General features: G+C 44.8%; 58 protein-coding genes and 1 riboswitch (2 of these 59 cut by a window edge). Of the genes, 33 read left to right on the top strand and 25 right to left on the bottom strand.

Annotated elements, in window-relative coordinates; genetic code table 11:
- On the top strand, positions 1-1,521 hold the 3' portion of the coding sequence (gene typA, locus OCV36_RS15700) for a translational GTPase TypA (RefSeq protein WP_017075481.1). It extends 312 nt beyond the left edge of the window; 1,521 of the gene's 1,833 nt are visible here — the last part of the coding sequence; its start codon lies off the left edge, out of view; its stop codon occupies positions 1,519-1,521.
- Positions 1,522-1,929: 408 nt separating this feature from the next.
- Here typA and OCV36_RS15695 read toward each other — a convergent pair whose 3' ends face one another.
- Both OCV36_RS15695 and OCV36_RS15690 read right to left on the bottom strand, forming a co-directional pair.
- Positions 1,930-2,460: an AAA family ATPase gene (locus OCV36_RS15695; RefSeq protein ID WP_135455816.1), complete on the bottom strand. Its 531-nt coding sequence runs from the start codon at positions 2,458-2,460 to the stop codon at positions 1,930-1,932.
- 25 nt (positions 2,461-2,485) lie between these two features.
- On the bottom strand, positions 2,486-3,127 hold the full coding sequence (locus OCV36_RS15690; RefSeq protein ID WP_135455814.1) for a DUF2959 domain-containing protein: 642 nt from the start codon (positions 3,125-3,127) through the stop codon (positions 2,486-2,488).
- A gap of 205 nt (positions 3,128-3,332) precedes the next feature.
- On the opposite strand from OCV36_RS15690, the gene OCV36_RS15685 reads away from it, so the two are divergent.
- Genes OCV36_RS15685 through OCV36_RS15675 form a run of 3 tightly spaced genes read left to right on the top strand, consistent with a single transcriptional unit; the run spans position 3,333 to position 5,632 of the window.
- Positions 3,333-4,274 carry a virulence factor BrkB family protein gene (locus OCV36_RS15685; RefSeq protein ID WP_135455812.1) on the top strand — a complete coding sequence of 314 codons (942 nt, stop codon included), beginning with the start codon at positions 3,333-3,335 and terminating at the stop codon, positions 4,272-4,274.
- Entirely contained in the window at positions 4,246-4,680 is a 435-nt protein-coding gene (dtd, locus tag OCV36_RS15680; protein WP_135455810.1) for a D-aminoacyl-tRNA deacylase, read from the top strand. The genes OCV36_RS15685 and dtd overlap by 29 nt, the downstream gene beginning before the upstream one ends.
- Before the next feature lie 16 nt (positions 4,681-4,696).
- A complete protein-coding gene (locus OCV36_RS15675) occupies positions 4,697-5,632 on the top strand; it encodes a bifunctional GNAT family N-acetyltransferase/hotdog fold thioesterase (protein WP_135455808.1) in 936 nt (311 codons plus the stop codon).
- Positions 5,633-5,690: 58 nt separating this feature from the next.
- Here OCV36_RS15675 and OCV36_RS15670 read toward each other — a convergent pair whose 3' ends face one another.
- From OCV36_RS15670 to hslR, 4 genes are all read right to left on the bottom strand, one after another.
- On the bottom strand, positions 5,691-7,646 hold the full coding sequence (locus tag OCV36_RS15670) for an AsmA family protein (RefSeq protein WP_135455869.1): 1,956 nt from the start codon (positions 7,644-7,646) through the stop codon (positions 5,691-5,693).
- Between the two features lie 171 nt (positions 7,647-7,817).
- The gene (gene pckA, locus OCV36_RS15665) at positions 7,818-9,443 is read right to left on the bottom strand and encodes a phosphoenolpyruvate carboxykinase (ATP) (protein ID WP_135455806.1); all 1,626 of its coding nucleotides are present in this window, start codon (positions 9,441-9,443) and stop codon (positions 7,818-7,820) included.
- Between the two features lie 337 nt (positions 9,444-9,780).
- Positions 9,781-10,674 carry an Hsp33 family molecular chaperone HslO gene (hslO, locus tag OCV36_RS15660; RefSeq protein WP_017076165.1) on the bottom strand — a complete coding sequence of 298 codons (894 nt, stop codon included), beginning with the start codon at positions 10,672-10,674 and terminating at the stop codon, positions 9,781-9,783.
- 18 nt (positions 10,675-10,692) lie between these two features.
- Entirely contained in the window at positions 10,693-11,079 is a 387-nt protein-coding gene (gene hslR / locus OCV36_RS15655; RefSeq protein WP_017076164.1) for a ribosome-associated heat shock protein Hsp15, read from the bottom strand.
- A gap of 329 nt (positions 11,080-11,408) precedes the next feature.
- Between hslR and gspC the strand changes: the two genes are divergently transcribed.
- The 12 genes from gspC (at position 11,409) to OCV36_RS15595 (ending at position 23,029) form a co-directional block, all read left to right on the top strand.
- Positions 11,409-12,290, top strand: coding sequence for a type II secretion system protein GspC (gspC, locus tag OCV36_RS15650; RefSeq protein ID WP_135455805.1), 882 nt, complete (start codon positions 11,409-11,411; stop codon positions 12,288-12,290).
- Between the two features lie 41 nt (positions 12,291-12,331).
- The gene (gspD, locus tag OCV36_RS15645; protein ID WP_135455803.1) at positions 12,332-14,356 is read left to right on the top strand and encodes a type II secretion system secretin GspD; all 2,025 of its coding nucleotides are present in this window, start codon (positions 12,332-12,334) and stop codon (positions 14,354-14,356) included.
- The gene (gene gspE, locus OCV36_RS15640; RefSeq protein ID WP_135455801.1) at positions 14,356-15,858 is read left to right on the top strand and encodes a type II secretion system ATPase GspE; all 1,503 of its coding nucleotides are present in this window, start codon (positions 14,356-14,358) and stop codon (positions 15,856-15,858) included. Before gspD ends, gspE begins: the two co-directional genes overlap by 1 nt.
- A 1-nt stretch (position 15,859) precedes the next feature.
- Entirely contained in the window at positions 15,860-17,080 is a 1,221-nt protein-coding gene (gene gspF / locus OCV36_RS15635) for a type II secretion system inner membrane protein GspF (RefSeq protein ID WP_102553936.1), read from the top strand.
- Between the two features lie 88 nt (positions 17,081-17,168).
- Complete coding sequence (gspG, locus tag OCV36_RS15630) at positions 17,169-17,612, top strand: type II secretion system major pseudopilin GspG (protein WP_009848023.1); 444 nt, start codon at positions 17,169-17,171, stop codon at positions 17,610-17,612.
- Between the two features lie 112 nt (positions 17,613-17,724).
- Positions 17,725-18,318, top strand: coding sequence for a type II secretion system minor pseudopilin GspH (gene gspH / locus OCV36_RS15625; RefSeq protein WP_135455799.1), 594 nt, complete (start codon positions 17,725-17,727; stop codon positions 18,316-18,318).
- Positions 18,305-18,679: a type II secretion system minor pseudopilin GspI gene (gene gspI, locus OCV36_RS15620; RefSeq protein WP_135455797.1), complete on the top strand. Its 375-nt coding sequence runs from the start codon at positions 18,305-18,307 to the stop codon at positions 18,677-18,679. The genes gspH and gspI overlap by 14 nt, the downstream gene beginning before the upstream one ends.
- A gap of 22 nt (positions 18,680-18,701) precedes the next feature.
- Entirely contained in the window at positions 18,702-19,481 is a 780-nt protein-coding gene (gspJ, locus tag OCV36_RS15615; RefSeq protein ID WP_186437106.1) for a type II secretion system minor pseudopilin GspJ, read from the top strand.
- Entirely contained in the window at positions 19,474-20,523 is a 1,050-nt protein-coding gene (gene gspK, locus OCV36_RS15610; protein ID WP_017076157.1) for a type II secretion system minor pseudopilin GspK, read from the top strand. Before gspJ ends, gspK begins: the two co-directional genes overlap by 8 nt.
- The gene (gene gspL / locus OCV36_RS15605; RefSeq protein ID WP_135455793.1) at positions 20,492-21,739 is read left to right on the top strand and encodes a type II secretion system protein GspL; all 1,248 of its coding nucleotides are present in this window, start codon (positions 20,492-20,494) and stop codon (positions 21,737-21,739) included. Before gspK ends, gspL begins: the two co-directional genes overlap by 32 nt.
- 20 nt (positions 21,740-21,759) lie before the next feature.
- Positions 21,760-22,248 carry a type II secretion system protein M gene (locus tag OCV36_RS15600; protein ID WP_017076155.1) on the top strand — a complete coding sequence of 163 codons (489 nt, stop codon included), beginning with the start codon at positions 21,760-21,762 and terminating at the stop codon, positions 22,246-22,248.
- Between the two features lies 1 nt (position 22,249).
- The gene (locus tag OCV36_RS15595; protein ID WP_135455792.1) at positions 22,250-23,029 is read left to right on the top strand and encodes a type II secretion system protein N; all 780 of its coding nucleotides are present in this window, start codon (positions 22,250-22,252) and stop codon (positions 23,027-23,029) included.
- Positions 23,030-23,163: 134 nt separating this feature from the next.
- Here OCV36_RS15595 and cysQ read toward each other — a convergent pair whose 3' ends face one another.
- The 4 genes from cysQ to OCV36_RS15575 form a co-directional block, all read right to left on the bottom strand.
- Positions 23,164-23,991 carry a 3'(2'),5'-bisphosphate nucleotidase CysQ gene (gene cysQ / locus OCV36_RS15590; RefSeq protein ID WP_017076153.1) on the bottom strand — a complete coding sequence of 276 codons (828 nt, stop codon included), beginning with the start codon at positions 23,989-23,991 and terminating at the stop codon, positions 23,164-23,166.
- Between the two features lie 36 nt (positions 23,992-24,027).
- Positions 24,028-24,579 (bottom strand): ADP compounds hydrolase NudE, encoded by a 552-nt coding sequence (gene nudE / locus OCV36_RS15585; RefSeq protein ID WP_017079321.1) that lies wholly within the window; start codon positions 24,577-24,579, stop codon positions 24,028-24,030.
- A 373-nt stretch (positions 24,580-24,952) separates the two neighbouring features.
- Entirely contained in the window at positions 24,953-25,537 is a 585-nt protein-coding gene (nfuA, locus tag OCV36_RS15580; protein ID WP_004735612.1) for a Fe-S biogenesis protein NfuA, read from the bottom strand.
- 109 nt (positions 25,538-25,646) lie between these two features.
- Positions 25,647-26,360 (bottom strand): ComF family protein, encoded by a 714-nt coding sequence (locus tag OCV36_RS15575; protein ID WP_210114714.1) that lies wholly within the window; start codon positions 26,358-26,360, stop codon positions 25,647-25,649.
- A 93-nt stretch (positions 26,361-26,453) separates the two neighbouring features.
- On the opposite strand from OCV36_RS15575, the gene bioH reads away from it, so the two are divergent.
- Both bioH and OCV36_RS15565 read left to right on the top strand, forming a co-directional pair.
- Complete coding sequence (gene bioH / locus OCV36_RS15570; RefSeq protein ID WP_135455789.1) at positions 26,454-27,230, top strand: pimeloyl-ACP methyl ester esterase BioH; 777 nt, start codon at positions 26,454-26,456, stop codon at positions 27,228-27,230.
- A 173-nt stretch (positions 27,231-27,403) separates the two neighbouring features.
- Complete coding sequence (locus tag OCV36_RS15565) at positions 27,404-27,877, top strand: hypothetical protein (protein ID WP_004735616.1); 474 nt, start codon at positions 27,404-27,406, stop codon at positions 27,875-27,877.
- Between the two features lie 170 nt (positions 27,878-28,047).
- On the opposite strand, the gene OCV36_RS15560 is transcribed toward OCV36_RS15565, so the two are convergent.
- Together OCV36_RS15560 and greB are read right to left on the bottom strand one after the other, a co-directional pair.
- Complete coding sequence (locus tag OCV36_RS15560) at positions 28,048-30,378, bottom strand: Tex family protein (RefSeq protein WP_135455787.1); 2,331 nt, start codon at positions 30,376-30,378, stop codon at positions 28,048-28,050.
- A gap of 697 nt (positions 30,379-31,075) precedes the next feature.
- Complete coding sequence (gene greB, locus OCV36_RS15555) at positions 31,076-31,558, bottom strand: transcription elongation factor GreB (RefSeq protein ID WP_017075897.1); 483 nt, start codon at positions 31,556-31,558, stop codon at positions 31,076-31,078.
- Positions 31,559-31,736: 178 nt separating this feature from the next.
- Between greB and ompR the strand changes: the two genes are divergently transcribed.
- A complete protein-coding gene (ompR, locus tag OCV36_RS15550) occupies positions 31,737-32,456 on the top strand; it encodes an osmolarity response regulator transcription factor OmpR (protein WP_009848007.1) in 720 nt (239 codons plus the stop codon).
- 328 nt (positions 32,457-32,784) lie between these two features.
- Entirely contained in the window at positions 32,785-34,086 is a 1,302-nt protein-coding gene (envZ, locus tag OCV36_RS15545) for a two-component system sensor histidine kinase EnvZ (protein WP_135455785.1), read from the top strand.
- A 75-nt stretch (positions 34,087-34,161) separates the two neighbouring features.
- Here the strand turns inward: envZ and recG are convergent, their stop codons facing one another.
- The 4 genes from recG to gmk all read right to left on the bottom strand — a co-directional run bounded on the left by recG (position 34,162) and on the right by gmk (position 39,677).
- Positions 34,162-36,240 carry an ATP-dependent DNA helicase RecG gene (recG, locus tag OCV36_RS15540; protein ID WP_135455783.1) on the bottom strand — a complete coding sequence of 693 codons (2,079 nt, stop codon included), beginning with the start codon at positions 36,238-36,240 and terminating at the stop codon, positions 34,162-34,164.
- 252 nt (positions 36,241-36,492) lie between these two features.
- Positions 36,493-38,619 carry a bifunctional GTP diphosphokinase/guanosine-3',5'-bis pyrophosphate 3'-pyrophosphohydrolase gene (gene spoT / locus OCV36_RS15535; protein ID WP_135455781.1) on the bottom strand — a complete coding sequence of 709 codons (2,127 nt, stop codon included), beginning with the start codon at positions 38,617-38,619 and terminating at the stop codon, positions 36,493-36,495.
- Between the two features lie 45 nt (positions 38,620-38,664).
- The gene (gene rpoZ / locus OCV36_RS15530; protein ID WP_009848003.1) at positions 38,665-38,937 is read right to left on the bottom strand and encodes a DNA-directed RNA polymerase subunit omega; all 273 of its coding nucleotides are present in this window, start codon (positions 38,935-38,937) and stop codon (positions 38,665-38,667) included.
- Between the two features lie 116 nt (positions 38,938-39,053).
- Positions 39,054-39,677: a guanylate kinase gene (gene gmk, locus OCV36_RS15525; RefSeq protein WP_135455779.1), complete on the bottom strand. Its 624-nt coding sequence runs from the start codon at positions 39,675-39,677 to the stop codon at positions 39,054-39,056.
- Positions 39,678-40,025: 348 nt separating this feature from the next.
- Positions 40,026-40,125: riboswitch (purine riboswitch) on the top strand.
- Positions 40,126-40,183: 58 nt separating this feature from the next.
- Between gmk and OCV36_RS15520 the strand changes: the two genes are divergently transcribed.
- Together OCV36_RS15520 and OCV36_RS15515 are read left to right on the top strand one after the other, a co-directional pair.
- Complete coding sequence (locus OCV36_RS15520) at positions 40,184-41,554, top strand: NCS2 family permease (RefSeq protein ID WP_135455777.1); 1,371 nt, start codon at positions 40,184-40,186, stop codon at positions 41,552-41,554.
- Between the two features lie 228 nt (positions 41,555-41,782).
- Positions 41,783-42,208, top strand: a complete 426-nt coding sequence (locus tag OCV36_RS15515; RefSeq protein ID WP_017076524.1) for a phosphate-starvation-inducible protein PsiE — start codon at positions 41,783-41,785, stop codon at positions 42,206-42,208.
- Positions 42,209-42,286: 78 nt separating this feature from the next.
- Here the strand turns inward: OCV36_RS15515 and OCV36_RS15510 are convergent, their stop codons facing one another.
- Positions 42,287-42,853 carry a porin family protein gene (locus tag OCV36_RS15510; RefSeq protein ID WP_017076525.1) on the bottom strand — a complete coding sequence of 189 codons (567 nt, stop codon included), beginning with the start codon at positions 42,851-42,853 and terminating at the stop codon, positions 42,287-42,289.
- A gap of 418 nt (positions 42,854-43,271) precedes the next feature.
- On the opposite strand from OCV36_RS15510, the gene OCV36_RS15505 reads away from it, so the two are divergent.
- The 4 genes from OCV36_RS15505 (at position 43,272) to cspE (ending at position 45,234) form a co-directional block, all read left to right on the top strand.
- Positions 43,272-43,505: a winged helix-turn-helix domain-containing protein gene (locus OCV36_RS15505; protein WP_245300917.1), complete on the top strand. Its 234-nt coding sequence runs from the start codon at positions 43,272-43,274 to the stop codon at positions 43,503-43,505.
- A gap of 179 nt (positions 43,506-43,684) precedes the next feature.
- Positions 43,685-43,999, top strand: coding sequence for a hypothetical protein (locus OCV36_RS15500; RefSeq protein ID WP_245300916.1), 315 nt, complete (start codon positions 43,685-43,687; stop codon positions 43,997-43,999).
- Positions 43,990-44,487, top strand: coding sequence for a hypothetical protein (locus tag OCV36_RS15495; protein WP_017076527.1), 498 nt, complete (start codon positions 43,990-43,992; stop codon positions 44,485-44,487). The genes OCV36_RS15500 and OCV36_RS15495 overlap by 10 nt, the downstream gene beginning before the upstream one ends.
- A gap of 534 nt (positions 44,488-45,021) precedes the next feature.
- Positions 45,022-45,234 carry a transcription antiterminator/RNA stability regulator CspE gene (gene cspE, locus OCV36_RS15490; protein ID WP_017055634.1) on the top strand — a complete coding sequence of 71 codons (213 nt, stop codon included), beginning with the start codon at positions 45,022-45,024 and terminating at the stop codon, positions 45,232-45,234.
- A gap of 367 nt (positions 45,235-45,601) precedes the next feature.
- Here the strand turns inward: cspE and OCV36_RS15485 are convergent, their stop codons facing one another.
- The gene (locus tag OCV36_RS15485; protein ID WP_017075362.1) at positions 45,602-46,468 is read right to left on the bottom strand and encodes a YicC/YloC family endoribonuclease; all 867 of its coding nucleotides are present in this window, start codon (positions 46,466-46,468) and stop codon (positions 45,602-45,604) included.
- A gap of 247 nt (positions 46,469-46,715) precedes the next feature.
- Here OCV36_RS15485 and rph point away from each other — a divergent pair, with 247 nt between their 5' ends.
- Both rph and pyrE read left to right on the top strand, forming a co-directional pair.
- Complete coding sequence (gene rph, locus OCV36_RS15480; RefSeq protein ID WP_135455775.1) at positions 46,716-47,432, top strand: ribonuclease PH; 717 nt, start codon at positions 46,716-46,718, stop codon at positions 47,430-47,432.
- Between the two features lie 214 nt (positions 47,433-47,646).
- A complete protein-coding gene (pyrE, locus tag OCV36_RS15475) occupies positions 47,647-48,288 on the top strand; it encodes an orotate phosphoribosyltransferase (protein ID WP_135455773.1) in 642 nt (213 codons plus the stop codon).
- Between the two features lie 143 nt (positions 48,289-48,431).
- On the opposite strand, the gene lpxL is transcribed toward pyrE, so the two are convergent.
- The 3 genes from lpxL to coaBC all read right to left on the bottom strand — a co-directional run bounded on the left by lpxL (position 48,432) and on the right by coaBC (position 51,423).
- Positions 48,432-49,412 (bottom strand): LpxL/LpxP family Kdo(2)-lipid IV(A) lauroyl/palmitoleoyl acyltransferase, encoded by a 981-nt coding sequence (lpxL, locus tag OCV36_RS15470; RefSeq protein ID WP_135455771.1) that lies wholly within the window; start codon positions 49,410-49,412, stop codon positions 48,432-48,434.
- A gap of 39 nt (positions 49,413-49,451) precedes the next feature.
- On the bottom strand, positions 49,452-50,042 hold the full coding sequence (gene slmA, locus OCV36_RS15465) for a nucleoid occlusion factor SlmA (protein WP_102553954.1): 591 nt from the start codon (positions 50,040-50,042) through the stop codon (positions 49,452-49,454).
- 139 nt (positions 50,043-50,181) lie between these two features.
- Positions 50,182-51,423 carry a bifunctional phosphopantothenoylcysteine decarboxylase/phosphopantothenate--cysteine ligase CoaBC gene (gene coaBC, locus OCV36_RS15460; RefSeq protein WP_135455768.1) on the bottom strand — a complete coding sequence of 414 codons (1,242 nt, stop codon included), beginning with the start codon at positions 51,421-51,423 and terminating at the stop codon, positions 50,182-50,184.
- A 225-nt stretch (positions 51,424-51,648) separates the two neighbouring features.
- Here coaBC and radC point away from each other — a divergent pair, with 225 nt between their 5' ends.
- The 5 genes from radC to mutM all read left to right on the top strand — a co-directional run bounded on the left by radC (position 51,649) and on the right by mutM (position 54,756).
- Complete coding sequence (gene radC / locus OCV36_RS15455; RefSeq protein ID WP_029224970.1) at positions 51,649-52,323, top strand: RadC family protein; 675 nt, start codon at positions 51,649-51,651, stop codon at positions 52,321-52,323.
- Positions 52,324-52,615: 292 nt separating this feature from the next.
- Complete coding sequence (rpmB, locus tag OCV36_RS15450) at positions 52,616-52,852, top strand: 50S ribosomal protein L28 (RefSeq protein WP_004728407.1); 237 nt, start codon at positions 52,616-52,618, stop codon at positions 52,850-52,852.
- Between the two features lie 13 nt (positions 52,853-52,865).
- Positions 52,866-53,033 (top strand): 50S ribosomal protein L33, encoded by a 168-nt coding sequence (rpmG, locus tag OCV36_RS15445; protein ID WP_002535344.1) that lies wholly within the window; start codon positions 52,866-52,868, stop codon positions 53,031-53,033.
- Positions 53,034-53,353: 320 nt separating this feature from the next.
- Positions 53,354-53,944, top strand: coding sequence for a hypothetical protein (locus OCV36_RS15440; protein WP_135455766.1), 591 nt, complete (start codon positions 53,354-53,356; stop codon positions 53,942-53,944).
- 2 nt (positions 53,945-53,946) lie between these two features.
- Positions 53,947-54,756, top strand: coding sequence for a bifunctional DNA-formamidopyrimidine glycosylase/DNA-(apurinic or apyrimidinic site) lyase (gene mutM, locus OCV36_RS15435; protein WP_135455764.1), 810 nt, complete (start codon positions 53,947-53,949; stop codon positions 54,754-54,756).
- Positions 54,757-54,780: 24 nt separating this feature from the next.
- On the opposite strand, the gene OCV36_RS15430 is transcribed toward mutM, so the two are convergent.
- The 4 genes in view from OCV36_RS15430 to OCV36_RS15415 are tightly spaced (each overlapping or abutting the next) and all read right to left on the bottom strand, a layout consistent with a single transcriptional unit that may run on beyond the window.
- Positions 54,781-55,710, bottom strand: a complete 930-nt coding sequence (locus OCV36_RS15430; protein WP_135455763.1) for a glycosyl transferase family 90 — start codon at positions 55,708-55,710, stop codon at positions 54,781-54,783.
- Positions 55,707-56,189, bottom strand: coding sequence for a pantetheine-phosphate adenylyltransferase (gene coaD, locus OCV36_RS15425; protein WP_135455761.1), 483 nt, complete (start codon positions 56,187-56,189; stop codon positions 55,707-55,709). The genes OCV36_RS15430 and coaD overlap by 4 nt, the downstream gene beginning before the upstream one ends.
- Positions 56,182-56,982, bottom strand: coding sequence for a glycosyltransferase family 2 protein (locus tag OCV36_RS15420; RefSeq protein WP_135455759.1), 801 nt, complete (start codon positions 56,980-56,982; stop codon positions 56,182-56,184). Before OCV36_RS15420 ends, coaD begins: the two co-directional genes overlap by 8 nt.
- Positions 56,979-57,349 carry the end of a glycosyltransferase family 2 protein gene (locus tag OCV36_RS15415; RefSeq protein ID WP_135455757.1) on the bottom strand. The gene runs 397 nt beyond the window's last position, so only the last 371 of its 768 coding nucleotides appear in the window; the start codon falls outside the window, past its right edge; its stop codon occupies positions 56,979-56,981. The genes OCV36_RS15420 and OCV36_RS15415 overlap by 4 nt, the downstream gene beginning before the upstream one ends.

Raw genomic sequence — 57,349 nt, 5'->3', positions numbered from 1 at the left:
GCAGTTGATGGCCCAATGCCTCAAACTCGTTTCGTAACACAAAAAGCATTCGCACACGGCCTTAAGCCAATCGTTGTTATCAACAAGATTGACCGCCCTGGTGCTCGTCCTGATTGGGTTATGGACCAAGTATTTGACTTGTTCGACAACCTAGGCGCGACTGATGAGCAACTAGACTTTACTGTTGTTTACGCTTCAGCTCTAAACGGTTGGGCAACAATGGAAGAAGGCGAAGTTGGCACAGACATGGAACCATTGTTCCAAGCTGTTGTTGATACAGTAGAAGCACCTGCAGTTGACCTTGAAGGTCCACTACAAATGCAAGTTTCTCAACTTGATTACAGCTCTTACGTAGGTGTTATCGGTGTTGCTCGTGTTACTCGTGGTTCTGTTAAGCCAAACCAACAAGTAACTATCGTGAATGCTGAAGGCAAGAAACGTAACGGTAAAGTAGGTACTGTACTTGGTTACCTAGGTCTTGAGCGTCACGAAGTAGAACAAGCTAACGCTGGCGACATCATTGCAATCACGGGTCTTGGTGAGCTGAAAATTTCAGACACTATCTGTGACGTAAACAATGTTGAAGCAATGGAACCACTGTCTGTTGATGAACCAACAGTAACAATGACTTTCCAAGTAAACACTTCTCCGTTCGCGGGTAAAGAAGGCAAGTTCGTTACTTCACGTAACATCCTTGAGCGTCTAGAAAAAGAATTGGTTCATAACGTTGCACTACGTGTTGAAGAAACTGAAAGCCCAGACCGTTTCCGCGTATCAGGCCGTGGTGAGCTTCACCTTTCTATCCTGATCGAAAACATGCGTCGTGAAGGCTTTGAGCTTGCAGTATCTCGTCCAGAAGTAATCATTAAAGAAGAAAATGGTCAGAGAATGGAACCGTTTGAAACGGTTACTATCGATGTAGTTGAAGAGCACCAAGGTGCGATCATGGAAAGCATCGGTCTACGTAAGGGTGAGCTAACGGATATGGCACCAGATGGTAAAGGCCGTGTTCGCATGGACTTCATGATGCCTTCTCGTGGTCTTATCGGTTTCCAAACTGAATTCCTTACAATGACGTCTGGTTCTGGTCTTATTTACCACTCGTTCGATCATTACGGTCCTCACAAAGGCGGTATCATTGGTCAACGTAACAACGGTGTTCTAATCTCGAACGCAACAGGTAAAGCACTGACTTACGCACTGTTCTTCCTTCAAGCTCGTGGTCGTCTATTCACAGAGCACGCTGATGAAGTTTACGAAGGCCAAGTAATCGGTATTCACAACCGTTCAAACGACCTAACAGTAAACTGCCTGAAAGGTAAGCAACTAACGAACGTTCGTGCATCTGGTACTGATGAAGCACAAGTTCTTTCTCCACCGATCAAGCACACTCTAGAGCAAGCTCTTGAGTTTATCGATGAAGATGAACTAGTAGAAGTAACGCCACTAAACGTACGTATCCGTAAGAAACTTCTTACTGAAAACGAACGTAAGCGCGCTTCTCGCCCTGCTAAAGACTAATTGTCGGCAGGTTAGCTTCTAGCTAACGAGACGTTACAACGAATAAGAAAGCCCCGAGTAGCTCAGCTGCTCGGGGCTTTTTTTGTGCCGTTAGTCGTATATCGAAAACAAGTAATATATCGAAAATAGTAAGGCTGAGAGATTCCCTACCACGCTCATCTCTCGCGGTAGAGAATGACGGCGTATGTGTTTAATTTAAAGCACCTTAATTTAAAGTACCTTGTCGTCACCCTCAAGAGGAAGGGACGAAAGAGCTGTGGGTCTAATGGTTGATGCCTAAATGGCTTTTAGCGAAGGTGTTTTGCAAAAGGGTATGATGATTCGGTGTCTTAACGTTGTCTGTGTTAATGAGCCTTCCGTCATCTTCAAGAGGGATGAACGATTGAGTTGAGCTCTAGTTTTTGATATCTAGTTCTTTATCTTTAGGTGATGTATCACGAATTGAACTCGTTCTTCCACCGACATAAATGGCACCTCGACCACTTCATAACCTAGCTCTTGATAGATTCTGACTAACGCGTGGTGAATTTCTAGTGCCTCTTCAATCGGATAAGGCCTCACATCATCTTGTACGTAAATAAATGCCTCAGGGCGACAGAAGAAGGCTTGAGAGTGATAGCCTTGGCTTGCTTCTCGGTAGCTCTCATCAATCTCAAGGTTAGCTTGATTCAAGTAACCACAGATATCTGGAATAGCGCGATCGAGAAACGTAATCGAATGCTGTTTAGCTTGTTCTTTTTGCTCGATCATGACGGTTAAACACAAACGAGCAAACCCCGGCAGATCTAGCCAGGGTAAAATTCCATTTTTAAGCTGGCTTTGCTCTTCTATCAACTGGCGAGAGGATTCAGCGAAGATTGGGTAACCCGCGTTACCCAAGGCATGAATCAGTGTTGTCTTTCCGGCTCCTGGGCCGCCAGAGATGATGATAGGACTCATTGCGTGGTCATTTATCTTAGAGGGATTACTTCTGATTGAGCTGAGCGAGGAATTTATCCGACTCTGCTATCGCTGCATTCATCTGCTCTATTGCATAGGCAATGTCTTTTTCTAAGCTCATGAATTCTCCCTGCAATGAACCGACAGCACTCGCATTGAGGTTATGCTTTAGATAAAGCGTATTGTCGCGAAGGGTGTTGAGTACCGGGTCCATTTTTTTCTCGGCCCGTTTCATAGCTGAGAGCATCTTTTGGTAAGACGATTTAGTCTCACGAAGTTTTTGCTCACTTGAACGACGTAATGAGTCGCTAGTGTAGAGATCTAACTCACCCTGCCACTCTGCAAACAGCGCATCTGACACGTCTTCAATCGCAGCAATCCGATCACTGACATTTTGTGCGGCTTTCTCGCTGTCTTGGTATTTATCGTTGATTTGGTTGTACATGTCTTCAAGGTCGCCGCCACTGAAGTTCGTCAGGCTACTCAAGGCTTCAAGTGCGCTGGTAAACTCTTCCTGAGCATCCTGCTGCGACTCTTTCGCGTCTTCTACTCTGTCGACCATAATGTCGCGCTTGTGGTAACCCACTTGCTCCATGGCAGAGTAATAAGCGGACTGGCATCCAGTTAGAGAAAAAATAGAGAGGACTATAACTATTAAATAAGGCATCCTAGTTTCCTATAGTTAAATAATATCAATCGTAGTAAATAACTGCTCAACCTAGCTTGTTAAAATGCTTGATAACGGCGTTAGAATTTTTGATTGTAGAATAACTACTTATCAAAAAAGGCTGCCTTGTTCTCAAGCCTTTTTCCTACGCTATTTTTGAACATTTATTTACTGTGATTAATACAACGGAATATTAATTAGGACTATGAACGAGTTACAAGGGAGTTACAAGTTGAAGATAAAAAAGGCAGCCACAGGAAGCATCCAGTTTTCCCGCTATCTTCTTACGCGGATGACGCACGATAGAGTCAACGTGAACGCGGGCTATTTAGCGTACATTACTCTGCTTTCCATTGTGCCGATGCTGACGGTTCTGCTATCGATTTTATCGTCATTCTCAATCTTTGCTGATGTCGGTCTCGTGATTCAAAACTTTGTCATTACCAACTTTGTTCCTGCGTCAGGGGATGCAGTGCATGGTGCTTTGCTTGAGTTTGTCGCCAATACCGGGAAAATGACCGCTGTAGGCAGTGTGTTCTTATTCATTGCAGCTCTGATGCTGATCTCCAATATTGATAAGAACTTGAACTACATCTGGCGTGTAACGGAAAAGCGACGTGCGGTGTTGTCTTTCTCTATGTATTGGATGGTGCTAACGCTTGGGCCTATTTTAGTGGGCGCCAGTATTGCCGCGACCTCTTACGTGACGTCATTGAACTTGCTGCAAAACGAAGTCGTCTCGAGTGCCTTCAATACCGTGATCCGCAAGCTTCCTTTGATTCTCTCTTTCTTTGCGTTCTTCGGTTTATACCTTCTCGTTCCAAACAAAAAGATACACTTTTCTCATGCTGCTGCAGGCTCTTTGGTTGCGGCCATTCTGTTTGAATTAAGCAAGAAAGGTTTTGCGGCTTATATTACTCAGTTTCCGTCTTACCAGTTGATTTACGGTGCTTTAGCGGCGATTCCGATTCTTTTTGTTTGGGTTTATTTGTGCTGGTTAATCGTGTTAGTGGGTGCTGAAGTGACAGCCGCGCTTGGTGAGCAGGAACAGTGGAGTGACTCTCAAGAAATGGTACACTCGTCGGATAAAGACAAAATCACAGAGCAAGGAAACAACAGTGATAGCACTGATCCAGAGAGTAAGTGAAGCTGCCGTCTGTGTTGATGGCGAAGTAGTGGGTGAGATTGAGCAAGGCTTATTGGTTCTGTTAGGCGTAGAAAAAGGTGATGACGAAGCCAAAGCCAAACGCTTGATGGAACGAGTGACCACTTATCGTGTCTTTGGAGATGAAGACGATAAAATGAATCTCAATGTAAAGCAGGTAGAAGGTAAGGTATTAGTGGTTTCTCAATTCACTCTGCCAGCTGATACTAAGAAAGGCACACGAGCAGGATTTTCTCGTGGTGCTCACCCAGAAGATGCAGAGCGTCTTTACAACTATTTTTCTGACCAGTGTGAATCAGTCTTGCCAACGGAACGTGGCCGATTCGCAGCCGACATGAAAGTGTCTTTGGTTAATGATGGCCCAGTAACATTCTGGCTGCAGGTTTAGGCTTAAAGGAATAAGCATGTTTAAACTCATAACACCGACCACCGAAAATCAACTGAACAAGTATTACCATTTTCGCTGGCAGATGCTCCGTGAACCTTGGCGCATGCCGGTAGGTTCAGAGCGCGATGAATACGATGCCATGAGTCACCATCGCATGATTGTCGATGGTCGTGGTCGCCCGATGGCGATTGGTCGTCTCTATATCACCCCAGATCTAGAGGGGCAGATTCGCTATATGGCGGTGAAGAAATCTCGCCAAAGTAAAGGCATGGGCTCACTTATCTTGGTTGCGCTAGAGTCACTGGCACGTCAAGAAGGGGCGAAGCGTTTGGTGTGTAATGCACGTGAAGATGCGATCTCATTCTACGAAAAGAATCACTTTGAGCGTCGTGGTGAAATTAACGACCAACGTGGCCCTGTGCGTCACCAACAGATGGTGAAGCACCTTGATCCTATGGCTGATGTGCTGCGTAAGCCTGAATGGTGTAATGAGCTACAACAGCGCTGGGAAAATCAAATCCCGATCAGTGACAAGATGGGCATCAAGATTAACCAATACACGGGTTATCAGTTTGAGTGTAGTGCTCAGTTGAATCCCAACCTTAACCCTCATAACACCATGTTTGCTGGTTCAGCTTTCACCTTAGCGACCCTAACGGGTTGGGGAATGACTTGGCTGTTGATGAAAGAGCGTGGGCTTACTGGTGATATCGTATTGGCCGACAGTAATATTCGCTATCGTCATCCGGTTGAGCAAAACCCAGTGGCTGCGACTTCATTGGATGGAATCAGTGGTGATTTAGATCGTCTCGCGTCAGGTAGAAAGGCACGTATCATTATTCACGTGACCATTAACAGTGGTGATGTAGAAGCGGTTGAGTTTACGGGAACCTATATGCTGATCCCCGACTATAAAAAGAGATTATCAACCGAGTCAAACGTGAGTAAATAGCTTAACGCTCGTTGAACTGCGGATCAAAAACTGCAAATGAAACGGTTGATTGAAAGCGCTACTCCTGTGGAGTGGCGCTTTTTTGTTGGCAGTCATTAATCTCCGAATACTTCGCTTGGTTGAGCTTTCCTGAGATTTGATGGCATTGGTCAGTTAAGGTGATAGAAAGCGTGTGCTTGGTCGTTTCTAGCAAATCGAGTTCTCCTGAAACCTCGCCATTTAACGTTTGAACTCTTTGTGAACCTTGCTCTTCTGCAGATGCACCAATAATGTGCATTGGCTTAAGAGTGAAACGGCCACGGTCGAAATCTGCATTCAATTCCGGAACTTCAAATACGTTATTGCTTGATGTGTTGGAGAGCTTATCGTTAAAGGTCATTACGCCTTGACGAACGCTACCAGTGAGTTGCCCCGTGGTTGAGTAACCGAGCATCAGTGAATCGCCATATAAGCCAGCGGCTTGAAGCTCGAACTCTCCATAACCTGTTGCATCGAGTGGTAACTCTAATGGCTGCAATATTAGTGATATCGGCAACCCATCGGCAGAGATGTCTAAGCTCCATGGTTTGCTTATTTTGTTAAAATCGAGCGTTGCATTTGCTTCAATATAGCCATGCTTCAGTGGCGCAAACAGGCGTGTTAGTGTCCATTTCCCCTGATCGCTGTTCATTTCAATAACAGGTTGAGCGCTGAGGATGCTTTGATAGCTTGCATCGTTAGCACTGGCCATCAACTTACCTTGCCACAAACCTAGCTTTCTATCTTGAAGCAGATGAACTTGATGCCCCTCGACATGCAGTCCTGAGACCTGCCAGTAAGGCTTCTCTGCGAGTTGAATGAGTTGGCTGCGTTCTACGTTAAGTTGTTTGATAGAGACCTGTTGTAGCTGTTTAAGCCAAGGAGTGAGACGCATCGCGGGTAAATTATTATCTTGGTTCTCTGTTATCCATTTTATGCCGCGAACATCGAGTTGTGCTAATTCAATGGAGCTCGGGGTAATCTCTCCGTTCAGCTGAATACTGCCTTGCAGGAATTGAGTATAAAAATCTTCAATCAGAATCTGGTTTGGTTGGAGGCTTAACTTAACGCTTGGGTCGATGAAGCTATCATCGTCCAAAATGACGCCCTCAGCTTGTAGGGAGAGCGTCGCTTGTTGTTGCTCCCACCATCTAAAAGGCAGTTGGATATTTTCGAGTGACGCATCAAAAGCAGCTAAGTGGCCATCTTGCCATTGCACATCGCTGCGTAGAATGTCTAGGCTGTTGATGTGGTTGACCTGAATACCTGCGACATCCCATTCTTTGCTCAATAGGGTCTTGGTTTGTCTTTCGTTTAATCGTAAGCCATCGACCGTGACATTCACCAGCGACCAATCACTCTGGTATTGCTCTGCTTGCCCGGAAATTTTCGCTCCACGCCAGTCGAATGAAGCGCCATACAGAGTGCTATCACTGGGTTTTAGGTCTAGATCAATCAGAAGGTTATCGAATGCTTCACCTTGCCAGTAAAGTTGCGTGGCGGTGAGTTGAGTTTTTCCATAAGGCAGCAGTGAATTGCTGTCACCCCAAGTGGGTTCTGAAATCTGGAGATCGATACCACGCACATTAAAGTCCTGTGTCGAAAAATCTAGGTTATTAATGGCTAGCTGGTGGAGCTGAATGTTTGGTTGTATAAGTAGTGATGCGAGTGTGCCGAGATCATTCGTTTCCAATTGAAGGCCGCTGAGCAGCACAGAATCCAAAACGAGTTTGGCTTGAGTGACAGAGTGAGGGCTGAACCAAATATCGATCTTATCGATATAAAGAGGAGTTTGTTGTTCTGGCTGACTTTGGGTAACGCCCATTAAAGTGATGTGGTAAGGCACCTGATACTCAATATCTTCAATGAGCACAGGTTGTTCAATCGTATGCTTGATAAAGAAGTTAGCAACATCAGCTCGGTATTGAGTTTGTAAGCTTAATAGCAGCGTTGCGATAAGTGCAACGATGATGGAAAGCACAATGCCAAGCACCATGAGTACCTTTTTCATTCCTTGAAAGCCTTAAATTTCACTAGTGTTAAAACAGAGTGGAACAAAAATGGGTAAGCATCAACAAAAAAGCCCCTCAAAAGAGGGGCTTGCTACAAAAATATCATTTTGAAACAGGGTCTTCGCATTTCGCTCAACCCCGAGCAGATGGTGAAACTAGTCTAGTTGTGGGCCTGCAGCAACCAGTGACTTACCTTCAGCGTTATCTGTGTACTTATCAAAGTTGTTGATGAAGCGTTCTGCTAGATCTTTCGCTTTGCTTTCCCATTGTAGTGGGTCAGTGTACGTATCACGTGGGTCTAGAATCGCAGGATCTACATCGTGCAACGCTAGCGGTACTTCTAGGTTAAACATAGGAATAACCTTAGTCTCCGCTTGGTCGATTGAGCCATCTAGGATAGCGTCAATGATGCCGCGAGTATCTTGAATCGAGATACGTTTGCCTGTGCCATTCCAACCCGTGTTCACAAGGTAAGCTTCTGCACCAGCCGCTTCCATACGCTTCACAAGCACTTCAGCGTACTGAGTTGGGTGAAGGGTTAAGAATGCAGCACCGAACGCAGCAGAGAACGTTGGAGTTGGCTCAGTGATACCACGCTCTGTACCTGCTAACTTAGCGGTAAAGCCAGATAGGAAGTGGTACTTAGTTTGCTCTGGTGTCAGTTTAGATACTGGTGGTAGAACACCAAATGCATCTGCGGTCAGGAAGATAACTTTTTGAGCGTGACCGGCTTTTGAAACTGGCTTAACAATGTTGTCGATGTGGTGAATTGGGTAAGAAACACGAGTGTTTTCTGTTTTTGAACCGTCATCAAAATCGATAGAGCCATCACCACGAACCGTTACGTTTTCTAGCAGTGCATCGCGACGGATTGCATTGTGAATTTCTGGTTCTGCTTCTTTCGACAGGCGGATCGTTTTCGCGTAGCAACCACCTTCAAAGTTGAAGATACCATCGTCATCCCAGCCGTGCTCATCATCACCAATTAACTCACGTTTAGGATCGGTTGATAGCGTTGTTTTACCTGTGCCGGATAAGCCGAAGAAAATGGCTACATCGTCTTTCTCGCCCACGTTTGCACTGCAGTGCATTGAAGCGATACCTTGCAGAGGCAATAGGTAGTTCATCATTGCGAACATACCTTTTTTCATCTCACCGCCGTACCAAGTACCGCCAATGATTTGAACGCGTTCAGTTAGGTTGAAAGCAACGAAATTCTCAGAGTTTAGACCTTGTTTTTCCCAGTTAGGGTTGCTTGTTTTAGCACCGTTCATAACGACGAAGTCAGGTTCGAACGTTGCTAGCTCTTCGTCGGTTGGACGAATGAACATGTTCTTAACGAAGTGCGCTTGCCACGCTACTTCCGTGATAATACGTACACTTAAGCGCGTATCTGGGTTAGCACCACAGTAACCGTCAATGACAAACAGGCGCTTGCCAGATAGCTGAGTTGTTACAAGCTCTTTTAGCTCATTCCATACTTCAGTTGTAATCGGTTTGTTGTCATTTTTGCCTTGATCTGACCACCACATGGTATCGCGTGTTGTGTCATCTTTAACAATGTACTTATCTTTTGGTGAGCGGCCAGTAAAGATACCAGTGTCAACCGCAACAGCGCCTAGTTCCGTTACTACGCCTTTCTCGTAGCCTTCTAGACCTGGCAGTGTTTCTTCAACGAATAACTGTTCGTAGCTAGGATTACGAAGAACTTCGGTAACGCCAGTCAGTCCGTGCTTAGTTAGATCAATTTGTGCAGCCTTAGTATGTTCCATAACGGTCATAGGTGCTCCTTGTAGGATATTTTGTAGGGATTTTGTATTAATTTTTTATTGTTATCTGCTCACCATGCTAGCAACGAGACTCGGGGGAAACAGGGATATAGCTCAAAAAATATCCATATCAACCTTGGGGTTTTAAGCGTCTCGTCACATATTGGCCTAACTAGTCTATCCTGTACGCAAACCTTTGCGCTAGAGGCGAGAACATTATTAATTGATTAAAATTAAGCGGTGATTTTATTACGAGATGTTACGGAGTTTGCGCTGTTTTGATCACAAAAAAGGCCAGCTGAGTGCTGACCTTTTTGGGGTAAATTACGTGTTTTTGGTACGCTGTAAATTAATGAACCGTATTGTCGCCTTTATCTGCTGCTTCTGCGTACAGTGCATCCACATCGTTCTTGTCGAACGAGTAGTTTGTGCCACAGTAATCACAGTGTAGAGCAACGCTACCTTCGGTGCTGATGATGTCGTAAATCTCTTCTTGAGCAACCGTAATGATAGCGGCGCCACTGCGTTGACGAGAACAGCCACAGAAGAACTCAACAGGCTGTGGTGTAAACAGCTGCACTTTCTCTTGGTTGTACAAACGGTACAGCAACTCATTCGCTTCTAGAGAGAACAACTCTTCGTTCTTAACCGTATCGGTTAACTGTTCTAGATGTTCGAAGTCATCAGGTGTCCCGGTACCATCAGGCATAACCTGTAAAAGCATACCCGCTGCGTGAGCTTTACCTTCATGTTCACCCGTGCGCAGCCATAGACGAGTCTTAAGCTGTTCTGAGTTAGCAAAGTAACCTTCAAGAACGTCAGCGAGAGTTTCGCCCTCAAGACCAACGATACCTTGGTAACGCTCACCTTTCTTAGGATCAATGGTGATAACCAAGTGGCCTTTACCAACAAGATCGTGCAGGCCTGCGTCATCAGCGATATCACCTTCAAAGCGAGCAACGCCACGGATTTTTTGGTCGTGGTCGCCATTGATAACGGCTAGAGATACAGGGCCATCACCTTGCAGTTGCATGGTGATAGAGCCTTCAAATTTTAGGGTCGCCGTTAAAAGCGTCGTAGAAACCAATAGCTCACCCAGCAGTTTCTGTACTGGTGCTGGGTATTCCTTGCTAGAAATAATCTGTTGGTACGCTTCGTCCATTTGTACCAATTCACCACGTACTGATAGGTCTTCAAATAGGTAGCGATTTAAAACATTACTTGTAGACATTGGGTCTGCCATTTGGCTATTCCTTCTAGCTTATTGAGTCTTGAACTTGATGATGTCACGACGTTGCTTTTTATCTGGGCGACGTTCTGGTGCTGGGCTATGAGCATTAAGCTTGCGCTGTTGTGCAAACTCTTCTCTTTTTGCCAAGCTTTCAGTGGTTTCTTCATAGAGTGTTTGAGCGATCGGAGCTCCGCCACGATGGGCCGAGATTTTCTCGATAGTCACCGTTTTTTCTTCATTACCTTGGCGCAGCGTAATGACGGCTCCAAGTTCGACAACTTTACTTGGTTTGCTGCGCTGACCATTATAGTGGACTTTGCCACCATCGACCATGTTGCGAGCAATAGACCGAGTTTTGTAAAAACGAGCGGCCCACAACCATTTATCGAGTCTGACAGCTTCATTAGCATTTTTCATATAGGGCAGTGCCTTTTAAGTGAGAAATGAATGCGGTTTAACTGTAATGAACAGCGCGCAACATGTTTTTGATGATGCTTATCACATTAAGTAGAAGCTTAAAGTGGAGGCGGTTGGCATTTTTTTCAAGTCATATTACAAAATAGCCATGTAATGCCGATTTATAGATTTGCTATGATATAGTTCGGGATCTTATGCTTAAATAAGCTTGGTATCGCACGAATGAATAAAAAAGCTGAAAGTTTAATGATTTGCAGCGTTTGTCGTCATGAAAAGGGACAAGGGAAGTGAACTTTTTAGAGCTCAAAAGTCGCATAGGACATTATCCTATGTTGAGCCGCTTATTAGAGAATGGATTTGTACTTCAGCAAAAACTAAGCCTAGTTACTTGTTGCGTGTTGATTGCAGCTTCCGCATGGATTTTAGGACAGCTCGCATGGTTTGTTGAACCTGCCGAGCAAACCGTCGTGCCTTGGAAAGCAACAGCTTCATCGTCTTCCTCTCCTCAGTCTACCCTCGATACCTCTTCTTTGCAGCAGAGCAATATGTTTGGCGCCTATAACCCAACCACGGCTCCTGTTGTTGAACAACAAGTTATCCAAGATGCGCCTAAGACGCGATTGAATCTGGTTTTGGTGGGCGCGGTAGCGAGTTCTAACCCAAAACTGAGCTTGGCTGTGATTGCTAATCGCGGCACACAAGCGACTTACGGGATCAACGAAGAAATAGAAGGCACGCGTGCCAAGCTAAAAGCGGTGCTTGTGGATCGCGTGATCATTGATAACTCAGGGCGAGATGAAACACTGATGCTTGAGGGGATTGAGTACAAGCGTTTAGCTGTCTCAGCGCCTGCGCCTCCTCGCGCCTCCTCTTCGGTACGTGGCAACAACCCAGCTTCTGCAGAAGAGAAGCTTGATGAAATTAAAGCGAAGATAATGAAAGATCCGCAACAAATCTTCCAATATGTTCGACTGTCTCAGGTGAAGCGTGACGATAAAGTTATTGGTTATCGTGTGAGCCCTGGCAAAGATTCAGAACTTTTTAACTCTGTTGGGCTCCAAAACGGAGATATTGCTACTCAATTAAATGGGCAAGACCTGACAGACCCAGCCGCAATGGGCAACATATTCCGTTCCATTTCAGAGCTGACAGAGCTAAATCTCGTCGTCGAGAGAGATGGACAACAACATGAAGTGTTTATTGAATTTTAAAACTTTGCGTCCAACGAAGGACGAAAGTGTAGGAGAAATACGTGAAGCATTGGTTTAAGAAAAGTGCATGGTTACTGGCAGGAAGCTTAATCTGCACACCCGCAGCCATCGCGAGTGATTTTAGTGCCAGCTTTAAAGGCACTGATATTCAAGAGTTTATTAATATTGTTGGTCGTAACTTAGAGAAGACGATCATCGTTGACCCTTCGGTGCGCGGAAAAATCGATGTACGCAGCTACGATGTGCTCAATGAAGAGCAATATTACAGCTTCTTCCTAAATGTATTGGAAGTGTATGGCTACGCGGTTGTCGAAATGGACTCGGGTGTTCTTAAGATCATCAAGGCTAAAGATTCTAAAACATCGGCAATTCCAGTCGTTGGAGACAGTGACACGATCAAAGGCGACAATGTTGTCACACGTGTCGTGACGGTTCGCAATGTTTCAGTACGTGAACTTTCTCCTTTGCTTCGCCAACTGAATGACAATGCAGGCGCGGGTAATGTTGTGCATTACGATCCTGCGAATATCATTCTGATTACTGGCCGTGCTGCGGTAGTAAATCGCTTAGCGGAAATCATCAAGCGTGTTGACCAAGCGGGTGATAAAGAGATTGAAGTCGTTGAACTAAAGAATGCTTCTGCGGCAGAAATGGTGCGTATTGTCGATGCATTAAGTAAAACCACTGATGCTAAAAATACACCTGCCTTCCTACAACCTAAATTAGTTGCTGATGAGCGTACCAATGCGATTCTTATCTCAGGCGACCCTAAAGTACGTAGCCGTTTAAGAAGGCTGATTGAACAGCTTGATGTTGAAATGGCGACCAAAGGCAACAACCAAGTTATTTACCTTAAATACGCAAAAGCAGAAGACTTAGTCGATGTGCTGAAAGGCGTGTCGGACAACCTGCAATCAGAGAAGCAAACATCAACTAAAGGTAGCTCATCTCAACGCAACCAAGTGATGATCTCGGCTCACAGTGATACCAACTCGTTGGTGATTACCGCACAACCGGACATCATGAATGCGCTGCAAGACGTGATCGCACAGCTGGATATTCGTCGTGCTCAAGTCTTGATTGAAGCCCTGATTGTCGAGATGGCAGAAGGTGACGGCGTTAACCTTGGTGTGCAATGGGGTAACCTTGAAACGGGTGCAATGATTCAGTACAGCAATACTGGCGCTTCCATTGGTGGTGTGATGGTTGGCCTAGAAGAAGCCAAAGACAGTGAAACAACGACCGCCGTTTATGATTCAGACGGTAAATTCTTGCGTAATGAAACCACCACTGAAGAAGGTGATTATTCAACTTTAGCCTCTGCTCTTTCTGGCGTGAATGGCGCAGCCATGAGCGTGGTGATGGGTGATTGGACAGCGCTAATCAGTGCGGTAGCCACCGATTCAAACTCAAACATCTTATCTTCTCCAAGTATTACCGTGATGGATAACGGCGAAGCTTCATTCATTGTGGGTGAAGAAGTGCCAGTTCTAACCGGTTCTACTGCGGGTTCAAGCAACGACAATCCATTCCAAACTGTCGAACGTAAAGAAGTGGGTATCAAACTTAAGGTTGTGCCACAAATCAATGAAGGTGACTCGGTTCAACTACAAATAGAACAAGAAGTCTCTAACGTATTAGGTGCCAACGGTGCGGTGGATGTTCGCTTTGCTAAGCGTCAACTGAATACATCGGTGATTGTTCAAGACGGTCAAATGCTAGTGCTGGGTGGTTTGATTGATGAACGTGCACTGGAGAGTGAATCTAAGGTTCCATTCTTAGGTGATATTCCGGTTTTAGGGCACCTGTTTAAATCAACCAGTACTCAAGTTGAGAAAAAGAATCTAATGGTATTCATCAAGCCAACCATCATTCGTGATGGTATGACGGCGGATGGTATCACTCAGCGTAAATACAACTTCATCCGAGCTGAGCAATTGTACAAGGCTGAACAAGGCCTGAAACTGATGGCTGACGATAACATTCCTGTATTGCCTAAATTTGGTGCTGATATGAATCATCCGGCTGAAATCCAAGCCTTCATCGACCAAATGGAAACAGAATAATGGCTGAATTGGTAGGGGCGGCACGTACTTTTCAGCGCTTGCCGTTTAGCTTTGCGAACCGCTACAAGATGGTGTTGGAATATCAGCACCCAGAACGAGCGCCAGTACTTTACTATGTCGATCCGTTGAAATCGGCGGCGATCATTGAAGTAAGCCGCGTGGTCAAAAATGGTTTCACGCCACAAGCGATTACTCTCGATGAGTTTGATAAAAAACTGACCGATGCTTATCAGCGTGATTCGTCTGAAGCGCGTCAGTTAATGGAAGACATCGGTGCAGACAGTGATGATTTCTTCTCATTGGCAGAAGAACTGCCCCAAGATGAAGATCTACTCGAATCGGAAGACGATGCCCCGATCATCAAGTTAATCAATGCGATGTTGGGAGAGGCGATCAAAGAGGGTGCTTCGGATATACATATCGAAACCTTTGAAAAGTCACTCTGTATCCGTTTCCGAGTTGATGGTGTACTGCGTGATGTTCTAGCGCCAAGCCGTAAATTGGCTCCGCTGTTGGTTTCTCGTGTAAAGGTTATGGCTAAATTGGATATCGCGGAAAAACGCGTGCCACAAGATGGCCGTATTTCTTTGCGTATTGGTGGCCGAGCGGTTGATGTTCGTGTTTCAACCATGCCTTCTTCGCATGGTGAGCGTGTCGTAATGCGTCTGTTGGACAAAAACGCGACTCGTCTAGACTTGCACAGTTTAGGTATGACAGCAGAGAACCACGAAAACTTCCGTAAGCTGATTCAGCGCCCACACGGCATTATCCTGGTTACCGGCCCTACGGGTTCTGGTAAATCCACGACCTTGTATGCTGGCCTGCAAGAACTCAACAGTAACGAACGCAACATCCTGACGGTTGAAGATCCAATTGAATTCGATATCGATGGTATTGGCCAAACACAAGTGAACCCTAAGGTTGATATGACCTTTGCGCGTGGCTTGCGTGCCATTCTTCGCCAAGATCCTGATGTCGTTATGATTGGTGAGATCCGAGATTTGGAAACCGCAGAGATTGCGGTACAAGCCTCTTTGACCGGCCACTTAGTTATGTCGACCCTTCACACCAATACTGCAATCGGCGCGATCACGCGTTTGCGCGATATGGGTATTGAACCTTTCTTGATCTCTTCTTCATTGTTGGGTGTTTTGGCTCAGCGCTTGGTTCGTACTCTGTGTAACGGTTGTAAAGAACCTTATGAAGCAGACAAAGAGCAGAAAAAGCTGTTCGGGTTGAAGAAAAAAGAAAGTCTGACGCTTTACCAGGCTAAAGGTTGTGAGGAGTGTGGCCATAAGGGATACAGAGGCCGTACCGGTATTCATGAGCTGCTGATGATTGATGATTCAGTACAAGAACTGATTCATAGCGAATCGGGTGAACAGGCTATTGAGAAGGCCATTCGTAGTACAACCCCAAGTATTCGAGATGATGGCTTAAGCAAAGTTCTGAAAGGGATAACATCCCTAGAAGAAGTGATGCGTGTGACCAAGGAAGTCTAGTATGGCGGCATTTGAATACAAAGCGCTGGATGCTAAAGGTAAGAGCAAAAAGGGTTCTATCGAAGCGGATAACGCTCGTCAGGCCCGCCAACGCTTAAAAGAACAAGGCTTAATGCCGGTTGAGATGACCGAAGCGAAGGCGAAGCATGCGAAAGGCACTCAAGCCTCGACCAGTTTTAAGCGTGGAATCAGCACCCCTGATCTTGCTTTGATTACTCGTCAAATATCAACGCTTGTTCAATCTGGTATGCCGTTGGAAGAATGCTTGAAAGCGGTGGCTGAACAATCCGAAAAGCCACGTATTCGCACCATGTTATTGGCAGTACGTTCTAAGGTTACTGAAGGTTACTCGTTAGCCGACAGCTTGTCTGATTTTCCACATATCTTCGATGAGTTGTTCAGAGCGATGGTGGCTGCAGGTGAGAAATCAGGGCACTTAGATGCGGTATTGGAGCGCTTAGCGGACTACGCCGAAAATCGTCAAAAGATGCGCTCTAAGTTACTGCAAGCGATGATCTACCCAATCGTGCTGGTGGTGTTTGCAGTAACGATAGTCTCTTTCCTATTAGCAACGGTTGTACCTAAGATCGTTGAGCCGATTATTCAGATGGGCCAAGAACTTCCTCAATCGACACAATTTTTATTAGCATCGAGTGAATTTATCCAGAATTGGGGCATCCAATTACTGTTGTTGACTATTGGTGTGATTGTTCTGGTTAAGACTGCGCTGAAAAAACCGGGCGTTCGTATGAGTTGGGATCGCAAATTATTGAGTATTCCGCTGATCGGTAAGATAGCCAAAGGAATTAATACCTCTCGTTTTGCTCGAACATTATCGATCTGTACCTCAAGCGCGATTCCAATCCTTGAGGGGATGAAGGTCGCGGTTGATGTCATGTCGAACCATCATGTGAAACAACAAGTACTGCAGGCATCAGATAGTGTTAGAGAAGGGGCGAGCCTGCGCAAAGCGCTCGATCAAACCAAGCTTTTCCCGCCGATGATGCTGCATATGATCGCCAGTGGTGAGCAGAGTGGCCAGTTGGAGCAGATGCTGACAAGAGCGGCTGATAACCAAGACCAAAGTTTTGAGTCGACCGTTAACATCGCCTTAGGCATTTTTACCCCAGCCCTTATCGCTTTGATGGCAGGCTTAGTGCTGTTCATTGTGATGGCGACGCTGATGCCGATGCTTGAAATGAATAATTTGATGAGCGGTTAATCAGTCGCTCATAGGACGTTAGTTTTTGGATTATCGAGACGAAGGACATCATTACCTTCAACTCGTTGTCTGTAATTTGGAGAAAATAATGAAAAATAAAATGAAGAAACAGTCAGGCTTTACCTTATTAGAAGTCATGGTTGTTGTGGTTATCCTTGGCGTTTTGGCGAGCTTTGTTGTACCAAACCTATTGGGTAACAAAGAGAAAGCTGACCAACAAAAAGCCATCACTGATATCGTGGCGCTAGAGAACGCGCTCGACATGTACAAACTGGATAACAGCGTTTATCCGACAACAGATCAAGGCCTTGATGGATTAGTTTCTAAGCCAAGCAGCCCAGAGCCTCGTAACTACCGTGACGGTGGTTACATCAAGCGTCTGCCTAACGACCCATGGGGTAACGAGTATCAATACCTAAGCCCTGGCGACAACGGTACTATCGATATCTTCACGCTTGGTGCTGATGGCCAAGAAGGTGGTGAAGGTATTGCTGCAGATATCGGCAACTGGAACATGCAAGACTTTCAATAAGCCTCGGCTTATTGTTGTTTGATGCATTGTTGTTACTTGATACGTTATTGTCGATTGATGCCGCTTGATGTCGTTATTTGATGGTAGGACGTAAACAGATGGAGTCTACAAGGTGAAAACTAAGCAAAAACAGCCAGGTTTCACCTTGATTGAGATTCTGTTGGTGTTGGTACTACTGTCAGTAACGGCGGTTGCGGTGATCGCGACCATCCCTACCAATAGTAAAGATGTCGCTAAAAAATACGCTCAAAGTTTTTATCAACGAATTCAGCTACTCAATGAAGAAGCTATTTTGAGTGGATTGGATTTTGGTGTTCGCATTGATGAAAAGAAATCGACTTACGTTTTGATGACTTTGAAGTCTGATGGTTGGCAAGAAACTGATTTCGAAAAGATCCCCTCTTCAACAGAATTACCAGAAGAACTCGCGCTGTCATTGACGTTAGGCGGTGGAGCATGGGAAGACGACGATAGGTTGTTTAATCCAGGAAGCTTGTTTGATGAAGATATGTTTGCTGATCTTGAAGAAGAAAAGAAGCCTAAACCACCGCAGATCTACATCATGTCGAGTGCCGAAATGACGCCATTTATCCTCTCTTTTTATCCAAATACGGGTGACACCATACAAGATGGCTGGCGCATTCGAGTGTTGGATAATGGTGTGATTCGATTGTTAGAGCCAGGAGAAGAAGATGAAGAGGAATAACCTTTCTTCTTGTCGCTCTCGTGGTATGACTCTGCTTGAGGTATTGGTTGCTCTTGCTATTTTTGCGACGGCGGCGATCAGTGTGATTCGTGCTGTTACTCAGCACATCAATACACTCAGCTATTTAGAAGAAAAAACCTTCGCGGCGATGGTCGTTGATAATCAAATGGCCTTAGTCATGCTGCATCCTGAGAAGCTAAAAAAAGCACAGGGCACGCAAGAGTTGGCAGGAAGAGAGTGGTTCTGGAAGGTAACTCCAATCGATACCAGCGGAGACTCGTTAAAGGCATTTGATGTGAGCGCGGCAACCAGTAAAAAATCTTCTCCAGTAGTGACGGTGCGCAGCTATGTTGTTAAATAAGAGCATGTCGTTAAATAAAAGCATGTCGTTAAGTAAGAATGGATCGCTAAATAAGAGCAAGCCGCTCAGTAAAAACGGATCGCTAAGTAAAAGTATGGCGTCAACTAAGGCTTTCTCTAACTGTATGCCATTCAAACAAGGTTTACCTTCAAAAGGGAGAGGCTTCACCTTAATCGAAGTCTTAGTCTCGATCGCTATTTTTGCCACGTTAAGTATGGCGGCCTATCAAGTTGTAAACCAAGTTCAGAGAAGTAATGAGATCTCAATCGAACGCAGTGCACGCTTGAATCAATTGCAACGTAGTTTGGTCATTTTAGATAATGATTTTCGTCAGATGGCAGCGAGACAGTTTCGCACCAATGGTGAAGAAGCATCATCTAAGCTGATTTTAATGAAAGAGTATTTACTGGATTCCGATAGTATTGGCATCATGTTTACTCGCCTTGGTTGGCATAACCCGCAACAGCAGTTTCCTCGAGGTGAGGTGACGAAAGTGGGTTACCGCATCAAAGAAGAAACGCTTGAGCGAGTGTGGTGGCGCTATCCCGATACACCAGCAGGCCAGCAAGGCGTAATTACTCCTCTGCTTGATGATGTCGAAAGCTTGGAATTTGAGTTTTATGACGGCAGTCGTTGGGGTAAAGAGTGGCAAACCGATAAATCATTGCCTAAAGCTGTACGACTAAAGCTGACCTTGAAAGATTATGGTGAGATAGAACGTGTTTATCTCACGCCAAGTGGTACGTTAGACCAAGCCGATGACGCTGATGACTCTTCAAATAGTGAGGGGAATAATGGCTAACCGAATCAATCGCCTTACTAAGAGAAGTTCTGCCTTAGGGCGTAAGCAGCGTGGTGTGGCACTGATCGTGATCCTGATGCTACTGGCGATCATGGCAACCATCGCAGGCAGCATGTCTGAGCGTTTGTTTACTCAATTCAAACGTGTTGGTAACCAGTTAAATTATCAACAGGCTTACTGGTATAGCATTGGTGTTGAAGCGCTCGTGCAAGACGGCATTAGGCAAAGCTACAAAGACAGTGATACCGTAAACCTAAGCCAACCATGGGCGTTAGAGGAACAGGTATACCCATTGGATTATGGTCAAGTCAAAGGCCGTATCGTGGATGCACAGGCTTGTTTTAATCTCAATGCTTTAGCTGGGGTTGCGACGACTTCAAGTAACCAAACACCTTATTTAGTCACGGTGTGGCAAACCTTGTTGGAAAACCAAGACATTGAGCCTTATCAGGCTGAAGTTATCGCGAATTCAAGCTGGGAGTTTGTTGATGCTGATACCCGAACCACCTCTTCGTCTGGCGTAGAAGACAGCACCTATGAAGCGATGAAGCCATCGTATCTTGCGGCCAATGGTTTAATGGCAGATGAATCGGAGCTACGAGCGGTGTATCAGGTTACCGGTGAGGTGATGAATAAAGTTCGCCCTTTGGTTTGCGCTTTACCCACCGATGACTTCCGGTTGAATGTGAATACACTCACGGAAAATCAGGCGCCTTTATTGGAAGCGATGTTCGCGCCGGGCTTAAGTGAATCGGATGCTAAACAGCTGATAGACAAACGCCCATTTGATGGTTGGGATACGGTCGACGCATTTATGGCTGAATCCGCCATTGTCGGTGTGAGTGCCGAAGTCAGCAAAAAAGCGAAAGCATATTTAACTGTAGATAGCGCCTATTTTGAGCTAGATGCAGAGGTATTAGTTGAGCAGTCACGTGTACGTATACGGACGCTTTTCTATAGTAGTAATCGAGAAACAGTGACGGTGGTACGCCGTCGTTTTGGAGGAATCAGTGAGCGAGTTTCTGACCGTTCGACTGAGTAACGAACCACAAAGCCCAGTGCAGTGGTTAGTTTGGTCGACAAGCCAACAAGAAGTGATAGCAAGTGGTGAACTGTCTAGCTGGGAACAGCTTAGTGAGTTAACGCCTTACGCTGAAAAGCGCAGTTGTATCGCTTTATTGCCGGGAAATGAATGCTTAATTAAGCGTGTTGAGATCCCAAAAGGTGCTGCTCGCCAATTTGATTCTATGCTGCCGTTTTTATTAGAAGACGAAGTGGCACAAGATATCGAAGACTTGCACTTAACCATTTTAGATAAAGATTCCACTCATGCCACAGTGTGCGGTGTTGAACGTGAGTGGTTAAAGCAAGCTTTAGACAAGTTTCGCGAAGCCAATATTGTCTTTCGTAAGGTATTGCCAGATACGCTAGCCGTGCCTTTGGAAGAACAAGGCGTCAGTGCGTTACAGATCGACCAACATTGGCTATTGCGTCAAGGTAACTCTCAACGTCAAGGGAACTATCAAGCTGTATCTATCAGTGAAGCATGGTTACCGATGTTCCTGAAAAGTGACTGGATTGTCGCTGATGAGCAGGAAGAACCAACTAAAATTTTTAGCTATACCTCATTGCCGAGCGATGACGTTCAGCAGAACAGTGGTATGGAATGGCATGCTAAACCTGCAGAGTTGGTGATGGCTTTATTGAGCCAACAAGCGATCACAAGCAGTGTAAATTTACTGACTGGCACTTTTAAAACCAAATCTTCATTCAGTAAATATTGGCGTGTATGGCAAAAAGTGGCGGTTGCTGCTTGCTTGCTGGTCGCGGTAATTGTGACTCAACAAGTGTTGAAGGTTCAGCAATATGAAGCGCAAGCCCAAGCCTATCGAATGGAAAGTGAGCGTATTTTTAGAAGTGTGCTCCCAGATAAACAACGTATTCCGACCGTGAGTTACCTCAAGCGTCAGATGAACGATGAAGCCAAGAAATACGGTGGTTCAGGCGAGGGTGATTCCTTACTTGGATGGCTAGCATTACTGCCAGAAACCCTAGGGCAAGTGAAATCGATTGAAGTTGAAACTATTCGCTACGACGGTAACCGTTCTGAGGTTCGACTACAGGCTAAAAGTTCCGACTTTCAACATTTCGAGACCGCCAGAGGGAAACTCGAAGAGAAGTTTGCCGTGGAACAAGGGCCATTGAATCGTAATGGCGATGCCGTATTTGGTAGTTTTACCCTTAAACCCCGTCAGTAACCAACGCAAGGAGAGCAGTGATGAGAAATATGATTGAACCACTCCAAGCGTGGTGGACTTCAATAAGTCAAAGGGAGCAACGATTAGTTATTGGTTGTTCTATTTTACTCGTGTTGGGTATTGTTTATTGGGGGTTACTACAGCCACTCAGTCAGCGAGCTGAACTGGCACAAAGTCGTATTCAAAGTGAGAAGCAACTTCTGGCTTGGGTAACGGACAAAGCCAATCAAGTCGTTGAACTAAGAGGTAGCGGTGGCATTAGTGCTAGTCAGCCTTTAAACCAGTCGGTGCCGGCTTCTATGCGCCGTTTTAACATCGAGCTGATACGCGTACAACCACGTGGTGAAATGTTGCAAGTGTGGATTAAGCCTGTGCCATTTAATAAGTTCGTTGATTGGCTGACATACCTGAAAGAAAAGCAGGGTGTTGAGGTCGAATTTATGGATATTGATCGCTCTGATAGCCCTGGGGTTATTGACGTCAACCGACTACAGTTTAAACGAGGTTAATGTGAAACGCGGTATATCTTTTAAATATGGCCTGCTATTCAGTAGCATCTTTATCGTTTTTTTCTCGGTAAGTTTACTCCTGCACTTACCGGCTTCTTTTGCTCTTAAGCATGCGCCAGTTGTGCGTGGCTTAAATATCGAAGGCGTTGAAGGCACTGTTTGGCAAGGTCGCGCTAACAATATTGCGTGGCAGCGCGTCAATTACGGCTCTGTACAATGGGACTTCCAGTTCTCGAAACTATTCCAAGCCAAAGCAGAACTTGCGGTTCGCTTTGGCCGTAACAGCGACATGAACTTATCAGGTAAAGGGCGTGTCGGGTATAGCATGAGCGGTGCTTACGCGGAAAACTTAGTGGCATCAATGCCAGCCAGCAACGTGATGAAATATGCGCCTGCTATCCCAGTACCGGTTTCTATTGCAGGACAAGTTGAACTGACGATCAAACATGCGGTTCATGCTCAACCTTGGTGCCAATCGGGCGAAGGTACGCTTGCTTGGTCTGGTGCAGCGGTCGACTCGCCAGTGGGTTCGTTAGATCTTGGCCCTGTGATTGCGGATATTACTTGTGAAGACAGTACTATTGCAGCCAAAGGCGCTCAGAAGAGCGTTCAAGTGGACAGTGAGCTCTCGGCGAGCGTAACGCCAAATCAACGCTACACATCCGCGGCGTGGTTTAAACCGGGTGCTGAGTTCCCTCCTGCGATGCAGAGCCAACTTAAGTGGTTGGGTAACCCTGATAGCCAAGGTAAGTATCAATTTACCTACCAAGGACGTTTTTAGGCCGGTATCTACTTCTAAGTTAGCATCTGTTGGTTAGCCAATCTGGCAATTAAATAATGAGATATAAAAAATGGGCACCTCAGTGAGGTGCCCATTTTGTTTGAATATATCGGTCGTTACAGAGAACAAGCGGTTTAGTCTTTACCCTGTAATATTTCTGACCAAGGCAAGTCAGCATCACCTAATACAATGAAATTCGGGTTCTCAAGCGTCTCTCTTTCATTGTAAGAGAGTGGCTCTAGCTGTGTATTCAAGATACGTCCGCCAGCTTCTTCAACAATGCACTGTGTTGCGGCTGTATCCCATTCTCCGGTTGGCCCTAAGCGTAGATAACAATCCACAGCGCCTTCTGCGACTAAACAGGCTTTAAGGGCTGCAGAACCTAGTGGTACTAGATCGTAATTCCAAGCAGAGCTCATGTGGCTAGTGATTCGATTGATGTCTTGTCGACGACTGATTGCCATTGCGATCGATTGGTTTGGCAGTTCGTGGCGATGCGTTTTGATTTTCACGCTGTCGTTAAGGTCAGGGATTTTCCAAGCGCCTTTACCACTGTAAGCGTAATAGCTCACACCCGAAACTGGCGCATACACCACACCCATAACCGGTTTGTTATGTTCAATTAGGGCGATAATTGTCGCGAAATCGCCACTTCTAGCGATGAACTCTTGTGTGCCATCTAATGGGTCAACCAACCAGTAGCGGTCCCATTGAGAGCGTTGCTCTAGGCTGATGTCGGCGTCTTCTTCTGATAATACGGGAATATCAGGCGTGAGTTCAGTGAGTTTTTTTAATATCAGCTTATGTGCTGCAAGATCGGCACTGGTTACTGGAGTGTCATCACTCTTGATGAACTCTTCGTAATCCTTTTTCTCGTAAATCTCTAAGATGAGTTGGCCTGCAGAGCGAGCAATCTCAATGATAGAGGGTAGGAGGTGAGACAAATCTTTTGTTATTGGCATAAATATTCTCTTACTCTTCGAGCGAGCCTAAATGTTCTAATTATTGTTTAATACACGAAGGGCTAATAGTAGGGCTGTAATACTGCGAGCCTCACAGAAGTCGAGATGCGTTAACAGTTCTTCGGCTTGAGCAAGTGGCCAGCGCACAATGTCTAGTGGCTCTGGTTCGTCACCTTCTAGTTTCTCAGGGTAGAGTTCTTCTGCGATAAACAGCGTCATTTTGCTAGAGAAGTAAGAGGGTGCAAGGATCACTTCTTTTAGAGGAGTAAGCTTGTTGGCACCAAAGCCAATCTCTTCTTTTAGTTCACGAACGGCGGCTTGATTGGGCTGCTCACCTGGATCAATTAGCCCTTTTGGAAAGCCGAGTTCATAGCGCTCTGTGCCTGCTGCGTATTCACGCACTAACAGAATATCGCCTTGTTCAGTAATCGGAACCATCATTACTGCGTTGCGGCCGCTGGGCTTCATGCGTTCGTAGGTACGCTCTACACCGTTTGAAAAGCGTAAATCGAGAGACTCGATAGAGAATAGTTTTGATTGAGCGACAGTTTGTTGAGCCAAAATTTCTGGCTTGGTCCTTTTTGTCATTGCGCTCGCTCCTTAGCTCATTGGAATTCTTTCTTATAAAGTCATTCTAATATAGGGGAAATAGAGTTGAGTTCCTAGATCCGAGTTTTCATATCCTGGAATTATTGGATCAGGAACCGATTGCGATCACTTGAATACCTTACTCCAAATGGTAACGCGCCCGTCATTATGGGCATTGAACGAGAAATAGACGGTTCGAAAGCGCTCTGCTGTTTTAAACACAAAAAAAGGTTGATGCTTGCGCATCAACCTTTTGATTGAATCTTTAACTTTCTACTGGCTAAGACTGCATGACTGCTTAGCGTAGTAGCACTTAGTTGTAAGGTACTTGGTCGTGAAGTAGCTAATCATGAAGTACCTAGTCGTAAAATTATTAGTAGTAAGAGTGCTCACCGCGATCGTGCTCAGTTGCATCACGAACGGCCGTCAATTCACCTTCGAATTGTTGAAGAAGTTCTTTCTCGATGCCTTCTTTAAGCGTTACGTCAACCATAGAACAACCGTTACAACCGCCGCCGAATGCAACGATAGCTGCGCCTTCTTCAGTGATCTCTACTAGGCTAACGTGACCGCCGTGGCCAGCAAGCTGTGGGTTCACTTGTGTTTGGATTGCATACTCAACACGCTCTATCAGAGTTGCGTCGTCTGATACTTTACGCATTTTAGCGTTTGGCGCTTTTAGCGTGAGTTGAGAGCCCATTTTGTCAGTTACGAAGTCAATCTCAGCTTCGTCTAGGAATGGTAGGCTTAGCTCATCAACGTATGCCGAGAAAGCGTCGAAAGAAAGCTTAGTGTCAGACGCTTCGATAGCATCTGTTGGGCAGTAAGAAACACCACACTCAGCGTTTTGTGTGCCTGGGTTTACCACGAACACACGAATGTTTGTACCTTCAGGCTGCTGTGACAGCAGATTGGCAAAGTGAGTTTGAGCTGTTTCTGTAATAGTAATATTTGACACGACGAATACCTGAGTAGATTTGTAGGTTATTAGCGCCATTCTACTCCTGTCAGATTTGTAATTCAGCCCTTTTTTGTTGGATTGCTGTACAAGTAGCGATTCACAGCAATTATCCAGAGGGCTCAGGAGTGCGGCAGATGCAGTAAATATCAATCCTTTTAACGCCCACTTCAAGTAGTAATTGGCATAATTGATACACAGTACTGCCGGTGGTTACAACATCATCAATTATCGCGACGTGAGAAGGGACAGTTCCTTGAAAGTCTTGTTTTCGAAGCGTAAAAGCGCTCTTTAGATTATGTAAGCGTGCGGGTTTAGTCAGCCCTTGCTGAGAAGCGGTTGAGCGAATTCGCCGGAACAGCACCTCATCTTTAACGCCAAGTTCTTGAGCTGTGTAATTAGCGAGCAGCTGACTTTGATTAAAGCCTCGATGAATATATCGACGCCAATGCAGAGGTACGCTGGTGATCAGCGGAGCAGGATGCTCGATACGTGAAGCCAATAACTTTGATAGATCACGAGCAAACCAGAACTTATCGGCGTATTTCATCTGTTGGATATAACGTGCCGTTGGGAAGGTGTAGTCGCCGACACAATAGAGACGATGCCAAGGAGGAGGTTGAGACAAGCATTGACCACACTGTTCGACGATCGTCAGTGTTTTCAAGCCACATCGTTGGCAGCGAGGAACTGACTCAAAGAGATTAAGACAAGAATCACACCATCGAGGGTGAACATCGCTGTGCGACTTATCTAGCTTGCATAAGTGGCATTGAGGTGTGACCAGACGTGGTGTGTGTTTTTGTAGCCAATCGGATAACATAGCTTGTGATGCTTTTGGGTTATGGTGTTCCTTTTGCTCACCATACTGAAAAATGTAGGTTATTGCTGATGGAAAAAGTAGGGAATATTGAGAATGAGTGACGCGTTATATTGGCATGTTTCAGGGCAAGGACCTGATTTAGTTCTGGTTCACGGCTGGGGTATGAATGGTGCCGTATGGCAGCAAACGGTTACTGCTTTAGAAGCTGACTTCCGAGTGCATGTTGTCGATCTTCCTGGGTATGGACACAGCGCGCACTGCCACGCTCAAGATCTTGAAGAGATTGCTCAGCAACTATTGGTCGACGCGCCCAAGCAAGCGATTTGGGTGGGTTGGTCACTCGGTGGTTTGGTCGCGACGCACATGGCTCTCCATCACTCAGATTACGTAAGCAAATTGGTGACGGTCGCCAGTTCTCCTAAATTCGCCGCTGCAAAAGAACCCGTATTATGGCGAGGCATTCAGCCAAACGTATTAACCGCATTCACAGAGCAACTGGTTGAAGACTTTCAAACCACCATCGAACGCTTTATGGCGTTGCAAGCCATGGGCAGTCCTTCTGCAAGACAAGATGTCAAACAACTCAAGCAAGCGGTGCTTTCACGCCCGTTGCCGAATCCCGATTCATTATTGGCTGGTTTAAAGATGCTGTCAGACGTTGACCTCCGTGAACAATTACCGCAGATCTCTGTGCCTATGCTGCGCTTATACGGTCGATTAGATGGGCTTGTGCCAATCAAGGTTGCAAAAGACCTGGGCAAAGCCTTACCTCATACCGAACAATACATCTTCACTCAGTCTTCACATGCGCCTTTTATGACTGAAGCGGATGCCTTTTGCAGTGAACTGGTCAGCTTCGCGCGAAAATAATCGCTAAATTTATCGCTGGCTTGGTCGATATATGATCTAACCAAGGCGTTGCATGATACTCAGACCTCACTCTCTCCAGAGTTGATTGCGGTAAGTTTTGGGCTATGCCTGCTGTGTAACTCAGTACAGCAGTGTTATAGCAATAACGATGGGCGATTCTTGAGGAGTTCGCGATGATTGTGTCACCTGCAACTGCAGTGAGTGTGCCACTGATCGCCCCATCCGTTAATGTGCAAACAGAGCAAGTTGCGCGTGATAATAGAGTTCGAGAACCTGTCGCTCCCGCCGTAGCATTGGCGAAAACCAATGCAGAGCGAAAGGTAAAACCGGACGATAAGCGAAGGCAGCAGTCGGCTTGGGATCCTTCAGACCATCCTGGTTATGAAATGGAGAACGAGTCAGAGGCCAATTCGATTAGCCAAGAAGAGCCACAAGATCCTTTTGATAGGCTGTTCAGCTTATTGGCACTGAGAACATACAGTGCTGATCAAGGAAAAGGCTATACCATGCGATTCCGCCTGCCAAAGCATGTTTTAGATGCGGCGATTCAGGAGGGACAGATGGAGAAACGACGTAAGGTCATAAAATATCATTATGGTCATGCTGTTGCGCCTCATGCTCCATCAGGAATGCTAGTTGTATTGTAAACCGTTTGGTGTTGTGAACATGATTCATGTGAACCGATCAAATAGCGATACAGCTGGTTTTGATGTCTTTTTTGAACACATAATAAAAAAACCTGCATACCCCAAGGGATGCAGGTTTTCTGTTTTTACAGGCTATTTATTTCACGACACGCCGTCGTTTCATTGACCTATTATTTCTTCGCTTTAGCAAAGGCAGCGGCAAAAGCACCACCCATCGCAGCGTTTTGTTGCGGTTCTTCTCGACGACGTTGTCCACCTTGCGAATTTTGATTTGGGCGGTTTTGCGTGCGAGGTGCACTTGAACGTTGTGCGCGGTTGTCTTGGCCGGGTTCATCTTTCATACGCATGCTTAGCGCAATACGTTTACGTTGAACATCGACTTCCATCACCTTCACTTTGACGATTTCCCCCGTTTTCACGACTTCATGAGGATCAGAGACAAAGCGATCGGTCAGCGCTGATATATGCACTAAACCGTCCTGGTGAACACCAATGTCAACGAAGGCGCCAAAGTTAGCTACGTTTGAAACCACACCTTCTAAGATCATGCCGGGTTCTAAATCAGACATGCTATTTACGCCATCGGCGAAGGTTGCAGTCTTGAATTCAGGACGAGGATCTCGACCCGGCTTATCCAATTCTTTGATGATGTCGCTTACGGTTGGTACACCAAAATTTTCGTTGGTGTAATCAATAGCATGTAAACCACGTAAGAAGTCCGTATTACCAACCAAAGATTTGATGTCTTTCTTATTTTTCTCAGCGATGGTTTTGACGACTGGGTAAGCTTCTGGGTGAACCGAAGATGCGTCGAGTGGATTTTTACCATCCATAATACGTAGGAAGCCAGCACACTGTTCAAAGGCTTTTGGTCCTAAACGAGCGACCTTCTTCAACGTAGTACGTGCTTCAAAACGACCATTCTCATCTCGGAAGTCCACGATGTTCTGGGCGATGGTGTTAGAAAGGCCAGCAACACGAGTTAACAGTGCAGCAGAAGCAGTATTCACATCAACACCAACCGCGTTTACACAGTCTTCGACAATCGCATCTAGGCGCTTAGCGAGCATAGTTTGGCTCACGTCGTGTTGGTATTGGCCCACACCGATTGATTTAGGGTCAATCTTCACTAGCTCTGCCAGTGGATCTTGCAGACGACGAGCAATAGACACCGCGCCACGAATCGATACATCCATGTTCGGGAATTCTTTCGCCGCTAACTCAGACGCGGAATAAACCGAGGCGCCCGCTTCGCTAACAATGATTTTTTGTGCTGTTAGGTTGCCGCGTTTAATCACATCAGCAACAAAGCTGTCTGTTTCGCGTGAAGCCGTGCCGTTACCAATCGCAATCAAATCAACATTGTATTGACGAACCATTTGCTCAACAACGTGCGCAGATTTGTCGTATTGTTTTTGAGGTGGGTGAGGGTAAATGGTTTCTGTCGCCAGAACTTTACCCGTTGAATCTACCACGGCGATTTTCGAACCGGTGCGTAAACCCGGATCCAAGCCCAAGGTTGCGCGAGGGCCAGCAGGTGCTGCCATCAACAAATCTTTAAGGTTGGTTGCGAACACTTCAATCGCTTCGATCTCACCGCGTTCTTTCATCGCGCCCATCAACTCGGTTTCCATGTGCATAGAAACTTTGATGCGCCACGCCCAGCTAATCACTTGCTTACGCCATGCATCTGCAGGTGCGCTGCTCAGGGTAATGCCATAATGATCAGAGATGATGTTCTCGCAGTAAGAACCACGTACACCTTCTTCTTGCTCTGGGTCAGCATTCATTGCCAGCGTTAGGAAGCCTTCATTTCGGCCTCGCAACATCGCAAGCGCACGGTGTGAAGGTACTTTGTTGAGTGTTTCGTTGTGTTCGAAGTAATCTTTGAATTTCTCGCCTGCTTGTTCTTTCCCCGTCACGACACGTGAAACGAGTTCTGAGTTGCGCGTGAGGTGTTGGCGAATCTTTTCAAGTAGGTTTGCGTCTTCAGCAATGCGCTCCATGATGATCGCTCGTGCACCATCCAGTGCCGCTTTGGTATCAGCAATGCCTTTATCGCTGCTGATGAAGTTAGCGGCTTCGGTTTCAGGATCGTGCTGTGGTTCATTCCAAAGTGTATCGGCAAGTGGCTCTAAGCCTGCTTCAATCGCGATCTGGCCTTTGGTACGACGCTTTGGTTTGTATGGCAGGTATAAATCTTCTAGGCGAGTCTTGCTGTCGGCTTGAGTGATATCACGCTCTAATTCTGGCGTGAGTTTGCCTTGGTCTTGAATCGACTTAAGAATCGTTTGGCGGCGATCGTCAAGTTCGCGAAGGTATGAAAGGCGACTATCAAGGTTACGTAGTTGGGTATCGTCTAAGCCACCCGTGACTTCTTTACGGTAGCGGGCAATAAAGGGAACGGTGTTACCGTCGTCAATTAGGTTGACTGCGGCGGTGACTTGCTCTGAACGAACATTCAGTTCTTCAGCGATCAGTCGACAGATAGCTTGGCTCATCCGATGAATCTCTTATTTAATATCATGACAAATACATGGGGGTGAGCGTACGCTTTTTCTAGCTTTGGCTGTGTAATTATCCTGTCAGAAGTCGAATTTCCGTTTGTGATATCCGCTTTGTGCGAGATCTCTCACACGTGGTGTGCGACTAAGTCACTTTAAATCGATGAAATCGTCTTAAAATAAACCTAAGTTACTGATTTTATTTGGTTGTGTGTTTGTGGGCGTATTTCTCACCTGAAATGTTTTTTGGGACTGTCTAGGAAACTCGCCCAAATACCGTAATATTTAACTTGTCGACAGGGAGTTGGCAGGAACAGGAAAAAGCCTAATGGACTAGGTATCTTCAGGATGAAGATTTGATTACTTAGGATGAGTGGTCAGCAAGGAAGTGATAATCTCTGGATGAGATTCGCCAGTCAGGATGACAGGCTAGAATGGACACCGCTAGGATGGCGATGAACAAAAAGGAAATTGGTTAAAGGATTTAGCCACTATCAAGGACAGATGCAGGGAGCACCTTATCTCGAAGAGATAAACAGTAGCCGGATTGCTGCGATAGAGACTTAACCCCGCCAGGCGCAAGCCTAGCGGGGTTTTCTTTTATCTGGAGTTTGGGTTTGTCTGCTCGACCTGTGATGGCCGGTTAATCACGCTAAGCCATAAGCCATAAGCCATAAGCCATAAGGCATAAACTTTACGCGTCGTCTGCGTAGCGAATCGAGTTAATGAACCACTCTTTATCGCCTTCCGGTGTGGTTACCGTAAACTCATCATCCACTTCCTTCTTCAGCAGAGCTCTAGCCATTGGCGAGTCGATAGAGATATAACCTTTCGCACCACCGTAGATCTCTTCAGGGCCGACAATACGAAACTTCTTAATTTCCCCATCATCATTTTCAATTTCGACCCAAGCACCGAAAAAGACCTTACCTTCTTGTTGCGGTGAGTAATCAACGATAGTCACATCAGGTAGGAATTTTCTTAAGAAACGGACTCGGCGATCAATCTGACGAAGCAAACGCTTATTAAAGGTGTAATCTGCGTTTTCTGAACGATCTCCAAGGCTTGCAGCCCAAGTGACTATCTTAGTAATTTCAGGACGTTTCTCGTGCCATAAGTGGTCATGTTCTGCTTTGAGCTTGTTATAACCTTCTCGGGTGATAAGTTTGGTTTTCATAAATCTGACTTAATGAAATGATGATCTAAGATAGAATATATAGAAAGGCAACATACGTTAACAATTATTTAGGCGACTTTTTCTCCAATAATGTTACATTTTTAATGTCTTATACCAATATACAATTTACCAAGAATGCTTAACCTTAGGTTTAAGCTTTAATAGGTGGAACCATTACATGCAAGAAAACTATAAAATTTTAGTGGTCGATGACGATGCTCGTCTACGTGCATTGCTAGAACGCTATCTGTCAGAGCAAGGCTTTCAAGTGCGTAGCGTGGCAAACAGTGAGCAGATGGACCGCCTGTTAACCCGTGAAAATTTTCACTTGATGGTATTGGATTTAATGTTGCCTGGCGAAGATGGTCTATCGATCTGTCGTCGTCTAAGAAACGCAAACAACTCGCTACCTATCCTTATGCTGACGGCAAAGGGTGATGAAGTGGATCGCATTGTGGGCTTGGAAGTGGGTGCGGATGATTACCTGCCAAAACCATTTAACCCGCGTGAGCTATTAGCTCGTATCAAAGCGGTAATGCGTCGCCAAGTGATTGAAGCGCCGGGCGCACCAAGCACAGAAGAATCTGTGGTTGAGTTTGGTGAATTCCGCCTAAATCTAGGTACGCGTGAAATGTTCCGCGGTGAAGAGCCGATGCCTCTTACTTCAGGTGAATTTGCGGTTCTTAAGTCGCTAGTGACTAACGCTCGTGAGCCAATGTCTCGCGATAAGCTGATGAACATGGCGCGTGGCCGTGAATATTCAGCAATGGAACGTTCTATCGATGTTCAGATTTCACGTCTGCGTCGTCTAGTGGAAGAAGATCCAAGTAAGCCTCGTTACATCCAAACGGTGTGGGGCTTGGGTTATGTATTCGTTCCAGATGGTAAAGCAGTTTAAGCCGGCTTTATAAGCTCTATATCAGCTTCATCGGTTCTGTGAATCAGAATTCTATATTTACGGGTCATCTCATTAACATGCGATGGCCCGTTTTGTATTCAGCACAAGGTAGATACCAATCGTAGTAAATAACTGGTCATCCTAGCTTGTTAAAATGCTCGATAACTTTGTTAGAAATTTTGATTGTAGAATAACTACGTATCAAAAATTGCTGCCTTGTTCTCAAGCCTTTTTCCGGCGCTATTTATGATCATTTACTTACTGTGATTGGTATTAGAGTTATAGTTTCCATTATATCCCTTTATCATCCCCTCAATTTAGGTCTTCTATGCGCATACGTAGCTCCTTTACTCAGTCGATAGTGCTCTTTTTAACCCTGTTGGTCGCTAGCCAAATCTTTTCTTATTACGCGGTGTTCAACTATGCACTAATGCCGAGTTTGCAGCAGTTTAATAAGATCTTGGCTCATGAGTTAAACCTTGTGTTGGACCAAGGCACTGACATGGATATCGAGATTGATGCGCCACTGCGTCAGCGTGTGCTTGAGCAGCTAGGGGTGACGGTTCACGCCAAGGACAGTGAAGCGGCGGGCGAGTATTACCATGCTGTTGCGATTGACTTGATGAGCGAGGAGATGACTAAAGAGTTGGGATCTGAGACCGAAGTGCGGCTGATCTTGGGTAAAGAGAGCTATGTGCTGTGGATGGACATTGCGCAGTTACCCAACTCTCTAATTCGCATTCCGTTATCAGAGCTGCAAGAAGAAGATTTTGCGCCTCTATTTCGTAACAGCTTGATCATGGCGCTGTTGATTGTTGCTGGTGGTTGGTTGTTTATCCGATTACAAAACCGGCCTTTGATAGCGCTGGAGAAAGCCGCCCAAGGTGTGGGTCGTGGTGATATACCGCCACCACTGCCGGTTCAAGGTGCTCAAGAAATTCGTTCAGTAACACGAGCCTTTAACCAGATGTCGAAAGGCATTCAAGAATTGGAAGAAGATCGAGCCTTGTTGATGGCGGGTATCAGCCACGATTTACGTACTCCGTTAACGCGTATTCGTTTAGCGACCGAGATGATGTCGCCAGAAGACAGCTACTTAGCGGAAGGGATCATCAGTGATACCGAAGAGTGTAATGAGATCATCAGCCAGTTTATGGACTACCTAAAGCCAGTTGACCGAGATTCATTCCAAGCGGTGTTTGTTGATGATATTGCTCGCGAGGTTTCTAGCTCTGAGGGTGGATACGAGGTGCAGATTGAAACTGATATTCCGGAATCAATGAAGCCCGCGCTTGGTAACCCAATTGCGATGAAGCGTGCGGTGAGTAACTTGGTAGTAAATGCACTGCGTTATGGCAATGGTTGGGTGAAGGTTGCGACTGGTATGACGGCGGATAACAAGCTTGCTTGGGTAACGGTGGAAGATAATGGCCCGGGTATCCCGCAGGATCAGATCGGAAAGTTGTTTGAACCGTTTACGCGTGGTGATACCGCCCGAGGCAGTGAAGGGACAGGTTTAGGCTTAGCGATTGTGAAACGTATTGTCAGCCAGCACCAAGGTGCCGTGGTGGTTAATAACCGCAGTGAAGGTGGCTTAAAAGCGCAGATCAGTTTCCCTGTGAAGCCCTAGGTTTGAATTTACTAGCATTAAAAAGGCTTCCTTGAGGAAGCCTTTTACGTTTTTGAATGACAGTGTTTGTGCTAATTAAGCCTTAGAGTAAACATCACGCTCGCCTAGCCAGCGGTTGATGATCGCCTTGGCGTTGTCTGGGTAGCTATCGTGGATATGTCTTGCGATACGTTGCACTTCTGGGATCAAACGTTGGTCACGAATTAGATCGGCGATCTTGAAATCAGCCAAGCCAGTTTGTTTGGTACCGAGCAATTCACCGGGGCCACGGATTTCTAAGTCGCGCTGTGCAATCACAAAGCCATCGTTACTTTCACGAAGCACACCTAAGCGCTTCTGAGCGGTTTTAGACAGTGGCGAGTGATACAGCAGTACACAATGGCTTGCGACCGAACCTCGGCCGACACGGCCACGCAGTTGGTGCAGTTGCGCTAGGCCAAGACGCTCTGGGTTCTCGATGATCATTAAGCTCGAATTCGGTACATCCACACCAACTTCAATCACGGTTGTCGCAACCAACAGGTGCAGCCTGTTCTCTTTGAACTCTCGCATCACCGCTTGTTTCTCGGCGGGTTTCATACGACCGTGCACCAGACCAATTTTTACGTCAGGCAGTTTGCGTTGCAGCTCTTCAGCGGTGTCAGCTGCAGCTTGAGCTTCCAGTACTTCCGATTCATCAATCAGCGTACACACCCAATACGCCTGCTTACCTTCATTGAGACACGCATTTTTCACGCGCTCAACAATGTCATCGCGCTTGGTATCAGGAATCGCCACGGTTTGAATCGGTGTTCGCCCCGGTGGCAGTTCATCAATAATAGAGGTTTCGAGATCGGCATAGGCGGTCATTGCGAGCGTTCGTGGAATTGGGGTTGCGGTCATCACCAGTTGATGTGGGTAATAACCTTGCTTGGCGCCTTTCTCACGCAGCTCTAATCGCTGGTGGACACCAAATCGGTGTTGCTCATCGATGATCACTAAACCAAGGTTGTTGAACTCGACATGTTCTTGAAACAAGGCATGTGTGCCGACGATCATCTGAGCTTCGCCGCTGGCAATACGTGCTAGCTCTGTTTCGCGAGCTTTGCCTTTGAGTTTGCCTGCTAGCCAGCCGACTTGAATACCCATCGCTTCAAACCAATTGGCAAAGTTAATCGCGTGCTGCTCTGCCAATAGCTCTGTTGGGGCCATTAATGCGACTTGCTGGCCATGTTCGAGTGCACGAACAGCCGCTAACGCAGCAACTAAGGTTTTACCTGAACCTACATCGCCCTGTACCAAACGCATCATAGGGTGAGGCTTTTCAAGATCAGCTTCGATCTCTTTGGTTACCCGCACTTGTGCGTTGGTTGGCGAAAACGGTAGCTGAGCTAACAGCTTGTCTTTAAGGTTACCCGCCGCAGGGAAAGGCATCGCTTTGTCTTGCTGTCCTTTACTTCGAACAGACAGCATCGATAAATTTTGAGCCAGTAGCTCTTCCATAATCAAGCGTAGCTGCGCAGGGTGTTTACCGTCATCAAACAGTTCTAGGTCAATGCCTGGAGGAGGCCTGTGGATGGTATGTAGGGCCTGTGCGAGTGTAATTTGGTGGTCGTATAAACCTGATGGCAAAAGCTCATTAACTGCCGCTTTGTCTATCTGTTCTAATGCTTGGTCGGTGAGGTTGCGCAGCGTGACTTGTCTTAACCCTTCAGTGGTTGGGTATACTGGAGTTAGGTTAGCTTCTACATCTGGCTGTTGCCTTGGTGCAAAAAATTTGTAGTCAGGGTGGACGATCTCAAGGCCCATGTTGCCACGCTTGATCTCACCATAAGCATGTACTTGTTTGCCTTCGGCAAAGTTATTCTTCATACCGGCGGTGAAGTTGAAAAAGCGTAGGGTAATGGTGCCGTTCCCATCACTGATTTTTACCGCCAACATCTTACGTTTACCGAAAATGGTATCCACATGCATCACCTTGCCTTGCACTGCAGCCCAAAGTCCTGCATGCAACTTTACGATTGGATAGATTCGAGTTCGATCTTCATAGCGCAAAGGCAGGTGAAACAGCAGGTCTTGTACATTGTTAAGCCCAACCTTTTCCAGTTTCTCTGCGACTTTTGCGCCGACTCCAGATAAAGAGTTGAGAGGGATAGCAGATAAAAGCTGTGGCATAACAAGGCTCATAAACATAAGAGAGATAATCTATTCAAGCATTTTACTGGATTTTTGTACAGGGTAAAGCGTAAGGGCTGATAAGGATTAAAAGCAGATTCGAGACTTGGGTAAGCGAGCTAAGAAAAGAACAGGGCGGTACAAAAAATTAAAGCAGACTCGAAATACGAAGAGTTGAGGTGGTGAAAAGCTTTTGCTCTTCGCATCTCGAGACTCGTATCTCTCATCTGCTTTATTTATCTGCTGTTAGATCTAGTTTTTGCGGCGTCTTACTTTCAGCGCGTGTGGCATCACACGTAGCTTTTTCATAATACTTGCAAGATGAACACGATCTTTGGTGGTCAGCAAGATGGTCACTGTGTACAGGCGTCCATCACGTTCTTCAGTTGAAATACCGTGAATATTTGAGCCCGTTTTAGAGATAACGTTAGTTAACTCAGCCAGCGCACCTTGGTGGTTCTGCAGATCGATCTGAAGTTCAGCCGTGAACTCTTGATCGTAATCGTCAGACCATTCCACCGCCATGTATTTGTCTGGTTCTTTTTGGTAACCACGAACGTTTGGACACGTTTCGCGGTGAACCACAAGGCCACGACCTGGAGATACATGAGCAATGATGTGATCGCCTGGGATCGGGTGACAACAATTAGCAAAAGTCAGTAGTAGGCCTTCAGCACCACGGATAGGCAATTTCTTCCTTGGTGTGTCGCTGTTGTTTTCTACTTCTGTCAGTTCGTCAGCATCACCTAGTAGGCGACGCGCAATCACGATACTCATCAACTCGCCAAGACCAATCGATGCCAGTAAGTCTTCAACGTTGTCTAGACGAAGATCAGACAAAACATGGTCGAGATTCTCTTGGCCGACATCGGCAATCGAGTGTTCGCCAAGTGCGTGGTTCAGTAGACGACGACCTAGAGTAATCGACTCTTCACGACGCATCGTTTTCAGAACCTGACGGATCTTAGTACGAGCGCGAGATGTCACTACGTAGTTGAGCCATGCTGCATTTGGACGTGCGCCCGGAGCACTGATGATCTCAATGGTTTGACCGTTCTTAAGCGACTTACTGAGTGGGTAAGGGTTCATGTCGACACGAGCACCCACACACATGTTGCCGACATCGGTATGCACCGCGTAAGCAAAATCAACCGCTGTTGCGCCCGCAGGAAGTTCGACAATGCGACCTTTCGGCGTGAACACAAAGATCTCATCTGGGAACAGATCAGACTTAACGTTTTCAATAAATTCGAATGAGTTACCTGCGCTTTGTTGAAGCTCAAGCAAGCTCTGCATCCAACGCTGTGCTTTAACCTGTGCGGTTGTCCCATTACTACTGCGTGAGCCACTGCCTTTATAAGACCAGTGTGCCGCGACACCTTTGTCGGCCATTTGCTCCATGTCTTCCGTACGGATCTGAACCTCAACGGGTACCCCATGAGGGCCGATCATTGACGTATGCAGAGACTGGTAGCCATTGGCTTTCGGTACCGCAATGTAATCTTTCATGCGGCCGGGGCGCGGTTTGTACAGGCTGTGAGCCTGACCAAGTGCGCGATAGCAAGTATCTGGGGTATCAACCACTACGCGGAAAGCATAGATGTCCATAATGGTGTGGAAACGCTGCTCTTTGGTTTTCATCTTGTTATAGATGGAGAACAGGTTCTTTTCACGACCAACAACGCGAGCAGACAAACCGACTTCTTCAAGACGGCCTTCGATTTCGCTATGGATACGTTGAATCATTTCCTTACGGTTACCACGAGCAGCTTTCACCACATTTCTTAGTACGCGATAACGATTAGGATAAAGGGCCTCAAAACCAAGTTCTTCTAGCTCTGTCTTGATGTTATGAATACCAAGGCGATGAGCAAGTGGAGAATAGATTTCTAGGGTTTCGCGAGCAATACGACGCTTTTTATCAGGACGAAGTGCCCCAAGCGTGCGCATGTTATGAGTACGGTCAGCTAATTTGATCAAGATAACGCGGATGTCTTGCACCATGGCGAGAACCATCTTACGGAAGTTCTCTGCTTGCGCTTCTTTGCGATCACGAAATTTAAGCTTATCCAGCTTAGATACACCATCAACCAACTCAGCAACAGTGTTGCCAAATTGAGCTTCTAGCTCCTCTTTTGTAACTTCAGTATCTTCAATTACATCGTGGAGTAGGGCGGCTTGCAGAGTTTCGATATCCAGACGCATTTCTGCCAGGATTCTTGAAACAGCAACAGGATGGATTATGTATGGTTCACCCGTTGAACGGGTTTGCCCTTCATGGGCATTTCTCGCTACCACATAAGATTGACGCAGAGCCTCAATTTGAGGCTCTGTTAGGTATTCTTGGGCAACGTCTTTGAGGCTATCGAATAGATACAAATTAAAGGCCCGGAAGGTTAATTAGTTCGAATGACGTTGATTCTATCAGCGAGTGTGAGCGATGCTGCTTACTGCTGCAAGTTCAGCCGCTTCTTGCTCTTGTTGCTCTTGACGCTCACGAGCATCTAGTACGTCTTTAGTGATAAGACCTTCTTCGATTTCGCGAAGAGCGATAACCGTTGGCTTATCGTTTTCTTCAGGCACTAGTGAATCTTTGCCGCCAGTTTGCATTTGACGTGCGCGGCGAGCCGCAATAAGAACTAGGTCGAAACGGTTGCCAACTTTTTCAACAGCGTCTTGAACAGTTACGCGTGCCATGAGGACTCCAAATAGTAATTAACTAATAAATTTTATATGACGAGAAAGTATACAAGTTTAACTAGAGACTTTCTAGCTCACCGTATACTTATCTCAATGGAAAATCTAGTTCTAGATTATTCCGCTAGTAGTGCTGTAAGCATGCCGCTGTATTTAGCTGCTTGCTTATCTGCTTTCAAACGCTCCGCACGAATGATTGCTCTGAAGTCCATTAAGGCTGCATCAAAGTCATCATTCACGATCACATAATCGTATTCTGCATAGTGAGAAATCTCAGATTTTGCTTCGCTCATGCGTTTCGCAATAACTTCGTCGCTATCTTGACCGCGAACATTCAAACGACGCTCTAGCTCACCATTTGATGGTGGAAGAATGAAAACACTCTTCGCTTGAGGCATTTTTTCACGGATCTGACGAGCACCTTGCCAGTCGATATCTAAGAATACATCGATACCGCGGTTTAGGTTCTCTTCAATCCACACGCGTGAAGTACCGTAGTAGTTGCCGAATACTTCAGCGTACTCTAGGAACTCACCTTTCTTAATCAGGTCTTCAAAGTGATGTTTTTCTACGAAGTGGTAGTGAACACCATTCTCTTCACCAGGGCGCATACCGCGAGTGGTGTGTGAAACAGATACCTTCATTGCGTAGGTTGGATTGGTTTCCAGCATTGCTGAGATCAAGCTCGATTTACCTGCGCCACTAGGTGCAGATACGATGTAAAGAGTACCTATGCCCATCTGTATATTTCCACTGTTGGTTGGATTGAGTGAAGGTGATAAACCGACACTATAAAAGATAGTACTGACCCTAATTTTTGTTCCGGTGGTGCATCTATTAATTGTTCCGGTGGTTACATCTATAAAGAGATAACGAGTGAAACTAATAGAGACAATTGGTGAAAATTAGGTCAGAAAAATGGAGGCGAAGAGTAGCATATTTAGATGATTGAGAACAACTGGCTTGATCGTTATTTATCAGCGAATGATCTTTTCAAGGATCTTTGTATAACTGCAATGACTCGTCATCTTCACTTTTTTATGTGATCTGGACAAAATTTGTTGAAGTTTTAATCTCAATCCTTACAATCCGCGCAAACGATTAAATGCTGTATATATCTAGTGATATGGACTAGATGTTTCTACTACCGAGCCTACCTTGGTGACTACAGTTTTTAGTGTAGAGACCCCTCTATTCTCACAGCATTTGAATCACCAAATTCTTAATTTATTGCAAAGGTTTTGTTGTGAGTACCGATTCCACTTTGAAAGCCCAGAACACCTCTGGCTCGCTTGATTCGATGTTTAAAATCACTGAAAGAAAAACCACGATTGGCACTGAGCTGTACGCGGGTTTTATTACCTTCTTAGCGATGAGCTACATTCTGGCGGTTAACCCAGCGATTTTGGGTGATATTCCTGGAATGGACAAAGGTGCAGTGTTTACTGCCACCGCCCTGTCTGCTGCGATTGCAACGCTGATTATGGGCATCTGGGGCAATTACCCAGTGATGTTGGCGTCGGGTATGAGTATGAATGGCTTCTTCAAAGGTTTGTTGTTGAGTGGTTCAGTGGCAGTACTTTGGAATGAGGCACTATTTGGCATCTTTCTATCGGGTATCCTTTATCTTGCGTTCTCGTTGACCAACATTCGTAAATCGATGATTGAGTCGATTCCAGAAGACCTGAAGCTAGCGATTACGGTTTCGCTTGGTTTGTTCATTGCCTTCTTAGGTCTTAAGAACGCGGGCATCATAGTGTCTAACCCATTCGTATTGGTTGGCTTGGGTGATATCTCAGATCCAAAAGTGATTATCGCTTACGTGAGTATCTTCATTGCTCTAGGTTGTATGGTTCGTGACATAAAGCTGGCAACGTTCATCTCGTTCGTTTCTGCTATCGCTCTGACCATTCTTGCTGATGTATTCATGGGTACATCAAATGCACCAATTCCAGACCAGTTCTTTGCTATGCCGCCAAGCATGGCCGGTAGCTTCGGCGCTATTTTTGATTTCTCTGCTTTCACGCCTGAGAAAATATTCGACTTGCTGTTCATCGTGCTTATCTTCCTGATTGTCGATTTCTTTGATGGCTTGAGCACCATAGTCGGTGTTGGCCGCGATGCTGGGATCATCGATAAAGACGGTAAGATGCCAAATGCGAAATCGGCTTTGGTTGCTGATGCGGGCGGCACGGTGATTGGTTCGATTTTAGGTACAACGTCGATTACCGCTTTCTCTGAGTCTGGTATTGCTTCTTCTCAAGGTGCGAAAACGGGCTTAGCAGCAGTCATGGTGGCTGGTCTGTTCTTAATCTCCCTTTTCCTATACCCAATCTTCTCCATCTTCTCTGCGGCAATGGTTGCACCTGCGATGGTCGTGGTGGGTATCTACATGGTGGGTCGTCTGGGTCAGATTAACTGGGAAAAGAAAGAATCACGCATTGCAGCGTTCTTTACCATCATGTTCACCGTTCTAAGCTTCTCACCAGCAAACGGCATGGCGATGGGCTTCATCAGCTACGCATTCACGATGGTTGTGGCAGGTAAGCGCAAAGAAGTGCATCCACTTATCTACGGCCTTTGTGTGGTGTTCTTAACTTACTTGATTCTGCTCTAAGACTCGTTAGTAAATAAAAGTCGATAGATAAAAGACAAATAGATGGCTCTGCAGTAAATGTGGGGCCATTTTTGTATCTGTATCTGTATCTGTATCTGTATCTGTATCTGCTAGCTTAGCTAATCGTTAATTGATGGCGTCATCCTAAAGTCGATGCTTTGAGAGTGCGCGACTTATATTGATGCATGCTATTGTAGAGATTGGATTAATTATTTTTGAAGAGTGACTATGCCTTCGCACTTACCTAAGTCTTTTAGTAAGCCTTTTCTTAAGGTTTTCCACATTCTTGAAGCCGTTTTATTGGTGGCGATCACACTGGCGACACTGTTTGCCATGATGGAAGAGTTCATGCACGTCTTTGCGGAACGTCGAGTGCAACTGACCGACATTCTTCTGATGTTCATTTACTTGGAAGTGTTGGCGATGGTTCAACAGTTTGTCATGAACGGTAAGATCCCGGTGCGATACCCGATCTACATCGCGATGATGGCGATTGCTCGTTACATCACCTTAGGTATGAAAGAGTTAGATGCAGTACTCATCGTTTGGTTGTCTGTCGCTGCATTTATCTTAGCCGCAGCCACACTGTTAATTCGAGTAGGGCACCATTACTGGCCATATGTCGATCTAAGAACTAAGAAGCCGGATGAGTAAATTTCAATTTTGATTTCGCTATGTTGGCATAGGAAAAGGCGACAAGAGTCGCCCTTGATATTGTTGAGTACTCATCTCTTAAAATTTATAAGTTGCCCCTGCATAGAAAGTACCTAGTTGCACCGTAATATCATCACTCGATAGGTCCTCCACATTAAATGTATCGACTTCGTAAGCGATACGGAAGTTTAGCCGTTCTAAGCGTGCTGGTGTGTACTCAACACCGGTACCTAAGCGAAGTGCGACTTTATCCTTAGTTGGAACGTTGAAGGACATTTGAGTCAATCCAATAGTCGCAAATGGACGCCAACCACTATTGAAGGTATAGCCTAGATTAGTCGCTATAGAAATAGCCGTTGGTTCAACTGATATTGACTTAATAATATCAGAGTCAATGTCAGTTAAATTTATTCCGCTGTAATTTGTATATTGTACTTCGACTCCAACAATACGGTTGAATTGATAGCCACCAATAAGCTTAAAACTTGAGCCATCTGCTTCTAGCATTGAATTAGGGATGTCATCCTTGTAAGTGGTAGTGCCAAAACCACCGCCTAAATAAAAGCCTGAAATATCTTTAGCGGCAAGAGCATGAGTGCCTGTTAAAGCAGAAACAGTAGCAAGTAAAATTACGGTTTTATTCATTGTGCCAATCTCATAATGTAGGTAAAAACAGTAGGCATTATCTAGGTGAATAAAATATAAAACTAAAGGTAAAATACATATAAAATTCATATGTTTCCATTTTTTTGATATAATGCTGTCTTTATTTTTTTTATGTTAATTATCTAACGGTTTGATAAATAGAACGTGTATTATTTGCAGTTCGATCTCTTGTGGAAGGGATAATCGACGTTGTTCAGATGGAGGTTGTATATTTTCAGGTGAAATTTAACTGGATCTGCCTTCTCTTTGTTAGTGTCATAAATACCCATATTAATAGTTAATTATGTACAGATTTTATTTTTCTAATTTAATTTTCGATTCGACGACCCGAACTCTTTCAAATCATGGTGGAGAGAGTATTTCATTGAGGCCGCTACCTTATGAGGTTCTAAACTTATTGCTTGAAAATCAAGGTGTACATGTGACGCGAGAGCGCTTATTTGAAATCTGTTGGGAAGGTGCGTTAGTGACCGATCAAGCGCTGACTAATGTCATTTCTGGCTTGAGGAAAGAGTTTGTTTTGTTAGGCGAAACTGACGTTACGATTAAGACTGCGAGTAAGATCGGGTATGTATTGGAGGTTCGTTGCGAGAAGCCGACTGTTAAAGAGAAAATAGAAAATAGAAAATAGAAAATCAGAAAATTGAAGTTAAAGTGTTTGATAAGGCTGTCGATGAATCTATTCAATATAATGATAAACCTTTAGAGTCCAAGATAACTAGAGTCTTTCATATACTAATTAGTTTATTTCTGATATCCGGCTTACTACTCACTTATTTATTCAAACCGTTTATTAATAAGCCCGACTTTATGAATGCTGGTCAATATCAACATTTTAAGATTGTGCAAACGGACTTTTATCTACACGATGATAGTCATTTTATTAGTGATAAACGTCTACTTGAATTTGAATTAAAAAGTAAGAACTTGCCAGTTTGTTATGCGGATATTTACTTAAGAATTTCAGAATCTGTTTATGAAGATGGGACATATATACTTAAGGCTTTTGCTTTTGCTAAGTACAGTAATAAGAATGCCAACTACATTAATCACTCTATAGATGTTGATGAGTTACCAGAAAAGATTATAGAAGCGATTAGACAAGCGAGTTCAATATGTGGGTAACAAAAGTAATGTTGTTCAATGGTTTTTTACTTTCTAGTTTAATCGGGTTAATCCTCTATCAAGGCTTAGCTAATCGCTCAAGTCTATCAGGAACGCGATGGGCATGTGCTCAACTCGATGAGAGTTTTATTACCCAAGGCTATCAACAATACAAAGCGATCGAGAACCGGTCGGTATTGAAATTTATCTCTGATATAAACCTCGAAATATACCGATTTGGCCATCTAACGACACAACAAGGTGAAGACAAAAAGTATGAAATCTATTTAGAGTTGGATTACCTAGAAGAGCGTCAAGGCCTACTTTCGATGACCTTTAACAATATTGAATGGAATCTAAAGCCAACGCACAGCGACATCTTCGTGCGTAATATTGATACCTTAGTCGATTCTAAGGTAGAGCTGAGGTTTGAAACTCGAGACAAGCAATTGTTCCTGTTTACCCAAGGAGGGGCTGAAGAAGGGAATTATGTGTGCTTTAAAAATTAAAGCTCTCTGGTTGGTTGTCCTTATAGCAAGAAGGTGAACCCATTCGGAGCTGTTACCCATTTTCCAAGTGGCATGAGCTGGTATTGAGAGTTTTGCGTAGTGGGATTTATTGTCTGTTTAGGATTGTCATTCAAATGTTTGTTAGCTTTGATGTTACTTGTCGTCACAGATTTTTATCTGTGCAAATTTGTACTTTAGCTCTACAACAGGGTGTGAAGGTAGGAAGAGGTTCTCCTAACTTCCATTTTGACATCAGTTGTCATGCATTTTTGAGCGAAGAAAGGTCGTTTGAATGAAAAATATCCATTATTATTCAAATAACGCTTTACAACGGGGCCCAGATCACCAAGAATGGCCTCGCTCTGTTTTCAGAGTTATTAAATGAAACATCCAGTTGTAAAGTAAAACCCTTAGTATTGCTTCATTGTTATTCTCAGTGTTTCCCTTGGCTTCATAGATACATTAAATAATTCAAGCTTTCAGCGCATCGCACTTTTGGCGATTAATTTTTTATTTTTATATAAGGGACACATCATGTCTAACAAAACAAACGGCGTAGTAAAATGGTTTAACGAAGAGAAAGGTTTCGGTTTCCTAACTCAAGACAACGGCGGCGCTGACGTATTCGTTCACTTCCGTGCTATCGCATCTGAAGGTTTCAAAACTCTTAAAGAAGGCCAACAAGTGTCTTTCGAAGTAGAGCAAGGCCAAAAAGGTCTTCAAGCTGCAAACGTTGTAGCTGTATAAGATTTTAAGTCGACGCAAGTTGCAATAGCAACTTGCGTCACTTTCCCGCTTAATCTTCACCTTCTATACCTTCTATACCTTCTATCTACTGCTTAACCTTTTTATCTCCCTCTGAAATATTCCTAGTACCTTTTTTACTTCAGTTACATCCTTATCTATCGCTACAATCTATATTTTGCTCTAAGCCCTGTTTCCTGCGCGCCTACTTTATCTACTCCTTACCTGATCAACCATGTACCTTGCTTGGCATTACTGTATCCATAAAAAAAGCCCCTAAAATTAGGAGCTTATCTTGATCTAATTAACACTGTTAGTTCATCAACACTGATTGAGCTAATGGCTAATACAGCGTATGACTTACAGACTGTTATTCAATATTTTGGATCTGCTCACGCATCTGTTCGATAAGAACCTTAAGCTCTACGCCTGATGCTGTGATGTCTGTACTGATAGACTTAGATGCCAGCGTGTTTGATTCACGGTTGAACTCTTGCATCATGAAGTCAAGCTTACGGCCACAAGCGCCACCTTTCTTCAAGACTACATTCGCTTCTTTCACGTGAGAGTCTAGGCGATCAAGTTCTTCAGCTACGTCTGACTTCTGTGCTAACAGGATAAGTTCTTGCTCAACACGAGAGCCTTCAAGTTCAATTTTCGCATCTTCAAACTTATTAAGAAGGCGTTCACGTTGCCATTCTAAGATCTCAGGCATGCGAGCACGAACTTTAACAACTTCTTCAGTGATAGCATCTAAGCGCTGTACGATGAGCGCCTTCATGTTTTCGCCTTCACGAGCACGAGCATCAATGAATTCAGCGATTGCATCGTTGAATGCTTCAAGTAGATCTTTGTTGATGGCATCCATGTCTTGCTCAGGTGTTTCCATTACGCCAGGCCAGTTCATAACTTGGAATGGGTTCAAACGGCTGTCTTCACCTGTCATCGTCATTACTTGGTTAGCAGCATTGATTACTTGCTGAGCCAAGCCTTCATTGATGCTTAGTTCGCCCTTTGCTGCTGGGTTTGCTTCAAAGCGTAGGTTACATTCAACCTTGCCACGAGCTAGACGCTTACGGAAACGCTCACGTAGGATTGGCTCTAAACCACGGAACTGTTCAGGCATACGGAAGTAAGTTTCTAGGTAGCGTTGGTTTACACTACGGATTTCCCATACTGCTGTACCCCAATCGCCTTTTACTTCTTTGCGTGCGTACGCAGTCATACTATAAATCATCGAATTTTCCTGTCTTTTATCATTCTGAAAATAACGCGCACGAATAGTATCACGATATGGGGTGCTCCCGAAGCCTGTCGCTTTTCGCGATCATAGCTTGTAACGAGCAGTAGATTTGAACGGTAAATAGATTTGAAAGATAAACTGCTATATAATCTTGCCCCAATCAAAACTGTCTCACCGCGTTCTTAGGTGATGCACTCTTTCGATAGTAAATCACTTCAGACTGTTAATAAGGTAGATACCAATGCGTCCAAATGACCGCGCTGTAGATCAAATTCGTCCAATTAAAATTACTCGTAACTACACAGCTTATGCTGAAGGTTCTGTATTAGTTGAGTTCGGCAACACCAAAGTTCTATGTAATGCGACGGTAGAAGAAAACGTACCGCGTTGGTTAAAAGGCCAAGGAAAGGGTTGGGTAACTGCTGAATACGGTATGCTTCCACGTGCAACGCACACTCGTAACCGTCGTGAAGCGGCGAGCGGCAAGCAAGGTGGTCGTACGATGGAAATCCAACGTCTGATCGCTCGTAGCCTACGTGCTGTTGTTGATCTGAAAGTACTGGGTGAAATCATGATCACTGTCGATTGTGATGTTATCCAAGCAGACGGCGGTACACGTACTGCTTCTATTTCAGGCGCAAGCGTTGCAATGGCCGATGCTATCAACAGCTTACTAGCAAGCGGTAAACTGAAAAAGAACCCAATGAAAGGCCACGTAGCGGCAGTTTCAGTGGGCATCGTTGGTGCACAAGCATTGTGTGACCTTGAATACGTTGAAGACTCAGCAGCTGATACCGACATGAACGTTGTAATGACGGAAGACGGTAAGATGATTGAGATTCAAGGCACCGCAGAAGGCGAACCGTTCAGCCACGAAGAGCTGATGCAGCTTTTGGCCCTGGCGAATAAGGGCATTGTCGATATCGTCGAAGCGCAGAAAGCTGCGTTGGCCGACTAATCATTTAATAGCTCCCATTTGGGGGCTATTTTTTTATCTTCGTCGTATTCGCGCCTTCCGCGTTGTTAACTGCGCTTACTCACCCGAATCACTTACTACTCGTAAGCTCACGGGTTTCGCAAGCTTGTTGCCTAGCGGAAACACGACTACTTAGAAGATACTAAGAAAAGTTTAAGTTAATTTAAGTTTTATTGAATAAACGTAGAGGAAGAACATGAAAGCATATCAACGTGAATTTATTGAATTTGCACTAGAGAAAGAAGTACTTAAGTTTGGTGAGTTTACTTTAAAGTCTGGCCGTAAGAGCCCTTACTTCTTCAATGCTGGATTGTTTAATACAGGTCGTGACCTAGCGCGCTTAGGTCGCTTTTACGCGGCAGCATTGGCAGACTCAGGTATTGAGTTCGACGTACTATTTGGCCCTGCATACAAGGGTATCCCAATTGCAACAACGACAGCAGTTGCTTTAGCGGATCACCACGATGTAGACACGCCTTACTGCTTTAACCGTAAAGAAGCGAAGAACCACGGTGAAGGTGGCAACCTAGTGGGTAGCGAACTTGAAGGCCGTATCATGTTAGTGGATGACGTGATCACTGCAGGTACTGCGATTCGTGAGTCGATGGAAATCATCCAAGCAAACGGCGCTGACTTAGCGGGTGTGCTTGTGGCTATTGACCGTCAAGAGAAGGGCAAAGGCGAGCTGTCTGCGATTCAAGAAGTTGAACGTGACTTCGGTTGTGCGATTATCTCAATCGTTAGCCTAACTGACCTGGTGACTTTCCTTGAAGAGAAAGGCACAGACGCAGCACACCTAGAATCAGTACAAGCGTACCGTGCTCAATACGGTATTTAATTTTTGATGTATTGAATCTTAAGATTTAGAGCTTCAAACAGAAAGGCCCGAAAGAAAAATATCTTTCGGGCCTTTTTACTTAAATCTTATGAGACTGAGCTGCTTTCTTATCTGAAGATAGGCGTTTATTTGTAGCGGCTACTCTATTTGTAACGAATACCGCGCTCCACTTCTGGATCTTCCATTGTTTTGAAGCGCTTATGTAGCCACATCCATTGCTCTGGTGCTCTTAAGATAATTTTCTCAAGATAGCGGTTTAGATAAGCGGCCGCGGCTTTTTCATCTTTGCGTGGATAGTCATCTTCGATTGACTCATCGGCCATGATTTCATATTTGCCGTCGGCATTTCTAAAACCCGAACCCGGAACAAGAGCGCATCGACTGGTATACGCCAGAATGCTGGTACCTGTAGTGGTACACGCGTCTTCTACAGCAAAGAAAGGCACAAACACAGATTTGTTGCGACCGTAATCATGATCAGGCAAGTAGAAGAGGATTTCTCCCTGACGCAGGATTCGGATCATGCGCTTCACGTCTTTACGGTGAATCAAGCTATTGCCATTCTGAGTACGGCCACGATATTGAATGAATTCATAAGCCGGATTGTTGTGTGGACGATAAACACCTAACCCCGAAATGCCTAATACAGCCATTGCTCGCGCCGTGATCTCTAGGTTTAAGGCATGCACACAGCATAGCAAAACGCCTTTACCGTTGGCTTTGTGGGTACGCAGTGTCTGCGTGTCTTTATCCACAAGGATTCTTTTGAAACGCCACGTTGGCCAAAACCACGTAATACCCGTTTCAATAAGCGCCATACCCGTATTCTTGAAGTTTTCACTGACCATAGCGGTCACTTCATCTGCAGGCTTGTCTGGGAATGCTAGCTCTAAATTACGAGTAGCCACTGCTACACGTTTCTTGCCATAGCGAGCGCCCAGAGAGCCTAACGATCGACCCAGCAACAATAGAAGTCGGTAGGGAAGGACATTTACGATAAGCGCCAATAACCCAAAGCCAAACCAAACACCCCAATATTTAGGGTGGAGTAGCGCCAGAGTAAAAGGTGGCTTAGTAATTGTGTGTTGCGCAGTGCTGCTTGTCGGAGAAGTTTTCGTCGTCATAACCATCACTTAAGATTTGATTGCTACTTAATTTGATTGCTACTTAATCTGAGCGCTTAGCAGTGCCCAATAAGCATCAAAGTTTTCTGTCGGTTGATATTTGAAGTCAGAACGTACAAATCGATTTAGGCTGCCTTCAACCTGACCGAGCAGTTGAGCCGCTAAGATTTTTTCGTCAACCGGGAACGATTTTCCTTCACGAAGCTTTCTTTCGCGTAGGATTTGGCGAAGTTGAGTTTCAATACGCTCGAAAAGCTGATTAATTCGTTCGCGAAGGCGCTCATTCTCAAACATTAGGGCATGACCCGATAAAATACGAGTTAAGCCTGGGTTGCGCTCAGAAAAGACTAAGATAAGTTGCATCACTAAGCGTATGCGCTCAAGAGTGTCTTTCTCTTCATCGAGAATACGGTTGATTCGAGACATCAACGCTTCTTCAATGAACTCGATTAGTCCTTCAAACATGCGAGCTTTACTTGGGAAGTGGCGGTATAACGCAGCTTCAGATACGCCGACTTTCTTGGCCAACTTTACCGTTGTGATACGAGAAGCACCTTCGGTCGATTCCAACATTTGTGCTAGAGCTTGCAGGATTTCTTCACGACGGTTTGATTTTCGAGTACCAGCCATCTATTTACTTCCTTTCCTAAAGATGAGGATTGAGTGAAGAAGGATTATAAACACCATTCAATTCTGTTTCCTAGTTTTGTGAGCCCTAGGTCAACAGAATCGAGAGGTGTCAGCAGATTGTCAGAGCAAATTTGTGCGTTTATGCACCAAGAAGCTGTTGGATCTGATCGAGGATCTGGAAACCAAGTGTGTCTTTACTATCCAGTGGCAGAGATTTATCACCGTCTTTCCAATAAAGGTGCAATTCATTACTGCTGCTATTGAAGCCTTGGCCTTCAACAGAGACATCATTAGCACAAATCATATCGAGGTTCTTTCTTTCCAGTTTGCCGCGCGCGTACTTCTCAACATCTTGAGTTTCTGCAGCGAAGCCGACAGTAAATGGACGGCCTTCTGTCATTGAGGCAACAGAAGCGACAATGTCTGGGTTCTTAACCATTTGAATGGTCATGTCGTCTTTACCATCGACCTTTTTAAGCTTTTGGTCTGCAATGGACTGTGGACGATAGTCGGCTACTGCAGCGCAGCTAATGAATATATCGTGTTGAGCAGCATTGGTACTCACAGCATCAAACATCTGCTGAGCGCTGTCGACATCAATACGATTAACCTTATTTGGCGTTGCTAGTGATACTGGACCGCTGATTAGAGTCACTGTTGCGCCTTGTTTAGCGGCCGCTTCAGCCAGTGCATAGCCCATCTTGCCCGAACTGTGGTTAGTAATGTAACGCACAGGATCGATAGCTTCACGAGTTGGACCTGCAGTAATTAACACCGAACGGCCAGCAAGCGGCTTAGGTTGGAAGAAGTCTTCGCAACGGTGCACGAGCTGCATTGGTTCTAGCATACGACCCATGCCGACATCACCACACGCTTGTTCGCCTGCGGCAGGGCCCCAGATTTCACAGCCACGACGTTTTAGCGTCGCGATATTCTCTTGAGTCGCCGGGTGGCTGTACATCTGTTGGTTCATTGCCGGAGATACCGCAACTGGCGCATCGGTTGCTAAAAGCAGCGTGGTCAGCAGGTCGTTGCCCATACCTGCCGTCATGCGAGCAATCAGGTCAGCGGTTGCTGGTGCTAGTAATACTAAGTCAGCCCACTTTGCTAGCTCAATGTGCCCCATGGAAGCTTCAGCCGCAGGATCAAGCAAACTATCAGACACGGGCCTTCCAGAGACGGCTTGCATGGTGAGAGGAGTGATGAACTCCTTGGCTGCATTCGTCATCACGACTTGTACTTGCGCCCCACGTTCAATTAAGCGTCGAGTCAGTTCGGCACATTTATAAGCTGCGATACCGCCACTAATGCCAAGGAGGATTTTTTTCCCAGCTAGGCCTTGTAGGTCAGCGTTATCCAGTTGATTAACCAATGTTTGCATGATTCTGTTCCTTAATTTCTCTGGGACTTACGATATCAGAACAAAGGATTAGTGCCTAGAAGCAGAATTGGAACAGATTTGACTCTCATCAAGTTGGCGCTATCAAACTTATCAATTACATGGTTTTTCTAGTGACTCGTTCCCTTATCTCTTTATTAAAGGATCTCTCGCGATAAGCTTATTAATCTGATGGGTCGTGTTTATGACCAACTGATTAGCTTTTATATGCCTATAAGTAAAATGCCTGCTGAATCGATGCCGAGAGAAAAACTACTGAGTCGAGGGCCTGATTCCCTGAGTGATGCAGAGCTGCTCGCGATATTTCTTCGAACCGGAACACAAGGAATGAACGTTTTAGAGCTATCTGACAAGTTGATCAAAGATTTTGGTTCGCTGCGTAGTCTTTTTTCAGCAACCGAGGCCGAGTTCTGTGCTCACAAAGGAATGGGGCAGGCAAAGTATGTTCAATTACAGGCTGTCTTGGAGATGACGCAACGTTATCTTGCAGAGACGTTATCTAGAGGCGATGCATTAACCAGCCCTAGCCATACCAAGTTGTATCTTTCGAGTATATTGCGTGATCGCCAGCGAGAAGCCTTCTATATATTGTTCCTAGATAATCAAAACAGGGTAATAAAGGATGAAGTGATGTTTGAAGGAACCATCGATGCTGCATCGGTTTATCCTAGAGAAGTCGTGAAAAGGGCGCTTTACCATAATGCAGCCGCGTTAATCTTGGCGCACAATCATCCTTCGGGTGTCGCAGAGCCTAGCCAAGCAGATAGGCGAATTACCCGCAGATTAACCGATGCATTGGCGCTGGTTGACATCCGAATCCTCGACCATTTTGTTGTCGGAGATGGCGAAGTAATCTCTTTTGCAGAGCGTGGATGGATTTGAATCACATTTTAGGTTGTTAGTTGCGTTAAATCTGCTATTATTCCGCCCACATTTTAGAACCTTAAATCAGCTCTGATTACTCAAATAGCTGTACTGTTCAAAAAAAGATCACGAAATCCTTAAAAAGGATCTGTTCGGGTCTTGAGCAATGCATGTCAAGTTAGTATAATACGCGACCTTTGATAGCCTTGAATGGATTTTCCATTATGGTTTTTACCTCTATTTTCAGAATTGATAGAGAGGTTCGGCCACCAAGGTTGATATCGAGCTGAAACGATTTGGAGAGACATTCATGTCCCGAGTATGTCAAGTAACTGGTAAGCGTCCAGTAACGGGTAATAACCGTTCACACGCACGCAATGCTACCAAGCGTCGTTTTCTGCCGAACCTACAAACTCACCGTTTCTGGGTAGAGAGCGAAAAACGTTTTGTTAAACTACGTCTAACTGCTAAAGGCATGCGTATTATTGATAAGAAAGGCATTGATGCTGTTCTTGTTGATATCCGTGCACGTGGCGAAAACGTTTAAGAGGAATTAAGCAATGGCTAAAGGCATTCGTGAGAAAATCCGTCTAGTATCTTCTGCTGGAACTGGTCACTTCTACACAACTGACAAGAACAAGCGTAACATGCCAGGCAAATTTGAGATCAAAAAGTTTGATCCAGTAGTTCGCCAGCACGTTATGTACAAAGAAGCTAAAATCAAGTAATTGATAGCCCCTTTGTCTCTTCTTTTATAGAAGAATAAATTAAAAACCCAGCTTATAGCTGGGTTTTTTTATGCCCTAAATTTGGGGAGCTTCAGTGTTTTGAGAAGCCTGAGGATTTTTTAGAAGCTTCAGTATTTTCGAAAAGATTAAGTGTTTTTGACAAGGGTAAGCATTATTGGCTCGATTTTTTGCCTACTGCGCCTACCGCGCAGACGTTGCACTTGTAGGTGGGCGTATTTGATAGAAAAGAGCTCAGCATAGAAAGTATCGCCTTTTTCACGATATACTGAACACTCAATAGGTTAGATGAGCAGAATCAGATGAGATATCGTGGACGTCGATGGAATAACATACTCATGTTAAGCGTGATTGCTTTCATTGGGGTGTTAAATCTTCCAACCTTGATCAAAACGTACCTTATCGAACCTGAGCCTGAATCTGAACTTCAGGTAAGCAGTCCTTATCCTTACCTTTTAAACCCAACAGCCGAGCTTCAAGCTTTGCACTTTGCTGATTGGTCAGTTGTGCTAGAAGGTGGTCATTGGGTTTATCAATTTAAAGACACAACATTTCCTCAAACTACCAGTGCAGAAGAGTTGTCACAGCGATGGCAGGAACTTGTGGGCACTGAAATCGACTCACAGACCTATACCGACCTATCACCACAACTGAATACCCCGCACACCATTGAGGTGTGGTATCAAGATCAAGAAGAGCCACAGCGTATTACCTATTATCAACTGCCTGAGTTTTGGTTGTTAAAAAACTGGAATAATCAGTGGTTAGCGGTGTCTATTGAAGAGAGCTACTTGTTTCCAAGCTTTGGCTCAGAAGATTCATTTAAATCAGACCATATCTTTAAAGCAGACAAGCTATCTATATCAGACAAACCACCTAAATTGGACGACTAACTATGCCTGAATTACCCGAAGTTGAAGTAAGCCGCATGGGGATCTCACCTCATTTAGTTGGCGAAACCATTAAAACCCTTACTTTTCGCACGCCTAAGCTACGTTGGGATATCCCACAAGAGCTAAAGGGATTAGAAGGGCAGGTGATTCGCTCTATCTCGCGTCGCGCAAAGTACTTATTGATCGAAACCGATACGGGCACTGCCATTGTTCACCTTGGTATGTCTGGTTCATTGCGTATATTAGATGCGGATTTTCCTGCGGCTAAGCACGATCACGTAGATCTTAAGCTCACGAATGGCAAAGTATTGCGTTATAACGATCCTCGCCGCTTCGGTGCATGGCTGTGGTCTGCTCCTGACGAAACTCATCCTGTATTGCTCGGCTCTGGTCCTGAGCCGCTAACTGATGACTTCACCGCAGACTACATCGCTGAAAAAGCTGCAAAGCGAAAAGTGGCCGTCAAACAGTTCATCATGGACAATAAAGTCGTAGTGGGCGTGGGAAACATCTACGCCAACGAAGCACTATTTTCTTCACGTATTAACCCTTTGCGTCCTGCAAGCAAAGTGACAAAAGAAGAGTGGCTCTTATTAACCAAAGAGATCAAACAAGTGCTCGCCACCGCGATTAAACAAGGCGGCACCACGCTAAAAGATTTCGCTCAAGCAGATGGTAAGCCGGGATATTTCGCTCAAGAACTGCAAGTCTATGGGAAAGCCGGTGAAAAATGCCCTAATTGTGAAGCTCTAATCCAAGAGTTAAAAATAGGGCAGAGGAATACGTTCTTTTGTGAAGAGTGCCAAAGTTAAGAATTTTGGTGGGCCTGCAATTTTTTAGAGCGGTTGTCCTGATTTTTCAAAGTACTTCTTAGCTACAAGTAAGGATATGAGGCGCTCTTGCTTTGTATCTTTAAATTGTTCGACCCATTGGTTTGCGTTTCGGATTATGGCCTCTGCTTCTTCTGGGTGGTCAATGAAGTACCTAACTTTGTCAGGAAGATCTGAATAGTCGTTTTTTAGTTCTACGTAGTGATGCCCTGCAAGGAGTTGACCTTCCATAAACCAAGTTTCATATTTTGGTTTAGACATTAATACTAGCGAGTTTGACGACATCGACCATTTTAGGTTGGTAGCTACATCGTTCCCTTCTATCGCCAAAAGAAACTTGTATTGAAGCTGTTCTTCAATCGACATAAAACCTTTTTCCCAAGGTTGGCCTTCATGGGGGCGAGTTTGGCCTAAATTACACATTGGGTGATTGTAAAATTGTTTGATCACTACTTGTCTGTGAGGCTGAAAACCGACGCCTCTCCATGCCACCATATCCTTTTTATCTCTAAAGCTTAATTTGTCATCAACAAATTGGAAGTGACGAATTGCATTCAATTTCAAAACAACACAGTTCTGATTTTCACCTGTAATTGGTCGGCTTTTTAAAAAGCTTGGCTGTTCGGGTATGTGCCTAATATCACCGTTTAAAACTGAAAATCTATTTTCAGGAGCAAAACCTTTAATTACTTTCAATAAATCGAAGTAATAAGTATTTCCTCCCGTTTTCTTGAAGTTTTTTACAGTTTGTATTTCGTTGTTTAGTTCAAAGGTATTAGTGAGTTTGTTGTAATAATCAACGCGACTCATGACTTCTTCACGTCTTTTCTTTCCAAAATCGGTGAGCAATTTTTTAGCTCTATAACGAAAAAACGCTGGAGGAAGAATTGACATTAGTCCATGAGTTACATAGTACTTAAACTTTGTCAGGCTCATTTCGTAACCTTGTAGATTATAGCTGTGTTGACTGTGCTCGGGACAAACCCACTGATATCTCCACCATGAATGGCGACTTCTCGAACTATGGTTGATGATAGAAAGGCATACTCTTCAGATGGTGTTAAAAATACACTTTCAATACCTGGTAATAGCTTTCTATACATACTGGTTAAACCAAACTCATATTCAAAGTCTACTGTTGTTCTTAAACCTCTAATCAAGATATTTGCATCTTGTTCTTTAGCAAAGTCCACCAATAAACCGCTAAAGCCTGCAACAGAAGTATTGCCGATATGCGAAGTTGCCTGCTCTATCAACTTTACTCTTTCTGGTAAACTGAACATGGTTTTTTTTGAAGGACTAGCTGCCACACCAATTATCACTTCATCGAACATTTTTGCAGCACGCTCAATGATGTCTAAGTGACCGTTAGTGATAGGATCAAATGTTCCAGGGTAGATAACTTTTTTAGTCACAGCCTTTCTCACTTATAAATTGGTTGATTCCATTTTGACAGAAAGTCAGTTTTTTATTGATTGTATTGTCAAGAATAGCATCGTTTTCGGGCAGAGAACCTCGCGAGTTTTCTGGGTGGTAAAGGTGATAACCAATCCCAGCAAATTTCAAATATAGTCTATTAGTACCTTTATTGAGCATACGGTGTACAAATTCACTGTCTTCTCTTCCCCAACCAACAAAATCTTGATTAAAACCATTTACATCAATGACATCTGATTTCCAGAAAGCCATGTTACATCCGCGAGTTGCTTTATCACTGTTCCGGATATAGGAAAATATTCTCGCAAGAAAAGGGCTTGATATGCAGTTTTTACGATTACGAATATCTTCGGAAAATAGTGATGGCATTGAATTTGTTCGCATCAGTCTTTCGCTGATTTCCTCACCGAGTAGAGCTCTACCGCCTTGGACAAATTGTTGCTTTTTAGCCGCTCGAACATGTGACTCAATAAATGTTGGGGAAAGAAGAATATCGCCGTCGATCATGATTATATAATCGCCGCAAGCTTTTGCTATTGCTCTATTTCGACTCATGGACAAACGGAAGCCATTATCTTCGTGCCACGAATGAATAAGAGGTACCGGGAAAGAACCTTGATATTGTTGAACTAACTCTGCGGTGTCTTTTTTTGAACCATCATCGGCAATTATGACTTCATCTGGTAGTGTGCTTTGTATGGTGACACTATCAAGAACGGCGCTTAATGCTTCCTTCCAGTTGTAAGTCGTTATAATTAAACTACATTTCATTTTTTCTGCTCTGATCGTAGATACAAATCGATGTATTTGATAAAAGTTGAATGAGTTGCTAACCAAGCAAGAATAAACCCATGTTTCCCGTCGAGAAAGCCTCGCTTAATGATATACATTTTTACGAAACAACCTAACGCATGGAGTAAAGCTGTAGATAGGCTTGCTTTTTTCTTTCCTTCACGTTCGTCTGTCCAAGCTTTCAAGTAACCAGTCGTTTTATTGATATAGTGATGCAGGTTGTCATAAGTGAAGTGGAGTAATCGACCATTGAGTTTTTGAACTGTAATGTCGTTGTCAAGAATCACTTTCTCGTGCACGAGTGCACTATTGTATCTGCCATCCTTTATATTATAGAGCCTAACTA

The organism is Vibrio echinoideorum (genome assembly GCF_024347455.1).
Lineage (GTDB): Bacteria > Pseudomonadota > Gammaproteobacteria > Enterobacterales > Vibrionaceae > Vibrio > Vibrio echinoideorum.
This window is presented reverse-complemented; position numbering and strand designations above follow the sequence as displayed.

Excerpts from the sequence above, each read along its gene's own strand:
- OCV36_RS15695 (WP_135455816.1), bottom strand. The coding sequence starts at position 2,460 with ATGAGTCCTATCATCATCTCTGGCGGCCCAGGAGCCGGAAAGACAACA.
- OCV36_RS15690 (WP_135455814.1), bottom strand. The coding sequence starts at position 3,127 with ATGCCTTATTTAATAGTTATAGTCCTCTCTATTTTTTCTCTAACTGGA.
- OCV36_RS15685 (WP_135455812.1), top strand. The coding sequence starts at position 3,333 with ATGAACGAGTTACAAGGGAGTTACAAGTTGAAGATAAAAAAGGCAGCC.
- OCV36_RS15675 (WP_135455808.1), top strand. The coding sequence starts at position 4,697 with ATGTTTAAACTCATAACACCGACCACCGAAAATCAACTGAACAAGTAT.
- OCV36_RS15670 (WP_135455869.1), bottom strand. The coding sequence starts at position 7,646 with ATGGTGCTTGGCATTGTGCTTTCCATCATCGTTGCACTTATCGCAACG.
- pckA (WP_135455806.1), bottom strand. The coding sequence starts at position 9,443 with ATGACCGTTATGGAACATACTAAGGCTGCACAAATTGATCTAACTAAG.
- hslO (WP_017076165.1), bottom strand. The coding sequence starts at position 10,674 with ATGGCAGACCCAATGTCTACAAGTAATGTTTTAAATCGCTACCTATTT.
- hslR (WP_017076164.1), bottom strand. The coding sequence starts at position 11,079 with ATGAAAAATGCTAATGAAGCTGTCAGACTCGATAAATGGTTGTGGGCC.
- gspC (WP_135455805.1), top strand. The coding sequence starts at position 11,409 with ATGTTGAGCCGCTTATTAGAGAATGGATTTGTACTTCAGCAAAAACTA.
- gspE (WP_135455801.1), top strand. The coding sequence starts at position 14,356 with ATGGCTGAATTGGTAGGGGCGGCACGTACTTTTCAGCGCTTGCCGTTT.
- gspF (WP_102553936.1), top strand. The coding sequence starts at position 15,860 with ATGGCGGCATTTGAATACAAAGCGCTGGATGCTAAAGGTAAGAGCAAA.
- gspG (WP_009848023.1), top strand. The coding sequence starts at position 17,169 with ATGAAAAATAAAATGAAGAAACAGTCAGGCTTTACCTTATTAGAAGTC.
- gspI (WP_135455797.1), top strand. The coding sequence starts at position 18,305 with ATGAAGAGGAATAACCTTTCTTCTTGTCGCTCTCGTGGTATGACTCTG.
- gspJ (WP_186437106.1), top strand. The coding sequence starts at position 18,702 with ATGTCGTTAAGTAAGAATGGATCGCTAAATAAGAGCAAGCCGCTCAGT.
- gspK (WP_017076157.1), top strand. The coding sequence starts at position 19,474 with ATGGCTAACCGAATCAATCGCCTTACTAAGAGAAGTTCTGCCTTAGGG.
- OCV36_RS15600 (WP_017076155.1), top strand. The coding sequence starts at position 21,760 with ATGAGAAATATGATTGAACCACTCCAAGCGTGGTGGACTTCAATAAGT.
- cysQ (WP_017076153.1), bottom strand. The coding sequence starts at position 23,991 with ATGCCAATAACAAAAGATTTGTCTCACCTCCTACCCTCTATCATTGAG.
- nudE (WP_017079321.1), bottom strand. The coding sequence starts at position 24,579 with ATGACAAAAAGGACCAAGCCAGAAATTTTGGCTCAACAAACTGTCGCT.
- OCV36_RS15575 (WP_210114714.1), bottom strand. The coding sequence starts at position 26,360 with ATGTTATCCGATTGGCTACAAAAACACACACCACGTCTGGTCACACCT.
- bioH (WP_135455789.1), top strand. The coding sequence starts at position 26,454 with ATGAGTGACGCGTTATATTGGCATGTTTCAGGGCAAGGACCTGATTTA.
- OCV36_RS15565 (WP_004735616.1), top strand. The coding sequence starts at position 27,404 with ATGATTGTGTCACCTGCAACTGCAGTGAGTGTGCCACTGATCGCCCCA.
- OCV36_RS15560 (WP_135455787.1), bottom strand. The coding sequence starts at position 30,378 with ATGAGCCAAGCTATCTGTCGACTGATCGCTGAAGAACTGAATGTTCGT.
- greB (WP_017075897.1), bottom strand. The coding sequence starts at position 31,558 with ATGAAAACCAAACTTATCACCCGAGAAGGTTATAACAAGCTCAAAGCA.
- ompR (WP_009848007.1), top strand. The coding sequence starts at position 31,737 with ATGCAAGAAAACTATAAAATTTTAGTGGTCGATGACGATGCTCGTCTA.
- envZ (WP_135455785.1), top strand. The coding sequence starts at position 32,785 with ATGCGCATACGTAGCTCCTTTACTCAGTCGATAGTGCTCTTTTTAACC.
- recG (WP_135455783.1), bottom strand. The coding sequence starts at position 36,240 with ATGCCACAGCTTTTATCTGCTATCCCTCTCAACTCTTTATCTGGAGTC.
- rpoZ (WP_009848003.1), bottom strand. The coding sequence starts at position 38,937 with ATGGCACGCGTAACTGTTCAAGACGCTGTTGAAAAAGTTGGCAACCGT.
- gmk (WP_135455779.1), bottom strand. The coding sequence starts at position 39,677 with ATGGGCATAGGTACTCTTTACATCGTATCTGCACCTAGTGGCGCAGGT.
- OCV36_RS15515 (WP_017076524.1), top strand. The coding sequence starts at position 41,783 with ATGCCTTCGCACTTACCTAAGTCTTTTAGTAAGCCTTTTCTTAAGGTT.
- OCV36_RS15510 (WP_017076525.1), bottom strand. The coding sequence starts at position 42,853 with ATGAATAAAACCGTAATTTTACTTGCTACTGTTTCTGCTTTAACAGGC.
- OCV36_RS15500 (WP_245300916.1), top strand. The coding sequence starts at position 43,685 with ATGAATGCTGGTCAATATCAACATTTTAAGATTGTGCAAACGGACTTT.
- OCV36_RS15495 (WP_017076527.1), top strand. The coding sequence starts at position 43,990 with ATGTGGGTAACAAAAGTAATGTTGTTCAATGGTTTTTTACTTTCTAGT.
- cspE (WP_017055634.1), top strand. The coding sequence starts at position 45,022 with ATGTCTAACAAAACAAACGGCGTAGTAAAATGGTTTAACGAAGAGAAA.
- OCV36_RS15485 (WP_017075362.1), bottom strand. The coding sequence starts at position 46,468 with ATGATTTATAGTATGACTGCGTACGCACGCAAAGAAGTAAAAGGCGAT.
- rph (WP_135455775.1), top strand. The coding sequence starts at position 46,716 with ATGCGTCCAAATGACCGCGCTGTAGATCAAATTCGTCCAATTAAAATT.
- pyrE (WP_135455773.1), top strand. The coding sequence starts at position 47,647 with ATGAAAGCATATCAACGTGAATTTATTGAATTTGCACTAGAGAAAGAA.
- lpxL (WP_135455771.1), bottom strand. The coding sequence starts at position 49,412 with ATGACGACGAAAACTTCTCCGACAAGCAGCACTGCGCAACACACAATT.
- slmA (WP_102553954.1), bottom strand. The coding sequence starts at position 50,042 with ATGGCTGGTACTCGAAAATCAAACCGTCGTGAAGAAATCCTGCAAGCT.
- coaBC (WP_135455768.1), bottom strand. The coding sequence starts at position 51,423 with ATGCAAACATTGGTTAATCAACTGGATAACGCTGACCTACAAGGCCTA.
- radC (WP_029224970.1), top strand. The coding sequence starts at position 51,649 with ATGCCTATAAGTAAAATGCCTGCTGAATCGATGCCGAGAGAAAAACTA.
- rpmB (WP_004728407.1), top strand. The coding sequence starts at position 52,616 with ATGTCCCGAGTATGTCAAGTAACTGGTAAGCGTCCAGTAACGGGTAAT.
- rpmG (WP_002535344.1), top strand. The coding sequence starts at position 52,866 with ATGGCTAAAGGCATTCGTGAGAAAATCCGTCTAGTATCTTCTGCTGGA.
- OCV36_RS15440 (WP_135455766.1), top strand. The coding sequence starts at position 53,354 with ATGAGATATCGTGGACGTCGATGGAATAACATACTCATGTTAAGCGTG.
- mutM (WP_135455764.1), top strand. The coding sequence starts at position 53,947 with ATGCCTGAATTACCCGAAGTTGAAGTAAGCCGCATGGGGATCTCACCT.
- OCV36_RS15430 (WP_135455763.1), bottom strand. The coding sequence starts at position 55,710 with ATGAGCCTGACAAAGTTTAAGTACTATGTAACTCATGGACTAATGTCA.
- OCV36_RS15420 (WP_135455759.1), bottom strand. The coding sequence starts at position 56,982 with ATGAAATGTAGTTTAATTATAACGACTTACAACTGGAAGGAAGCATTA.